We start from the raw sequence: 57671 nt of genomic DNA, 5'->3' as shown, positions 1-57671 counted from the left end.
GACTTGCCGGCGCCGTTCGGGCCGACGACACCGATCTTCGCGCCGGGGAGGAAGTTCAGGGTGACGTCGTCGAGAATCACCTTGTCGCCGTGCGCCTTGCGCGTCTTGCGCATGGTGTAAATGTACTCAGCCAAGAGAAACCGTCCGGCAGCTTGATACCTGAAGTGTCAACATGTGTCTCGATGCGACTCGGCATGCGACTCGGCATCTGACTCCGCCGTATGAGGGCAGACACACCCCATCTTGCCGTACCCGCCCTCGGCAACCGAAATCCCGGCCGGGGCCCGACCGGCGCGCACGACGGCCCCCGCCCGCCGGGGAGCGCCACGGCCCGGTCCGCAGGGTGACGCACGCCCCCGGCGCACCGGGGGCGCGTGCTCAGCGCCGGACGAGCAGTCCTTCCACGAGGCGGTCCAGGGCCGCGGCCATCTCCGTCCGGGTCGCCACCGGGTCGTCGGCGTGGGCGACCTTGAGTGCCGCCTCGTCGAGCGCGCCCAGGAGCAGGTGGGCCAGCGGGGAGACGGGCTGGTCCACCAGGTCTCCGGTCTCGATCGCCGCCGACAGGGCCTCGGTGATCACCCCGAGGCCCTGGTCCTGACCGATCTCGCGCCAGCGCCGCCAGCCCAGCACCCCGGGGGCGTCCAGCAGGAGGATGCGCTCCGCGTCCGGCTCGGCGAAGGCGTCGAGGAAGGCGCGCGCACCCGCCCTGAGGGCTTCGACCGGATCGGAGGCGGTCGCCATGGCCTGGGTGGCGATCCGCTGGGTGACCTCGGCCTCGACCGTCTGGACCACGGTGTCGAACAGGTCGGTCTTGTCGCGGAACTGGTGGTAGAGCGCGCCTCGGGTCACCCCCGCGGCCCGGACGATCTCCTCCGTGCCGACGTCCGCGTAGCCGCGCTCGGCGAACAGCCGCCGGGCGGCGGCCACCAGCGCGGACCGGGTGGCCCGGGAGCGCTGTTCGTGCTTGCTACTGGTCGGTTGCATCTCGCCCCTTGAGTTTCATACAGACTGCATGCATTCTATATCCGTATCCCGTACAGGCTGTATGTAAATTGCCCCCGAGGAGTGCAGACATGCCGCAGATCACGCTTCCGCAGGGAACCGTCCACTACCGGTCCACCGGCGACGGCCCCCCGGTGGTCCTGCTCCACGGCTACCTGATGGACAGCAAACTGTGGGACCCGGTCGTCGACCGCCTGGCCCCCGACTTCCGCTGCATCCGTCCGGACCTCCCGTTCGGCGCCCACCGGATCCCCCTCTCCCCCGACACGGAACTCGACCTGGTCGGCATCGCCCGCCTGGTCGCCGATCTGCTCGACGCGCTCGACCTGCGCGAGGTGACGCTGGTCGGGAACGACTACGGCACCTCCGTCGCCCAGACCGTCGCCGCCCGGCACCCGGAACGGATCGGCCGCCTGGTGCTCACCAGCGGCGAGTGCTTCGACAACTCCCCGGCGACCTGGTTCAAACCGCTCGTCCCGGCGGCCCGGGTGCCCGGACTGCTCACCCTCGCCTTCCAGTCGCTGCGGTCGCGCACCCTGCGCCGGCTGCCCTTCGCGTACGGACTGCTGACCGCGAACGAGCTGCCCCACGACCTGATCGACGACTGGGTCGACGCGTTCTTCAGCGACCGCGGCGTGCGGCGCGACTGCGAGAAGGTCACCCGGGGGTTCCGGCCGGCCGCCACGCTCGACACGGCGAACCGGATCGCCTCCTTCGACCGACCGGCCCTGATCGCGTTCGGGCGCGAGGACCGGCACTTCCCGTTCAAGCACGGCGCCCGGCTGGCGGCGCTGCTGCCCGACGCCCGGTTGGCGGCCGTTCCCGACACCCGCACCTGGGTCATGCTCGACCAGACCGAGATGATCTCCAGCCTGATCGGCGAGTTCATCCGGACCACGCCCATCGGGGCCGCCCGGTCGGACGACGCACCGGTCTGAGCGAGAACGGGAACCTCTCCCCCCGGCCTCGCGATCACCGCCCTTGCGATCACCGCCCTCGCGATCACCGCCCTGCGGTCACGACCCTGCGGTCAGGGCGCCGCGGTCACGATCCTTCGCTCGGGTCAGCCCTGCTGGCGCGAGTTGCGCGTGCGGAGCACGAGCACGGCCGCACCGCCGACCAGGACCAGGGCCACGGCCGTCCCGGCTATCACCGGGGTGACCGGGGAACCGCCGGTGGCCGCCAGATCGGACGCGCTACGGGCGCCCTTGCCCGGCGCACCGGGAGCCGAGGCGGGGCTCGGCGCCGCCATGGCACGGGTGCCACGGGCCTCGCTGCTGCGGGTGCGGCAGTCGAAGATCCCGCTGATCCTCTTCTCGTAGCCGTCGGGGCCGGCCACGGTGAAGTCGTAGCTCTGGTCCTCCGCGAGCGGAACGGGCACCTTCTCGACACGGCCCGCGGCGACCACCCTGCGCGCACCGGACAGTTCGAACTCGAAGTCCTGGTCCCCCGCGTTGCGCACCATGACCTCCAGGCCGCCGTGCGCACAGACCTTCTCCGCCGAGACGGCCGGCACCGGGCCGCTCTCGCCCCAGTTCACCAACGCGGTCGCGGACACCGTCGACTCGCTGGAGCCCGCGAGGACCTGGGTCTGACTGCGGCTCCCCGAGGTGAACGCCCGGCCGACGGGCACCGTGGTCGACGTCTGGATGGTCAACGCGGCCAGCCCGGCCGACGCGCCCTTCGGTATGTCCAGGAAGAGGGAGTCACCGTGCCGGGCGGCGGTGACCGGCTTGCCCTTGGCGTTGAGGACCCGCATCCCGTCCACCAGGGCGAGCGTGTTCGGCGCCACCGTCACCCGCTCGGCACCGGAGCGGACCTTGACCGGGCCGATCCGTGCGCCGTCCTCCCCGGCGGAGGCCAACAGGGCCGAATGCGCCGCCGGGGTGAGGTCCAGCGACGCCCCGGGCTCGGGCAGGCTGCGTGCCTCGCGTTCCAGGTAGTCGGCGAGCCGCTCGGCCTGCGGGTCCGCGGCCGTCACCTTCGGGACCTCCCGCGCGTCCCGCTCCGCACCGTTCTTCTTGCTGCGGGCGCTCGGGCGGGCGCCGGCACCGTCGGAGTAGCGCCAGATCGCCACCTGGGTGCCGACGGCGGCGTCCTGCTCGGTCAGACCCTTGGCCCCGGCCCGCCGAGCGAGCGCGGCGAGGTCGTTGACCTGCGGGTAGGAGTTCTGGAGAATCCAACGGATCTTGCCCGCGGCGGCGTTGACGCCCAGCGAGGTGCCCGACCAGGGGGTCTCCTGGTAGCGGGCGTCCCACTGGGTCGCCATGTCGAGGTCCACCCCGTACGTCCGCAGGGTGCCGCCACCGTCCACGGCCAACTCGAACAGGCCCGCCCGGAGCCGTCGTTCCTCGCCGCCCACCCGGACGACCGCATCACCGGAGAACTTCAATCCGCTGAGCGTCGCCGCGGCGCCCCCGTGGTCCTGCGGCTCCTCGGCCGCCGCAGCCGCCCCGGCACCCGCCACCACCATGCCCGTGGTGAACAGGCCGGAGACGGCGGCCCCGACGGCGAGACGAACGGCGCCCCTCTTCAGAGGGGAGCTGGCTGCAAACACGGAATTCCCTTTCGGGTGAGGCCCATTGGTGTGGGGGTGGTCCTCACCAGCAGAATCAGATGCTCCTTGAGCTGTTCCGGCATCCTAAGAAACGTCACGTACCGACCGCCCCACCCATACGGTCGGATAACCGTTCCGAATCGGAATCGTTATCGCCCCACACACTTCCAACCTGGGCTTATCGACAAATCAACGCATTGGTCCGACTCCTCGGCCACGGTGGACGTCGAAATCCGGCCTTCCGCACCCCGCCGCGACGCCCGGACCCCGGCACGAACGCCCGGACCCCGCCCACACCGACATCCGAACCGGGCGCGGCTGCCCGAACCGGGCGCGGGCGTCCGGGATCAGACCGCGAGCGGATCCAACTCCCCCTCCGCGGGGCCCTCGGCCGCGGCCGGACCACGCACCCGAGCGCCCAGGTCCCACAGGTCCCGCTCCGGCCGAGCCGGCACGCCCTTCGCGCCACCCCCTCCCCGGACCTTCACGGCCCCGAGCGTCACGTCGTCCCCGAGCGCGACTTCCCCGGTCGTCGCGTCCCCGTCGGCTCGCGTCTGCGGGAACCCGTCCGCGCCGCCCCGTTGTCGCGCAACCGGTGGCACCCGTTGGAAGGCCGCCGTGCCCCGCGCGAGGTCGTGCCCGATGCTGCTCGCCTCGATGTCCGCCGCGAACCACTGCTTCCCGTCGCCCCCGTCTTCCTGGCGTACCTTCAGACGTCCCTGGACGATGACGGGTTCGCCCACGGACAGGGAGGCCATCGCGTTCTCCGCGAGTGCGCGCCACGCGCACACGGTGAAGAAGTTGGTGTGCCCGTCGGCCCAGGTCTCGCTGCGCCGGTCCCAGTACCGGGCCGTCACGGCGAGCCTGAACCGGACGACCCGGCCCGTCGCGAACTCCCTGACCACCGGTGCGGTCGCCACGTTCCCCACCACGGTCACCAGCGTCTCGTTCATCACGTACCCCCTATGAACCGCGCGCGGGTCGCCCCGCGCGTCCGGCGTCCGCGGTCCCCCGTGGATCCGCGGCCGGTGGCAGGGCATGACGGCTCCGGCCGCCCGTACCCCACCGACGCCCCGGGCCGTGCGGTTCGCTCCCGCACGACCCGGGCCGTGACCTCAGAATCCCCGAACCCGCCCGATCCCGCTGGGCCCTGTGGGCAGCGCGGAACCTGTGGACAACTCGCTCACCCGTACGAGTGAGACCGTACTGCGGGACAGCGGACGATCGCCGCATCCACAGGCGTCAGCCGGTGCTCGCGGACCCCACCGCGGACCCGCCGACCGCCGCGGAACCCGGAACGCCCGCTCCGCCACCTGACGCACCGGACCCGCCTGACCCACCGACCGGCCCGCCGGTCAACCCCGTGGCCCGCAGGTACTGCTCGCGCACCTCCCGGTACCGCAGCAGTTCCGCGGCCACCGGATCGAGCACCCGGGCCCGCCCGCAGCCGGCCGCAGCCTCCCGCAACCGCCGTTCCGCCTCCGTCGCGTACCGCCGGGCGGGCCCCCGTGCGGCCATCCGGCACAACCACTCCACGCACGGACCGCCGACGATCCCGATGACCATCAACAGGACCGGCACCCCGAGGTTCGGTGCCGTGACCCTGGCGATCTGGCCCACCAGCCAGAGCGCGCCGAAGACCTGGAGCACCGTCATGCACGCCTGGGCGAACACGGCGGCCGGCCACCAGCCCGGCCGCGGGGGCCGCCGCGGTGCACCCGCGTCGGCCGTGAGCCGGTCGAGCGCCTCCGGCAGCCCCTCGGCACCCCGTACCGCCGCCTCCCGCACGGCCAGCGCCCAGGGGCCGGGCAGCCCCGAAGCGGCCTGTTCGGCGACCGTGCGCACCGCCTGCTCGACCCGCTGGCGGGCAGTGGCCTCCTCGTCCGCGGGGGTCGGCGGCACCGGGAACCTCGACACGGGGTCGCGCCGGGCCTCGTGCCAGCGCCACAGCCGCAGCCACGGCGTCCCACAAGCGGTGTGCGCGTTGCGCCGCCAGGCCCGTTCGGCGGCCTCCCCCGCGGCGCTCGCCCCGACCGCCTCGGCGAGCCGGTCGGAGAACTCGTCGCGGGCGCGCTCGGTGAGCCCCGGCCGGCGGGCGGCGGCGTAGACGGGACGCAGCCGGGAGGCCGCCGCGTCGACGTCGGCGGCGATCCGTCGGGCCGGGGCCGCCCGCTCCCGCAGGAACTGGTCCAGGGCCTCGCGCAGTTGGTCCATCCCCTCGCCGGTCAGCGCGGACAGGGCGAGCACCGTGGCGCCCGGTTCGTCGTGCTCGCCGAGGGCGATGCCGTCCTCGTCCAGGAGGCGCCGCAGATCGTCGAGCACCTGGTCGGCGGCGTCCGCGGGGAGCCGGTCGACCTGGTTGAGGACGACGAACATCACCTCCGCATGGCCGGCCATCGGCCGTAGGTAGCGCTCGTGGAGGATCGCGTCCGCGTACTTCTCGGGGTCCACGACCCAAATCACGGCGTCGACCAGCGCGAGGACCCGGTCGACCTGCTCGCGGTGGACCGTGGACGCCGAGTCGTGGTCCGGAAGGTCGATCAGCACCAGCCCGTCGAGCGGGGTCTCCGTCCCCGAACTCAGCACCGGCCGGCGACGCAGCCGCCCCTGGATGCCGAGTCGGTCGAGGAGCCCGGCCGCGCCGTCCGTCCAGGTGCAGGCGATCGGGGACGAAGTGGTGGGGCGGCGCACGCCGGTGTCGGAGATCGTCACCCCGGCGAGCGTGTTGAACAGCGTCGACTTGCCGCTGCCCGTGGCCCCCGCGAGGGCGACGACGGTATGCCGGTCGGAGAGTCTGCGGCGGGCCGCCGCCTCGTCCAGGACCCGCCCCGCCTCGGCCAGGGTGGACCGTTCGAGCCGGGCCCTGGACAGCCCGATCAGCTCCCGCAGGGCGTCGAGCCGGCCGCGCAGTTCGGCGTCGTAGACGGGGTTCGTGGACGTCTGCGGGGCGGTGCGGCCCGGTCCGCCGTCCTTGCCGACCGCCGCGGCGAGTTCATCGGCCCCGGTGGTGCGGCGGGCGATCAGCCCGTCGTCCCAGACCGAACCGCGCTCGGCGCGCGACGGGGCGGAGGTGCGCGCCCGCGCGGTGGACGCGCCCGGGGCGGCGTGGGAGCCGACCGTGCGGGACGTCCCGGGCCACGGAGGGTCAGTGGCCGGGCGTTCGCGTCGTTCCCGGGGGCCCGTGCCCGGGTCGGTCTCCGCCGCGCGGGTGGCACGCCCTGCCCGGACGGCGTCCGGAGCGTCACCCGGGGCGCCGTCGTCCACCGCGGTCCCGTCGGTCGGGGCGTCATCGGTCCCGGCACCGTCACCGTCGCTCCGCTCAGCACGATCGAAGCCCCCGCGGACGCCCGCGCGCCGGTCGCCGCCCCCGGAGCGGCCCGGTGCCGGGTCACCCGCGTGGCCACTCCCCCGGTCCCCCGCCCGGTCCCCCTCTTGGTCGCCCTCCCGGTCGCCCCCCTGGTCACCCGCCGGGCCCCCGTCAGCAGGCCGGTCCGGGTGCCCCGTACCCCCCGTACCCTCCGCGCGATCGGTGTGGTCGGTCACGGCGGTCACCGTGGTCACCTCTCCCTCTGTTCGCTCTGCTGGCCCTGGCTTCTCGGTGCGCGCCGTTCGACGGGTCCGCCCCGTTCCCGCAGCAGCACGGAGAGCGCGGCGATCAACTCCGACTGGGGATCGGGCTGGACGTCGAGCGCGTCCAGGGGGGCGAGCCGGCGCTCGCGCTCGCCGTAGAGCACCTTGTCGACGTAGTCCGTGACCAGCCGACCGCCCCGGTCCCTCAGCCGCAGCGCGCTCTGCGCCCCGATGCGTTCGGCGAGGGTCTCCCCCGCGGCCCGCCCGCGGCGGCCACCGAGCAGGGCCACGGCGAGCATGGCGGCCACCGCTTCCGGGTCGGGGGCCACGCTCTTGTCGAGGGCGCGCACCTCCTCCTCGCAGTGCTCCTCCAACTCCCGGCGCCAGCGCCGTACCGCCATGCCCACCCGGTGCTCGGCGCTCTCCATCCCGGGGTCGCGCAACGTCAGGACCGGTGCACCGGAGCCGGGTTCGTGGCGCCAGCGCTCGTCGATCCGTTCGTCGGCGGCGGTGACACAGCACAGCAGCAGTGCGCTCAGACTCTCCACGAGGGCGTCGAGGAGTTCGTCGGGACCGCAGTCCAGGGGGTAGCTGCGCCACCGTTTGAGGGCGTCCCCGGAGAGCACCGCCCCGCTCTGGAGCCGCCCCCGCACCCGGGCGTGTTCACTCTCGTACGTCTCCTCGACCGCGGAGGTGAGCCGGACGGCGGCGGCGTGCTGGGCGGCGACGGCACCGGCCAGGGCGGGCATCCGGGAGCGCAGCGAGGCGAGGGCGCCGCCTGCCGTGCGGATCAGGGTGTGCGCGCGGACCGCGGGCTCCTGGGCGCGCTGGGTGAGCCAGGCGCGCAGCGGGGCCACCGCGGTGGACGGCAGGAGCCCGCCGCCGCCGGCGGATTCGGGCAGTTCGGGGACGGTGAACCGGGGCACGTCACCGAGTCCGGCCTTGGTGAGCAGTGCGGCGTACTGGCGGGACACCTCGGAGACGACCTGGTGGGGCACCCGGTCCAGGACGCTCACCAGGGTCGCGTCGTACTCCTTGGCGGTGCGCAGCAGGTGCCAGGGAACGGCGTCGGCGTACCGGGCGGGGGTCGTGACCATGATCCAGACGTCGGCCGCGCAGATCAGCTGGGCGGCGAGGAGTCGGTTCTCGGCGACGAGGGAGTCGATGTCGGGCGCGTCGAGGAGGGCGAGGCCGCGGGGCAGGGCGCTGGCCGTCTCGATGCGGAGCTGGCGTTCGACACCCCCGCGTCCGCCCCGTGCGGCACCGGCCCCGTACGCGGGGGTGCTGAGGTGATCCTGCGGGGGCACCCACACCCGGGTGAGGCCGGGGAGCACCCGCAGCCCGCTGAACCAGTGGTGGTCCTCCGGGTGGCAGACCAGGACGGGCACCCGGGTGGTGGGCCGCAGCACGCCGGCCTCGCTGACCTGGCGGCCGACGAGGGAGTTCACCAGGGTGGACTTGCCCGCTCCGGTGGAACCGCCGATCACGGCCAGGAGCGGTGCCTCGGGCGCCTTGAGGCGGGGAACCAGGTAGTCGTCGAGCTGTGCGAGCAGCTCATCGCGGGTGGCTCGCGCGCGTGGCGCCCCCGGAAGGGGGAGCGGAAAGCGTGCGGCGGCGACGCGCTCGCGCAGGGCGGAGAGAGCGTCGAGCAGTTGGGGCCGTACGTCCAAGGTCACCACATGCGAAGAATGCCCAACTTTGACAAGTTTCTGAAGCATATGGGCATCCTGCGCGCCGACCGCCGTCCGGGAAACGGCCGATCGGACAGGGCGAACGGAAGACGCGAGTGGGGCGCAGGCATAACGAGTGCACAACACCCGGGGCGCAAGGCGTCAAAAGCGATGCACGATTCGCACCTGCCTGCGATTATCAGGACCGCTTCACCGAACCTCCACATCAAGGCACGGAGGCGAAGCGCCGGGTACGAGGAACCGGGAGCCCTATCCTTGTCCCCGGCAGGGTCCCCCGGACCGCCCCAACCGGGCACCAGGCCACCCGGCCACCACCCGGCCCCCGTAGCTCAGTGGATAGAGCAGGCGCCTTCTAAGCGCTTGGCCGCAGGTTCGAGTCCTGCCGGGGGCGCAAACAGCCTCTCACCTGCGGAAATAGGCGAGAGGCTTTCTTGTGGCCCGATGCACATCGCTCACGCAGCAAGCGCCGTGCCGGATTCCCGAACCCCCCGTCACGGTGACGTCACGACCGACGAACTGCGGTACGGCCCGCGCCCCATGGCCGCGCACCCGACGACGTACGGGAACGGCTTCCCGGCTTCCCGGTCGGGCCGGTCGCTCATGCGGCCCCCCGGGTCAGCGGCTGAGGCGATGGAGTCCGGCAGTGCACGGACGCCGTCGCGGCGAACTCCCCTGCGCCACCAGGTCGGTCGCGTCCGGCGCGGGCGGACCGTACCGGAGGGGCGCGGTCCCCGGCATCGGGGAGGGTCAGCGCCGCGTGCGGGCGCCACCGCCGCGCAACGCACCGGAGGGGCCGCGCCCGCGGTTCGAGGGCGTCGGGCGCGTCGCCGCCGGGACCCGTTCGGGCACACTCGACACGCGCCCACGCAAAAGCACAGCTCCCCCTGTTAACGGTAGAAATACCGCATGGCAGGGATGAGGCGTTCGTCCGGACACTCCACGGCAGACGGGCCGGGGCCACCGGGCCGGCGGCCGGGGGTCCGCTCCCTGTGGGAACCGCGCAGCGTGGTCGGGCAGATGTTCGCCTTCCAACTGGTGGTGGTCGTCCTGCTCACCGTGGGCGCGATCTTCCTGCTGCTGCTGATGGCCCGCCGGGAGAACGTCCAGGAAGCGGGCAGCCGCTCCCTCGCCCTCGCCGAGGGTTTCGCCGACGCCCCCGGAACGGCCGCGGCCATCGAGTCGTCGAACCCGACGGCGGTACTCCAGCCGCGGGCGTCGAAGGCCCGCCGGGGCGCCCACGTGGACTTCGTCGTGGTGCTCGACCGCCGGGGCATCCGGCTCACCCATCCGCTACCCGACCGGATCGGCAAGCCGAGTTCCACCCGGCTCGCCCCGCTGCTCGCGGGCAAGACCGTGATGGAGGAGCGGCGGGGTTCGCTGGGCCCCCAAATCCGCGCCTACGTGCCCGTTCGACGGGCGGACGGCACGGTGGTCGGCGCGGTCGGCGCCGGCGTCACGATCGCCCGGATCAACTCGGCCGCCGCCGACCAGTTGCCCGTCGTCCTGACCGCCGCCGGAGCCGCCGTGCTCCTCACTACCGGGGCCGCCGCCCTGCTGAGCCGCCGGCTGATGCGACAGACCCACGGCCTGGGCCCCGCCGAGATCACCCGCATGTACGAGCACCACGACGCGGTGCTGCACTCCGTGCGGGAGGGCGTCGTCATCGTCGACCAGGACGGGATGCTGCTGCTCGCCAACGACGAGGCGCGGCGGCTGCTGGCCCTCCCCGTCGACGCCGAGGGACGTGCGGTGGGCGAACTGGACCTCCCCGGAGCCGTGGCGGACCTCCTCGCCTCCGGGCGGGAGGCCACCGACGAGGTGCACCGGGTACAGGGGCGCACCCTCGCGGTCAGCCAACGCCCCACCCAGGTCACCGGGGGCCCCGCCGGCCGGGTCGCCACCGTACGGGACACGACCGAGCTGCTCGCCGTCTCCGACCGGGCGGACGCCGCCCAGCGCCGCCTCGAGGTCCTGCATGACGCAGGGGTGCGGATCGGCACCACCCTGGAAGTCCCGCGCACCGCACGGGAACTGGCGGAGACGACCGTCGGACGGTTCGCCGACTTCGTCACCGTGGACCTGGTGGAGGCCGTCCTGCGGGGCGAGGAGATCCACGGGACGGAGCAGGAGGTGCGCCGGGTCTGTGTCGCCGGGGTGCGCGACGATCCGCCGCTCTACCCGGAGGGCAAGCTGATCCGGCTGGCCCCCTCCACCCCGCAGGCCCTGGGGTTGGCCACCGGCAGGGCCGTCCTGGAACCCCGGCTCGCCGATGCGCCGGGCTGGCAGGCACAGGACCCGGAACGGGCCCGGCGGATCGTTGAGGAGGGCATCCACTCGCTGGTGACGGCGCCGTTGACCGCGCGCGGGGTGCTGCTGGGCATCGCCGGTTTCTGGCGTTCCGAGCGCCCCGAGCCGTTCGACGCGGACGACCGGGCCCTGGCGGAGGAGGTCGCGGCGCGGGCTGCGGTCTCCCTCGACAACGCCCGCCGCTACACCCGTGAGCACACCATGGCCGTCACCCTGCAACGCAGTCTGATGCCGCGTTACCTGCCGGTCCAGGAGGCCGTGGAGGTCGCCTACCGCTATCTGCCGGCCGAGGCGGGCGTGGGCGGCGACTGGTTCGACGTCATCCCGCTGCCCGGGGGGCGGGTCGCCCTGGTCGTCGGTGACGTGGTCGGCCACGGGCTGCACGCCGCGGCGACCATGGGACGGCTCAGGACGGCGGTGCACAACTTCTCCGCGCTGGACCTGCCGCCCGACGACATCCTCGGCCATCTGGACGAGTTGGTCGGCCGGATGGACCAGGAGCGCGGCGCCGGTGACGACGGGCTCGACGTCACGGGAGCCACCTGCCTGTACGCCATCTACGACCCGGTCTCCGGTGACTGCGCGGTGGCCCGGGCGGGGCACCCCCCGTTGGGGTTGGTGCTGCCCGACGGGCGGATGGAGTTCCCCGACGTCCCGGTGTCGCCGCCGCTCGGCGTCGGCGGCGGGCTGCCCATCGAGACCGCGGTGCTGCGGCTGCCGGCGGGCTCCCGATTGATCCTCTACACCGACGGGCTGGTCGAGAGCCGTGACCACGACATCGACGTCGGGCTCGCCCAACTGCACGACGCCGTCGCCGGACGGCCCGCCCTCGGCCCCGAGGAGACCTGTCGCGCAGTGCTGGCCGCGCTGCCGGGGGCGCGGCCCCGGGACGACATCGCCCTGCTGGTGGCGCGCACCCGACGGCTGGACCCCGAGCGCATCGCACAGTGGCGGGTGCCCTCCGACACCGCGGCCGTCGGCCCGGTGCGCAACGAGTGCGCCCGGCAGTTGAGGCAGTGGGGACTGGACGAGATCGCCTTCACCACCGAGCTGATCCTCAGCGAACTCATCACCAACGCCGTCCGCTACGCCACCCAGCCCATCACGGTGCGGCTCATCCACAGCACCTCCCTGATCTGCGAGGTCTTCGACGGCTCCAACACCTCCCCGCACCTGCGCCGCGCCTCCCTCACCGACGAGGGGGGACGCGGACTCTTCCTGGTGGCCCAGCTCGCCGACCGCTGGGGGACCCGCTACACCGCCGACGGCAAGGTGATCTGGACGGAACAGTCCCCGCACGGTCCGACCGCCCCGCCCGGCGGCCCCGACCCCGCCGACGTGCTGCTCGACCAGTGGGACCTGTGACGGGGTGCACCTGGCCTCGCCGTTGACCGGGCGTCACCGGGGCATCCAGCGGGACGCTGACGTACGACCGTGGGGTGCGCGGTGCCGTGGCAGGGGAGCGTCGTCCACGGCACCGCGCCGCTCGGTGGGCCTACTTGGCCGCCGCCCCCAACTCGGCCAGCGCCTGGGCCCGGCGGACGTACTTCAGCTCCGCGAGTTGGGCGACCGTGGTGACGCCGAACGCCTCCGCCAACAGCTCACCGTCCCGGTCGGACACGCCCTTGAGCGCCGAGACCGGTGCATCCAGGATCTCCGGCAACGCCTTGTCGGCCCATGCCTTGTCCAGCACCTCGTCCAGATCGACCGAAGCCATGTGTGTCCTCCCGCGCAGATCGGTGACGGAGTCCCCGTAACCCCGACTTCTACATAACTGTAGAAGTTTAGGTTCGTCGACGCGATAGGTCGGAGCCAGCAACCCGAGTTGTCCGAAAACCGTCCCTCCGAGGTCCACCCCTCCTATCCTCTACACGTTTGTAGAAGATAGAGAAAGGCGTCACCGTGGTGTTCAAGAGGTTGCTCGGCTCGATCGGCATCGGCGGTCCCACCGTGGACACCGTGCTCAGCCCCGGACCGGTACGGCCCGGCTCCACCCTCACCGGCGAGGTCCGGCTCAAGGGCGGGGACGGCGATGTCACCGTCGACATCACCCTGGAGCTGCTCGCCCGCGTGGAGGTGGAGGCGGACGGGGGCGAGGGTCACGGTGACGTCGCCTTCGACCGGTACGCGGTCAGCGAGGACCTGCGACTGCCCGCGGGCGAACCGCTCACCGTCCCGTTCTCGCTCACTCTGCCCTGGGAGACACCGGTCACCGAACTGTACGGACAGTCCCTCGGGATCGTCCTCGGGGTGCGCACCGAGGTGGCGGTGGCCGGTTCCCGGGACAAGGGGGACCTCGATCCGCTGACGGTCCGTCCGCTGCCCGCGCAGGAAGCGGTCCTGGAGGCGTTCGGGCAACTCGGCTTCGGATTCGTCTCGGCCGACCTGGAGTACGGCCGGATCGGCGGCACCTCACAGGTGCCGCCCTTCTACCAGGAGATCGAGATCAGCCCGGCCCCCCGGTACGCCCACGCGCTCAAGGAGGTCGAGGTGACCTTCCTCGCCGCCCCGCACGGGATGGACGTGGTGCTGGAGGCCGACCGGCGCGGTCACCACCACGGCGGCGAAGCGCTGTACCGGTTCCCGGTGTCGTACGAGGACGTGGACCGCACCGACTGGAACACCGCGGTCGGGGGGTGGGTCGAACAACTGGTCCACGCGCACCCCCCGTACGCCGGCTCCGGCGCGTCCGCGCACCCGGGCGGCCACCACGAGGACCACGGCCACCGGTCAGGACCCGGGACGGGCGCCGTGGTGGCGGCGGGCGCGGCCGGCCTCGCGGTCGGTGTGGCGGGTGGACTCGTCGCGGCGGAGGTCGTGGACGAGGTCGGCGACCTCTTCGAGAACGAGGAGGGCGACGAGGACGGCTGAGGGCCACGGGGGCTCCGGGGGCGGCGACGGCTGAACCCGTCGCCCCCGCGCCCCGGGGATCACAGCGGAGTGGCCGCCTTGAGGATCAGGAAGAGCGTGACCGCGGAGTTCGCCGAGGACAGCGCGGAGGCCGTCGTCCCGGCGGCGGCGCACCACACGGCGAGCCCCACCGTGGTGGAGGGCGGTGGCCAGTTCCGTGCGGTCGGAGTGGGGCCGAGCAGCGCCGCCACCCGGCGCGGCACCGGCCCCACCGCGGCGAACCCCGGGAGCGCCGTCGTCACCGTGGCCCCGCGGGAGACCAGGGCCGCCTTGCCGATCGCCCGGGCCACCACCCGACGGCTACCGACCGCCGTCGCCGCCTCCTCGTCCGCCCACCGCTCCGAGGTGTAGCCCACGGCCGAACGCAACGGACGCAGCGCCGGGTTGGCGAGCGCGGCGAGGCGGACCGTACGGAGGTGGCGGTGGTGGCGCGCCGTGAGGTGGGCCCGCTCGTGGGCGAACAGGGCCCGGCGCTCCCGGGACGTCAGGGCGTTCAGCAGGCCGGTGGTCACCACGATCCGGTCGCGCCCCGGGCCGCCGGGCAGCGCATGGGCGTACGGGCTGGCGTCGGGCAGCACCACGACGGGGGTGGGGCGCAGCCCGGCGAGCGCCCGGGCGGCCGTCCGACGGGTCCGGCGCTCCCGCCACAGCTCGCGCAGACAGCAGGTCAGGACCATGGCCAGGGCGGGGATCGCGCTCTTCCCGGCGATCTCGTCGTAGGGCACCGCCGCCCGCACCTCGGGGTCCGACCAGCCGTCGGGCAGCGGATTGCCGGGGAGTTGGGCGGTGCCGACCACCACCAGCAGGGCCAGGCAGAGGGTGCTGCACAGGGCGCACACCGCGGCGACGGCGGTCAGCAGCCGGGTGGCCGTACGCGGGTGCAGGTGCTGCTCGGCGAGCCGTGCGATCGGCCAGGCGCTGAACGGCAGGACGAGCGGCAGGAACACGAAGACGCCCACGTGTTCAGTCTTCCTCCTGGGCCAGCAGCGCGCGCAGGATTCGCTCGTCGTCCTCCTCCAGGGAGGTGACGAAGCTGGCGAGTACGGCTTCCCGGTCGTTCTCCGCGTCGAGCACCCGCCGCATCCGCAGGGCGGCGAGGTCCGCCTCGCCGGCGCCCGAGGTCCAGACGAAGGACCGGCCCGCGCGTTCCCGGGCGACCGCGCCCTTGGCGTGCAGGCGGGTCAGGATGGTGATCACCGTGGTGTAGGCCAGGTCCTGGCCCAGCCGTTCCTGCACCCAGGCGGTGTTCACCGGGCCGGGTGCGCCGCGCAGCGCGGCCAGGACCAGTGCTTCGAGTTCGCCCTGGGCCCGTCGGCGGGAGCGCCGCCCGGGGGCACGGCCCGGCTCGTCCTGCATGTGCGGCTCCCTTCGGGCTCGGTGTTCGCGCACGGTGCGGGGGCGGGGCGCGGAGCGTTTCATCCTAGCCAGCGGCGCCGCGGCTGGTGAGCGCGGCGGGGATGCGGGGATGCCGGGTTTCAGGTGGATAAACGCCGCTATGGGATACCTCTGCGGGGAGGCTGCGCGCCTTGCTAGACAGAGGACATGATCAAGAACAACACTCCGCGCGCCCACCGCACCCACCGCCCGCTGGCCGCCTCGCTCGCCGCCGTCGCGGGTTCCCTGACCCTGCTCGTCGTCTCCCCCGCGCCCGCCGCGGCGCAGGACGCGAAGCCCGCCGTGGCACGGGCCGCCTCGGCGGCGGCCGTCGCTGCGGCGCCCGACCGGCAGGCGGGGCACCGGCCGCTCGACCGGGTCACCTCGCTGCTCGCCGAGCGGCTGCTCGTCGCCGACAAGGTGGCCGCCGCCAAGTACGGGACGTCGCTGCCCATCGAGGACGTGGTGCGCGAGCGGCAGATCCTGGACGACGTGGCCCGGCGATCCGCCGCGCTGGGCCTCGACCCGGTGCGTACGAGTGCGGTGTTCCGGGACCAGATCGAGGCCGGCAAGAACGTGCAGCGGGCCCTGTTCGCCCGCTGGGACGCGCACCCCGAGGAGCGGCCCACCGAGCGCCCGGACCTGGGGCGGGATGTGCGGCCGGTGCTGGACCGGATCACCACGGATTTGCTGGCCGCGCTCACGGCCTCCGGGCCGGCGCGCGCGGCGGCCTCCTGCCGGTTCGCGGTCGCGGTGTCGGCGGCGGGGCAGGTGCACGTCCGGGACCTCGACCGGGTGCACGCGGTGAACCTGTTCCGCGGGTTGCGCAACGTCTGCACCGGCTGAGACGCCGGGCCCTGCGTCGTTCCGGAGGAGCCGCCGCGGCCGGTGCACGCGTGCCCCGGGAACGAGCCGGGGACCGCCGACGTGGTGGCGTCGGAGGTCCCCGTTCGTGGTGCGGACGGTGTCGAACCGGTCTAGGACACGATGTCCTTGCGCCCGAAGCCCCGGAAGGCCAGCGCGAACAGGACGACGGCGTAGGTGATCGAGACGGCCGCGCCCTGGATCATGCCGCCCCACTCCAGCCGGGGCTGCACCGCGTCCGCCCAGGCGAACTGCCAGTGCGCCGGCAGGAAGTCGCGCCAGTCGCCGAGCGCGGTGACCGCGTCGAGCACGTTGCCGACGATGGTCAGCCCCACCGCCCCGCCGACCGCGCCGAGCGGGGCGTCCGTCCGGGTGGACAGCCAGAACGCCAGCCCCGCGGTGACGAGTTGCGAGACGAAGACGTACGCGATGACGATGACGAGCCGCTGGGCGGCGGTGCCCGCGTCCAGGGTGCCGCCGGTCGGGATCTCCAACGGGCCCCACCCGTAGACGACGGTGCCCACCAGGAGGCCGACGACGGGGAGCAGCACGATGGCCGCGAGGCTCATCCCGAGGGCGACGACGAGCTTCGACCACAGCAGTCGGGCCCGGGGCACGGGCGCGGCGAGCAGGTACCGCAGGGAGGACCAGCCCGCTTCGGAGGCGACGGTGTCCCCGCAGAACAGCGCGACGGGGATCACCAGCAGGAAGCCCGCCGAGACGAACAGGCAGGTGGCGGCGAAGTTGGCGCCCGAGGCGGTGGCGGTGTCCATGAGGGAGATCCGGTCGGCGCCCTCGCCGCGTTCGCCGGGGTTGCCGCCGATGGCGAACGCCACGGCGAGCACGAACGGGAGCAGCCCGAGGACGGCGCCCATGACGAGCGTCCGCCGCCGTTTGAGCTGGCGGACCAGTTCCACCCGGACCGGGAGGGTGCCGCGGGCCCGGTAGCCGGGCGCGGTCGCTCGTGCCGGGGCGGCGTCGTCGACGTGCACGGCCGTGTTCCCTTCGTCGGTCGGGCGGTGCCCGGGGCCCGTGGTCAGGTCGGCGCTCACCGCTGGCCTCCGATCAGGTTCAGGAAGGCGTCCTCCAGCCTGCGGTGCGGTCCCATCGAGGTGACGGGCACCTCCAGCCGCACCAGGTCCGCGAGCAGGGTGCGGGACTCCTCGGGGCCGACCTGCGCGAGGCGGACCAGCAGCCCGCCGTCCGCGCGGGCCGCCGAGGTCACCCCGGGCAGTGCGGCGATCTTGTCGACCAGCGGGTCGGACACCTCGTCCGCGAGTCCCACCTGGAGGGCGTCCCCGGAGCCGGCGATCTCGGCGACGGGACCGGCCTGGACGAGCCGTCCGCGGTCCATCACGACGAGGTGGGTGCAGGACTGCTCGACCTCGGACAGCAGATGGCTGGAGACGATCACGGTCCGGCCGCCGGCCGCGTACCGGATCATCACCTCGCGCATCTCGCGGATCTGTGGCGGGTCGAGTCCGTTGGTGGGTTCGTCGAGGATCAGCAGATCGGGCAGGCCGAGCATCGCCTGGGCGAGCGCCAGGCGTTGCCGCATGCCCTGGGAGTACGTGCGGACCGCGCGCCCGAGCGCGTCACCGAGGTCGGCGATCTCCAGGGCTTCGGCGAGGTGGGCGTCGGTCGCGGGGCGTCCGGTGGCCCGCCAGTACAGCTCCAGGTTCTCCCGGCCGGTGAGGTGCGGGAGGAAACCGGCGCCCTCCACGAAGGCCCCGACGCGGGACAGTACGGGGGCACCGGGGCGGATGGCGTGCCCGAAGACGCGCACCTCGCCCTGGTCGGGCCGGATCAGGCCCATGAGCATCCGCAGGGTGGTGGTCTTGCCCGCCCCGTTGGGTCCGAGGAGCCCGAGCACCTGCCCCTTCTCGACCCGGAAGGACAGGTCGCGCACCGCGTACCGGTCGGTGGAGCCGGCGTAGCGCTTGCTCAGGTCGGTGATCTGGAGGGGCACCTCGGCGAGGTCCGGGTCCGGGGCGGCGGCCGAGATGCGGCGGCGCCCGGTGAGCAGCAGCACGGCGGCGAGGGCGAGGCCGGTCAGCGGCAGCGCCCAGACCCAGGTGGCCAGCGGTGCGGCGGTGGCGCTGACGTCGGGGGCGGTGGGCACCGCGAGGTCGCCGCGCAGGGCGACGGTGTAGCGGGCGGGGGCGGTCGGTGAGGCGTACCCGAGGTCGGTGGAGGAGACGGCGAGGCGCAGGCGGTGGCCGCGTTGCACCTCGTGGTCGATGGCGGGCAGCGTCAGGGTGACGTCCTTGCTCTTGCCCTTGCCCAGGCCCTCGACGCGGACGGGGGCGACGAGCCCGGCGGGCAGCACCTGCTGTTCGCCGTCGGGGCCGACGTCGTACAGCTTGCCGAACAGCACGGCGTCGTCGCTGGTGGACGTGACCCGTATCCGTACCCGGGAGGTGCCCGTGATGCGGACGTCCTCGGTGAGGGGCTTCGAGTCGAAGCGGGCGTACTGGCCGGGGAAGTCGAGGGAGAGGCCGACGCCGAGTGCGGAGAGCTGGGACAGTCCGCCGCCACCGGCCGCGCCGAGGCCGGGCAGTCCGGAGATCGCGGGCGGGCTGGCGCCCGCGGGGTTGTCGAAGGTCTGCGGGCGGCCGGTCAGGGCGTAGGAGCGGGGGTCGCCGGTGAGGCCGGGGTAGGTGTCGCCGGTGACGCCGCGCAGCCGGGCGGCGCCGTCGGTGGAGTCGAGGCCGCCGGTGCGGGTGACGCGGAACGCGGGCCCGGTGTCGGCGTTCTCGTCGCCCTTGAGGTGGCGGTCGAACCAGGCGTTGACGCGGGCCTCGACGCGGTCGGTCTCCTGGTCGCCGCCGTCGTGCCCGCCGGGGGTCCAGTCGACGGCGACGGGTGCGCCGTTCGCCCGGATCGCGGTGGCCATGGCGTCGGCCTGGTCGAGGGTGAAGAGGGAGTCGGTCTGGCCCTGGACGAGCAGGGCGGGCGCCTCGATCCGCTCGCTCACGGCGGACGGGGAGCGCTCCTCCAGCACGGCGCGGGCCTCGGCGTCCGGTTCCCCGCGCTCGGCGACCCGTTCGTACATGCGGCACAGTGCGGGTGCGAAGCGGTCGCAGCCGCCGCCGGTGTTGACGAAGAGTCCGGCCCAGGTCTTCTTGAAGACGCCGCCGGGGAAGAGCGCGTCGGCGAGGTTCCCGTAGGTGATGCGCGGGGCGATCGCGTCGACCCGCTCGTCGTGTCCGGCGGCGAGCAGCGAGACGGCGCCGCCGTAGGAGACGCCGGACATGCCGACGCGCGGGTCGCCCTTGCCGTCGAGTCGGACCTCGGGGCGCTCGGCGAGCCAGTCGATGAGCCGGGAGACGTCGGCGACCTCGCCGTCGGGGTCGTTGAGGCCGATGCGACCGCTGGACCCGCCGAAGCCGCGGGCGGACCAGGTGAGCACCGCGTAGCCGTCGCGGGCCAGGTCCTCGGCCTGGGCGCGGACGTCGCCCTTGTCGCCGCCGAAGCCGTGGCCGAGCAGGACGGCGGGGCGTCGGCCGTCCTCGCCTGAGGTGAAGTACGAGGTGTCGATGCGGGCGTCGCCGGTGTCCACGACGCGGTCGGCGCGGTGCACCTCGGGCGGGTCGTCGGAGGCGGTGGCCGTCCAGGTACCCGCTGCGGCGATGAGCGCGACACCGGCCACGGCGGCGAGCGTCCGCCGGGGGCGGCGGAGCCGGGGTGGCCAGGGCGTTCGGAAGTCCATGCGGTCCACCGTAAGCTGCGGCGCCGACCGGCCGTGCGGCCCGGGGGGTGAACCGCGGCGCCTCCCCGGGGAGTACCCGGGCGCCGCGGCTACCGCGGGTGCGGTACGCGGCGGCCCGGGCCCCGGTGCGGCTCAGTGGTTGCGGGGGAACCCGAGGTCGACGCCGGCGGGGGCCTCGGCGGGGTCGGGCCAGCGGGTGGTGACGACCTTGCCGCGGGTGTAGAAGTGCGTTCCGTCGTTGCCGTAGACGTGGTGGTCGCCGAAGAGGGAGTCCTTCCAGCCGCCGAAGGAGTGGTAGCCGACGGGTACCGGGATCGGGACGTTCACCCCGACCATGCCGGCCTCGACCTCCAGTTGGAAGCGTCGGGCGGCTCCTCCGTCCCGGGTGAAGACGGCGGTGCCGTTGCCGTACGGGGAGGCGTTGATGAGGGCGAGTCCCTCGTCGTACGAGTCGACCCGCAGCACGCACAGCACCGGGCCGAAGATCTCGTCGCGGTAGGCGTCGGAGTCGACGGACACCCGGTCGAGCAGGGAGATGCCGATCCAGTGCCCGTCCTCGTACCCCTCGACGGTGAAGCCGGTGCCGTCGAGGACGACCTCGGCGCCCTGGGCCGCCGCGCCGGCCACGTAGGAGGCGACCTTGTCCCGGTGGGCGGCCGTGATCAGCGGGCCCATCTCGGAGGCGGGGTCGTCACCGGGGCCGATGGTGATCTTCTCGGCCCGCTCCTTGATCTTCGCCACGAGTTCGTCGCCGACGGCGCCGACGGCGACCACCGCGGAGATCGCCATGCAGCGTTCCCCGGCGGAGCCGTAGGCGGCGGAGACGGCCGCGTCGGCGGCGGCGTCCAGATCGGCGTCGGGCAGCACCAGCATGTGGTTCTTGGCGCCGCCGAGCGCCTGGACCCGCTTGCCGTGCGCGGTGGCGGTGTGGTGGATGTAGCGGGCGATGGGGGTGGAGCCGACGAAGGAGACGGCGGCGACGTCCGGGTGTTCCAGGAGGCGGTCGACGGCGACCTTGTCCCCGTGGACGACGTTGAACACCCCGTCCGGCAGTCCCGCTTCGGCGAACAGTTCGGCGATCCGCACCGCCGCCGAGGGGTCCTTCTCGGAGGGCTTGAGGACGAAGGTGTTCCCGCAGGCGACGGCGAGCGGGAACATCCACAGCGGGACCATCGCCGGGAAGTTGAACGGGGTGATGCCGACGACGACCCCGAGCGGCTGGCGGATCGCCGCCACGTCCACGCGGCTGGCGACCTGCGTGGACAGTTCGCCCTTGAGCTGCACGGTGATCCCGCAGGCGAGGTCCACGATCTCCAGGCCGCGCGCGACCTCGCCGAGCGCGTCCTCGTGGACCTTGCCGTGCTCGGCGGTGATCAGCCGGGCGATCTCGTCACGGTGGGCGTCGAGCAGTGCACGGAACCGGAACAGGATCGCGGTGCGCTGGGCGAGCGAGGAAGTGCCCCAGGTGGCGAACGCCTCCCGGGCGGCGGCGACCGCCGCGTCCACCTCGTCGACGTCGGCGAACGCGACCCGGGTGGTGGCCCGTCCGGTGGCGGGGTCGGTGACCGGGCCGTAGGTGCCCGACGCGCCTTCGACGGCCTTCCCGCCGATCCAGTGGTGGACGGTCTTCGTCATGACAGATCCCTTACTCTCGCGGCGCCGGCGGTGGCGTTCCCCTGCTGGTGTCCCGTGCGGTGTGCCCGTGCGCTGTGTCGTGTGGTGTGCCAGGTGGTGTGCCCGGGTGGTCCGTGGCGTGTGGTGCCGCCCGTGGTGGGCGCGGCGGGTCCGTGCCGGTCACAGGGGTCGGTGGCGGGCGGCCACCGACCGTTCGTACTCCGCGCGGGCCCGGACGGCGGACGCGCGGGTCGCCGTCGCGGCCACGGGCACATCCCACCACGCCTGCGCCGGGGGCGCGCCCGACACTGTGTCGGGCGTTCGGGTCTCCGTGTAGACACATGTGGGGACGTCCGATGCGCGGGCGGTGGCGAGCGCTTCGCGCAGCTCACCGACGGTCCTCGCGCGCAGGACCCGCATGCCGAGGCTGGCGGCGTTGGCGGCGAGGTCCACCGGCAGCGGGTCGCCGGTGAGGTGGCCGTCGGCGGCACGCTGCCGGTAGGCGGTGCCGAAGCCCTCCCCGCCGACGGCCTCGGAGAGTCCGCCGATCGAGGCGTAGCCGTGGTTCTGGAGGATCACCAGCTTGAGGGGGACGCCCTCCTGCACGGCCGTGACGATCTCGGTGGGCATCATCAGATAGGTGCCGTCGCCGACGAGCGCCCACACGGGCCGTCCCGGGGCGGCGAGGCAGACCCCGATGGCCGCCGGGATCTCGTAGCCCATGCAGGAGTACCCGTACTCCAGGTGGTACTGGTCGCGGGACCGGGTCCGCCAGAGCTTGTGCAGGTCGCCGGGGAGCGAACCGGCCGCGTTGACGAGGACGTCCTCGCCGGTGACCAGGGCGTCGAGGGCGCCGAGCACCTGGGTCTGGGTGGGGCGTGCATCGGGATCGGGCGCGGCGTACGCGCTGTCGACGCGCGCCTCCCAGCGGGCCTTCGCGCTGGCGTACTCGGCCGCGTACGCCGGATCGGGCGCGGGTCCGCCGTCCTCGCCGAGCGCCCGGGTGAGTGCCGTCAGGCCCGCCCGGGCGTCCGCGACCAACGGGAGCCCGGCCATCTTGTGGCCGTCGTACGGCGTGATGTTGAGGTTGAGGAAACGCACCCCGGGCGGGAAGAGGGTGCCGGACGCGGTGGTGAAGTCGGTCCAGCGGGTGCCCACCCCGATGACCAGGTCGGCGGTGCGGGCGAGTGCGTCGGCGGTGGCCGTCCCGGTGTGCCCGATGCCACCGACGTCGGCGGGGTGGTCCCAGTCGAGCGCCCCCTTGCCGGCCTGGGTGGCGGCGACCGGCGCCCCGGTCGCCTCGGCGAAGGCGCGCAGCGCGTCCTGGGCGGCGCTGTGCCGCACCCCGCCGCCGGCGATGACGAGGGGCCGTCGGGCGGCGCGCACCGCGGCCACCGCCGCCGCGAGTTCGACGGGGTCGGGCTCCGGTCGGCGGACCGTCCAGACCCGTTCGCGGAAGAACTCCGCGGGCCAGTCGTACGCCTCGGCCTGCACGTCCTGCGGCAGGGCGAGGGTGACCGCCCCGGTGGCCGCCGGGTCGACCAGGACCCGCACCGCCTGGAGGGCGGCCGGGACGAGTGCCTCGGGCCGGGTGATCCGGTCGAAGTACCGCGACACCGGCCGCAGGCAGTCGTTGACGGACACGTCGCCCGCCCACGGCACTTCGAGCTGTTGCAGGACGGGGTCGGCGGGGCGGGTCGCGAAGGTGTCGCCGGGCAGCAGCAGCACCGGGAGGTGGTTGACGGTGGCGAGCGCCGCGCCGGTGACGAGATTGGTGGCGCCGGGCCCGATGGAGGTGGTGACGGCGTGCGTGGACAGTCGTCCGCTCTGCCGGGCGTACCCGACCGCCGCGTGCACCATCGCCTGTTCGTTGCGGCCCTGGTGGAAGGGCATGGCCCCGCCGTGTTCCAGCAACGCCTGGCCGATCCCCGCGACGTTGCCGTGGCCGAAGATGCCCCAGGTGGCGCCGATGAGCCGGTGGCGCTGCCCGTCGCGTTCGGTGTGCTGGACGGTCAGGAAGCGGACGAGCGCCTGGGCGACGGTGAGCCTGACGGTGCCGGTCATCGGTGCCTCGTCGTGAGTGGGGTGCGGGTGGTGGGCGTGGTGGTGGGTGCGGGTGTGCGGGCGTGCGGGGTGTCCGGTCGGGCGGTCACCGGTAGCCGTCCGCGTGGTCGGGGTGGAAGGTGATCCGCCACTCCCGTTCGGGACCGGGGCCCGCCATCACGTTCAGGTAGTAGAGGTCGTGGCCGGGCGCGGCGATCGATGGGCCGTGCCACCCGTCGGGCACCAGGACCGCGTCACCGGTGCGCACCTCGGCGAGCACCCGGGCGCCGCCCTCGCGGGACGGGGACACCTGTTGGTACCCGAAGCCGGGGCGGCCGTCCGGGGACGGTCGGCAGGCGAAGTAGTAGATCTCCTCCAACTCCGACTCCCGACCGGGCAGGTGCTCGTCGTGCTTGTGCGGCGGGTAGGAGGACCAGTTGCCGCCGGGCGTGACGACCTCGACGGCGATGAGGCGGTCGCAGACGAAGGCGTCGGCGGCGGCGAAGCCCCGCACCTGTCGTGCGGTGGTCCCGCTGCCGCGGTGTTCGAGGGGAACCTCCGGCGCGGGGCCGTAGCGGGCGGGGAGTCGACGCTCGCACTTCGCTCCTGCCAGGGCGAAGTGGCCTCCCGCACCGGAGGCGATCTGGGCGTGGGCGTCACGGGGGAGGTACGCGAAGTCGGTGACTCCTTCGAACACACCCCGTCTGCCCGTCAGTTCGATGATGCCGCCCTCGACCATGATCGTGCAGCCACCGGAGAGCGGGAGCACGATCCATTCGCTGTCGCCGGTGGCGAATCCGTGCCGTTCCCCCGGTCCGAGGGTGAGCACCCGCAGGCTCGTGTGGGCCCATCCGGGGCGCCGGGGGCCGATGTCGAGCTCGTACGGGTCGCTGCCGGCGGTGCCGCCGGGGAGGTGGAGGCCGTTGTGGTTCATGGGGTGCCCCTACCCGCCGGACGGGCGTCGCTCCCGCGCCCCGGCCCGCCGTTCACAGCAGTGCGACGGCCCGGTCGACCGCCGCCGTGACGTCGTCGTCCACCGGGTACAGCAGCGCCCGGCCGATCACCAGCCCCCGCACGGTCGGCAGGCGCAGCGCGGCACGCCACCGGTCGTAGGCGGCGTCCGGGTCGTCGCCCACGTCACCCCCGAGCAGGACGGCCGGAAGGGTGGTGGTCTCCATGACCCGGGCCATGGCGTCGGGGTCCTCGGTCACCGGCACCTTCAGCCAGGTGTACGCGGAGGTGCCGCCGAGACCGGAGGCGACGGCGAGGGACTTGGCGACCGCCGCGGCGCTCAGGTCGGTGCGCAGCGTCCCGTTCTCCCGACGGCACAGGAACGGTTCCACGAACAACGGAAGCTGACGGCGCGCCATCGCGTCGACGGCGCGCGCGGCGGCGTGCAGGGTCCGCAGTGAGCCGGGGTCCTCGTAGTCGAGGCGCAGCAGGAGCTTGCCGGCGTCGAAGCCCAGCCGGGTCAGGTCGCGGGGTCGGTGTCCGGTGAACCGGTCGTCCACTTCGAAGGCGGAGCCGGCGAGTCCGCCCCGGTTCATGGAGCCCATGACGACCTTGCCGTCGAGGGCGCCGAGCAGCAGCAGGTCGTCGAGGACGTCGGCGGTGGCGAGTACCCCGTCGACGCCGGGGCGGGACAGCGCCTCGCAGATACGGGCGAGCAGGTCGGCGCGGTCGGCCATCGCGAGGGCGCGGTCGCCGACGGCGAGGGCGCCGCGTGCGGGGTGGTCGGCCGCGACGAGCAGCAGCCGTCCGGAGTCGCCGAGCAGGGGCCGGCGTCGGCGGCGGGCAGCGGCTTCGGCGATGGCCCCGGGGTGTCGGGCGCGGGTGCTCGCGAGGGCGCCCGGGTCGATGTGGGGGCGCTCGCCCCGGGGTGCGCGCGGGGCGCCCGCCGTCCCCCTCATCGGACCTCACCCGCCGTCAGCGCGGCCTCGATCTCCATGGGCACGGGCATCGCCGACGAGCACTCCAGTCGGGAGGCGACGATCGCGCCGGCGGCGTTCGCGTACCGCATGGTGCGTTCCAGGTCCCAGCCGGACAGCAGCCCGTGACAGAGCGCCCCGCCGAACGCGTCACCGGCACCGAGGCCGTTGAGCACGGTGACGGGCAGCGGCGGCACCTCGACGCGCTCCCCGTCCGCGGCGAGCGCCAGCACCCCCTTGGGTCCCTGTTTGACGACGGCGAGCGCGGCGCCCGCCGCGAGCAGGGCCTCGGCCGCCGCCCCCGGGTCGCGCTCCCCGGTGGCGACCTCCACCTCTTCGAGGTTGCCGACGGCGACGGTGGCGTTCCGCAGGGCCCGTTCGTAGGGGGGTCGGGCGGTCGCCGGGTCGGTCCAGAACATCGGCCGCCAGTCGAGGTCGAAGACGGTGACGGCGTCCGGCCCGGCGGCCCGGGCGCGGTGGGCGAGGGCGGCGAGGGTCGCGGTCCGGCTCGGCTCCTCGCTGAGTCCGGTGCCCGTCATCCAGAAGACGCGGGCGTCGGCGACGGCCGCGAGGTCCAGTTCGTGCGGGTGGATCTCCAGGTCGGGGGCCTTGGGCCGCCGGTAGAAGTAGAGCGGGAAGTCGTCCGGCGGGAACACCTCGCAGAAGGTGACGGGCGTCTGGCCGCCGTCGACCGGGGTGACCCAGCGGTCGTCCACCCCGAACTCCCGTAGCGCCCGGTGCAGGTAGGTACCGAAGGCGTCCGGGCCGGTGCGGGTGATGACGGCCGTGCGGCGGCCGAGCCGGGACGCCGCCACGGCGACGTTGGTCGCCGAGCCCCCGAGGAACTTGCCGAAGGTCGTCACCTCGGCGAGGGGCACGCCGGTCTGGAGCGGGTACAGGTCCACGCCGATCCGGCCCATCGTGAGGACGTCGAACGGGGTGCCGGGGCCGTCCGGGGGGCCGACCCCGTGCGGCGGGGCGTCGCGGGGCTCCTCGCCGTGCCCGTCCTGCCGGCCCTCGTCCCGCCCGTCCTCGTCCCGCACGCCGTCGTGCTGCGGGTCGCTCACCTGCACGTCGCCCCTTCCCGGTGTACGGGCCGGTGTCGCCGCGCACCGCGCTCGCGCGCCCGGTCACACCGATGTGGTGCCCCCAGGTCTAATGCCGGTCAACGAACGCTGTCAACATGTTGTCCGGACATTCGGACCAGTCCTTGACACCCTTCTCGGGCGGACTGGAGGCTGAACCGCATGACCACAACGGCCGGCAACCCGCCCGCCCCGCTCTCCCGCATCCGCATCGGGTCGGCGCCCGACTCCTGGGGCGTCTGGTTCGCCGACGACCCCCGTCAGGTGCCGTGGCGGCGCTTCCTCGACGAGGTCGCCGCGGCCGGCTACGAGTGGATCGAACTCGGCCCGTACGGGTACCTCCCCACCGACCCGGTCACGCTCGCCGAGGAGACCGCCCGGCGCGGCCTCAAGGTCTCCGCGGGCACCGTCTTCGCCGGGCTGCACCACGGGAGCGCCGTCTGGGACCGCACCTGGGAGCACGTCGCCGAGGTCGCCGCCCTGGCCCGGGCGAGCGGCGCCGGGCACCTCGTCGTCATTCCGTCGTTCTGGCGCGACGACAAGACCGGCGAGGTCCTGGAGGACAGCACCCTGACCGCCGCCCAGTGGCGGGCGCTCACCTCGCAGACCGAACGGCTGGCGCGGGAGGTGCGCGAACGGTTCGGGCTGCGCGTCGTCGTCCATCCGCACGCCGACACCCACGTCGACAGCGAGGAGAACGTGGCCCGGTTCCTCGACGGCACCGATCCGGACCTGGTGTCGCTCTGCCTGGACACCGGCCACTACGCCTACTGCGGCGGCGACAGCGTGCGGCTCATCGAGACCTACGGCGAGCGCATCGGATACCTGCACCTGAAACAGGTGGACCCGGACGTCCTCGCGGAGGTGCGCGCCGAGGGCCTGCCGTTCGGTCCGGCCGTGGCCCGGGGCGTGATGTGCGAACCGCCCTCGGGAGTGCCCGCGCTCGGGCCGGTCCTGACGGCCGCCCAGCGCCTCGACGTGGAGCTGTTCGCCATCGTCGAGCAGGACATGTACCCGTGCGATCCGGACGCCCCGCTGCCGATCGCCCGACGCACCCGCGCCTTCCTGCGCTCCTGCGGGGCCTGACGCTCCCGCTCCGACGGCGCCCGCACGCACACGTCCCCCTTCCCCCACCCATGTCACGGATTAACGGGAATTGCGTCACATCTCCTCCACAGCCTTCCCGCGCACCGCGGCTCCGCGGCACGCCGGGCAGAGGGTGAGTGATCACCAGCGCGCCCGGCCCCCGGCGACCCCCCCGGTCGCCCCCGCGGTGCGCACGGGGAGGACCATCGTGATCGACAGGACCCTCTGGTCGTACCAGAACATCGCCGCCCACCTGCGCGTACAACGCGACACCGTGCGCTCGTACCGCAAGCACGGGCTGATGCCACCGCCGGACGTGGTCGAGGACGGCAGGTCCTACTGGTACGCCGACACCGTCCGGTCCTGGGCGGCGGCCCGGCCCCGAAGCCGCACCCGCGGTCACGGGTGAGGTGCCCGGGTCACGGGTGAGCCACCCGGGGCCCGGGCGGGGTGCGCAGGTCACGGGTGAGGTGCGCGCGACGGGCTGCCGACATCTCGACGCCCCTTGGCTTCATACCCCCTAGGGGTATAGTGTGGTGAGTGTCGGGGAGGCCGGGGCTTCGACCCCCCTCCGACCGCCACGACCCGGGCGCACCCGCCCCGCGTCCCACCAGCGACATCCGAGGAGAACGACATGAGCGCCCAGACCCAGGACTCCGTGACCACCGTCTACCAGGTGACCGGGATGACCTGCGGCCACTGCGAGGGCTCCGTCTCCACCGAGATCTCCGCGCTCCCCGGAGTCAGCTCGGTGAAGGCGGTGGCCGCCACCGGCCAGGTCACCGTGGTGTCGGAGACCGCCCTCGACGAGGAGGCCGTCCGTGCCGCCGTCGACGAGGCCGGCTACGAACTGACCGGCCGCGCCTGACCCGACCCGTCGACCGACCCCGGCCCCGACCCCACTGACGTGGGGGCGGGGCCGGGGTCACTCACGTCACGGCGGGTCCGCCCGGACCGACGCGCCGACCGACACCCGGACCCGCGCCGACGGCCGCGACGGTGACGGTGACGGTGACGGTGACGACCCGAACGAACTAGCCATGCGGTCGCCAGAAAGCCATTCGCGTCCGGGAGAACGCCTTTCCCTCGCCAAGAAGAACCGTTTCCACGCGCGGGGCGATAACGTAGCCCGCGGCACCTCCCGCGGGGCCGGTCCCTGCGACCGGACAACCGCGGGGGCGACCACGGCGGTGTCTTCGGCGTCACCGGGAAGGCCGGGTTCCACGGTCACGCACCACTTGTGGCCGAAGACATTCCGGTAACTATCTCCGGGGGCCTTCACAGACCCCGCGCAACATCCTTACGCTTGAGCCCCGATCGCCATATCGGGGCTCTTGCGCAGGTAGATGGACATATGCAGGAGACATAGATCACAGCGTTCGCGACGTAACCATCGTGGATGCTGGTGAGTCTAAGAAGGCGATGTCAGAAACGTCTTGGGGGGCGTTTCGGACATTGGGGATGTCTTGGGGGACGTCTCCGAAGTGCGTTGCCGGGGCACGTGCACCGGGGAGCTTTGAGCGGCCCTCCCGTGCGTACGGGTCCCGGCAGACCGCAGGCACCCACCCCCAGCAGCAGGCGCTGCCCAATGAGCGCCCGGCCGGATCCCGTGGGGGGAATCCGCACCGGGACAAAGGAAGGCGTCCCATTCGTCGGCCCGTGGGGGGACCGGCGGTGGGGCGCCTTCCGCCTTTCTCTGCGCCCTTCGCACGCCTCCCCGTGTCTCCGCGCCGCCTTTCGGTCCGGCGCCTCTCCCGTCCCCGTCGGGCCCGCTGGCTCCCCCGCCGGATCCGCTGGCCCTCCCCCCCCCCGACCGGAGGGCGCCGCCCCGGCCCTCAGACGCCCCCACAGGACCTCGAAGGCCCTACGGACGCCGGGTGGGCACGAAGTCACCTCCACGGCGCTCGTACGGGCCCGGCTCGACCCCGACGCGGCTGGGGGCTCCGGCTCCGGGATGCGGCTTGGCTCCGGACACACGAAATCGGGCACCGCGTAGGCGATGCCCGATGTGATGTGGCGCCCATGTCCTCAGTCCGCGCGGGCGCACGGCCGGCCCACAGCGCCGGTCCGGGCGCCGGGGAACGCCGCCCCCCGGACCGGGCGGCATCCCGTGCACCCCATGGCGCGCACCGACCGGACTCGGCCGGTGCCCTCAGTGCCGTTCGTCCCGGCCGAACCCTTCCCGCTCCGGCCGGACGATCACGACGTCAACCGGTCAGCGGGACTCGACCGGCACGAAGTCGCGTTCGACGACACCGGTGTAGATCTGCCGCGGACGGCCGATGCGGGAACCCGGCTCCTTGATCATCTCGTGCCACTGGGCGATCCAGCCGGGAAGCCGGCCGAGCGCGAACAGCACGGTGAACATCTCGCTCGGGAAGCCCATGGCCCGGTAGATCAGGCCGGTGTAGAAGTCGACGTTCGGGTAGAGCTTGCGCTCGACGAAGTACTCGTCGGCCAGTGCGTGCTCTTCCAGCTTCAGCGCGATGTCGAGCAGTTCGTCGGACTTGCCGAGCGCCGAGAGGACGTCGTGCGCCGCCGCCTTGATGATCTTCGCCCGGGGGTCGAAGTTCTTGTAGACGCGGTGCCCGAAGCCCATGAGCTTCACGCCGTCTTCCTTGTTCTTCACCTTGCGGATGAAGGTGTCGACGTCGCCGCCGCTCGCCTGGATGCCCTCCAGCATCTCCAGCACGCTCTGGTTGGCGCCGCCGTGCAGCGGGCCCCAGAGGGCGGAGATGCCGGCGGAGATCGAGGCGAACATGTTCGCCTGCGAGGAGCCGACCAGGCGCACGGTGGACGTCGAACAGTTCTGCTCATGGTCCGCGTGCAGGATGAGCAGCTTGTCCAGCGCCGAGACGACGACCGGGTCCGGCACGTACTCCTGCGCGGGGACCGAGAAGGTCATGCGCAGGAAGTTCTCGACGTACCCGAGGTCGTTGCGCGGGTAGACGAAGGGGTGGCCGATCGACTTCTTGTAGGCGTAGGCCGCGATCGTCGGCAGCTTGGCGAGCAGCCGGATCGTGGACAGGTGCCGCTGCTTCTCGTCGAACGGGTTGTGGCTGTCCTGGTAGAACGTGGACAGCGCGCTGACGACGGACGAGAGCATCGCCATCGGGTGCGCGTCCCGCGGGAAGCCGTCGAAGAACCGCTTGACGTCCTCGTGCAGCAGGGTGTGCTGGGTGATCTCGTTGCGGAAGACGGCGAGCTCGTCGACCGTCGGCAGCTCACCGTTGATCAGGAGGTACCCCACCTCCAGGAAGCTGGAGTGCTCGGCGAGCTGCTCGATGGGATAGCCGCGGTACCGCAGGATGCCCTGCTCACCGTCGAGATAGGTGATCGCCGACTTGTAGGCGGCCGTGTTCCCGTAGCCGCTGTCCAGCGTGACCAGGCCCGTCTGGGCGCGGAGCTTCCCAATGTCGAAGCCCTCATCGCCGACGGTGCTGTCGATCACCGGATAGGTGTACTCGCCGTCGCCGTACCGAAGTACTACCGCGTTGTCGCGTTTCTCGCTCACGTCTTCCCTCACCGACGTAGTGCCTCATCTTCGAGGTGCCCTGACTGTCTCTACCATCCCCCATTTGGCGCAGGAGAGTGCACTGGGGGTCGAGCTTTGGGCTAGTTGGCGGCACTCAGTGCCGCTAGCCTGCCTATCCTGCCCCCTTCGCCCCGGTTCCGAAAGCCTCGTGTGACCTTTCCGACTCGTTTGATCGATCAAACCGCCCGCTGGGTCTCGGATCGGTCGGAACGCTCGATGGAGCCGGACCTGCCGGAGAGCCGGAAGTCCAGTGCGGTGCAACGGCGCCCCGCCGACACCGTGCGCACCGCCTGACCCAGGGCCTTGCGGGAACCCACGAGCACGACGAGCTTCTTGGCGCGCGTCACAGCCGTGTAGAGCAGATTGCGTTGCAGCATCATCCACGCCCCCGTAGTGACGGGGATCACTACGGCTGGATATTCGCTGCCCTGCGAGCGGTGGATGGTCACGGCGTAGGCGTGGGCCAGTTCGTCCAGTTCGTCGAAGTCGTACGGCACCTCTTCGTCCTCGTCCGTCACTACCGTCAGACGCTGTTCGTCCAGGTCGAGCGCGGTGACCACGCCGACGGTGCCGTTGAAGACGCCGCTGGCGCCCTTCTCGTAGTTGTTGCGGATCTGCGTGACCTTGTCACCGACCCTGAAGACCCGGCCGCCGAACCGCTTTTCCGGCAGGTCGGGGCGGCCCGGCGTGATCGACTGCTGGAGCAACGCGTTCAGGTTGCCCGCCCCGGCGGGGCCCCGGTGCATCGGCGCGAGCACCTGCACATCACGCCGCGGGTCCAAACCGAATTTGGCGGGAATCCGTCGCGCGGCGACGTCGACGGTGAGCCGCCCGGCCTCCTCCGTGTCCTCCTCGACGAAGAGGAAGAAGTCCTTCAGCTCCTGGGTGAGGGGCGGCAGACCGGAGTTGATCCGGTGCGCGTTGGTGACCACCCCGGACTCCTGGGCCTGACGGAAGATCCTGGTCAGCCGCACCGCAGGTACCGGACCGCCGTCCGCCAGCAGGTCCCGCAGCACCTCACCGGCGCCGACGCTGGGCAGCTGGTCGACGTCCCCGACGAACAGCAGGTGCGCGCCCGGGGCCACCGCCTTGACGAGTTTGTTCGCCAACAGCAGATCCAGCATGGACGCCTCGTCCACCACCACCAGGTCGGCGTCCAGGGGCCGGTCACGGTCGTAGGAGGCGTCACCGCCGGGCCTGAGCTCCAGCAACCGGTGCACCGTCGACGCCTCGGCTCCCGTCAGCTCCGCCAGCCGCTTGGCGGCGCGGCCCGTGGGCGCGGCCAGCACGACCTTGGCCCGCTTGGCACGGGCCAACTCCACGATGGAACGCACCGTGAAGGACTTGCCGCAGCCGGGCCCTCCGGTGAGGACGGCCACCTTGCGGGTCAACGCCAGCCGGACGGCTTCCTCCTGCTCCGGGGCGAGTTCGACTCCCGTGCGGTCCGCGAGCCAGGCCAGCGCCTTGTCCCAGACGACGTCGCGGAACACGGGCATCCGGTCCTCTTCGGTGTTCAACAGCCTCAAGAGCTGTCCGGAGAGGGACAGTTCGGCTCGGTGGAACGGCACCAGGTAGACGGCGGTCACCTCGTCGCCCTCGGGTCCCGGCACCCGCTCGCGGACCACGCCCTCCTCGTCGGCGGCGAGCTGCCCCAGACAGTCGATGACGAGCCCGGTGTCGACCCCGAGGAGCTTCACCGCATCGGAGATGAGACGTTCCTCGGGGAGGAAGCAGTGACCCTGGTCGGTCGACTGCGACAACGCGTACTGGAGTCCCGCCTTGACCCGCTCGGGGCTGTCGTGCGGGATGCCGACCGACTGGGCGATGCGGTCCGCGGTGAGGAACCCGATCCCCCACACGTCGGCGGCCAACCGGTAGGGCTCCTCCCTGACGACGGCGATCGACCCGTCGCCGTACTTCTTGTAGATGCGCACCGCGATGGACGTGGACACCTCGACGCTCTGGAGGAACAGCATCACCTCCTTGATCGCCTTCTGCTCCTCCCAGGCCGCTGCGATCTTCTTGGTGCGCTTGGGGCCGAGACCTGGGACCTCGATCAGCCGCTTCGGCTCCTCCTCGATGATCGTCAGGGTGTCCACGCCGAAGTGTTGGGTGATGCGGTCGGCGAACACCGGGCCGATGCCCTTGACCAGACCGGAGCCCAGATAGCGCCGGATGCCCTGGACGGTGGCCGGCAGGACGGTGCTGTAGTCGTCGACGTGGAACTGCTTGCCGTACTGCGGATGGGAGCCCCACCGCCCGCGCATCAGCAGGGACTCCCCCACCTGCGCCCCGAGCAGCGCGCCCACCACGGTGAGCAGATCGGCGGCGCCGCGGCCGGTGTCCACCCGCGCGACGGTGTAGCCGGTCTCCTCGTTGGCATACGTGATCCGTTCGAGGACCCCCTCGACCTCTCCAGGATTCGCCATGCCCCGACGCTACACGCGCGCTCTGACAGGCTGGTCGGGCCCGGTGGGCGGAGGCTTTCCCCCTCTCCCCGGCGGCGCGGTACCCGTGGAGCAGACGATCAGGAGTTCACCCCCATGAGTCCGGGCACCGGTACGTACGCGCACGACCTGGTGGTGGTGGGGTCGGCCAATGCCGATCTGGTGGTCGGCGTGGACCGTCGCCCGGGCGCCGGGGAGACCGTGCTCGGCTCCGACCTCGCCGTCCACCCCGGCGGCAAGGGCGCCAACCAGGCCGTGGCCGCCGCCCGGCTCGGTGCGCGCACCGCCCTCCTCGCACGGGTGGGCGACGATCCGCACGGGCGACTGCTGTTGGACCGGCAGCGGGCGGCGGGCGTGGACACCTCGGGTGTGCTGGTCGGCGGGGCGCCCACCGGGGTGGCCCTGATCACCGTCGACCCGTCCGGGGACAACAGCATCGTGGTGTCGGCGCAGTTGGAGATCCCCCTCGCCACGGTCGCCGAGGTGCTCAGGCTGCTCGGCCCGGGCAACCGGTTCGCTCTCAACCCGTCACCTCCCGCGCTGCTGCCCACCGAGGGGCTCGCCGCATGTGACCCGCTCGTCGTCAACGAGCACGAGGCCCGGGTGGTGCTCGGCCCGGGGGCCGGGGCTGAGCCGGCGGACTGGGCGCGCGGGCTGCTCGCCCTCGGGCCGCGTTCCGTGGTGGTCACCCTGGGCGCACGGGGTGCCCTGGTGGCCGGCTGCCGGCTGCCGGCTGCCGGCTGCCGACGGCCGCACGACGGTACGGGTGCCTGCGGTACCGGTGACGCCCGTGGACACCACGGGCGCGGGGGACGCGTTCACGGCCGCGCTGGGGTGGCGGCTGGGCGTCGGCGAAACCCTGGTGGAGGCCGCTGCGTACGGGGCTCGGGTGGGGGCCGAGGCGGTGACCCGGCCCGGTGCGCAGGCCGCCTTCCCGACCGCCGTCGAGCTCGAACGGGCCGGGCGGCGGTGCTGAACCGCGGGGGAGCCGTCGAGGGGGCCCTGACGGACCCCCTCGGGCTATCCCCGCTCCCCCGTTCTCCCCGTTGGAGCCCCCGGCCCGGCGGGGCCGTCCCCCTAAGGGGCTCGTGCTCAAGTAGACCCGGGGGGTACGGGAACGGTTGCAGTGCCCGTCCATGATTCTTTTCGGCCGCTGGGCGCGAAGGGGGCCGCCGGGGGCGCGTGTTGTTCGGCGTGCCAGGCCCGTCGGCCAGCGCGCGCCGCATGGCGGTGACGGTGGCGGTGGCGGTGGCGGTCAGGGGGCGGCGTGCGTGCGGTAGCGGTCCACCGTCTCGGCCAGGAGCTCCCGACCGTCCCGCGCCCACAGGACGTCGCTGAACAACTCGACCTCCACGGGGCCCGTGTACCCGACCTCGTCCAGACGCGCATGCCATCCACGCAGATCGATCACCCCGTCCCCGAGTTGGCCGCGCCCGTTGAGAACGCCCTCGGGCAACGGGGTCACCCAGTCCGCGAGTTGGAAGGCGTGCAGCCGACCCGCCTCGGCGGCGCGCGCTACCTGTGCGGGGGCGTGATCGTCCCACCACACGTGATAGGTGTCCACGCACACGCCCACCTGGTCGGCGGGGAACGGCTCGGCGAGGTCGAGGGCCTGCTCCAAGGTGGAGACGACGCACCGGTCCGAAGCGAACATGGGATGCAACGGTTCGATGGCGAGCCGCACCCCGTGGTCGGCGGCGTAGGGAACCAGGCTCCCCAGGGCGTCAGCGATCCGGCCGCGGGCGGCACCCAGGTCGTGCTCGCCCGGCGGCAGTCCACCGCAGACCAACACCAGTGTGTCGGTGCCCAGCCCGGCTGCCTCGCGGACGGCGGCCCGGTTGTCGTCCAGGGCGGCTGCCCGTTCGGCGGGGCCGGTGGCGGTGAGGAAGCCGCCCCGGCACAGGGTGCTGACGGTCAGACCCGCGTCGTGCACCAGTCGGGCGGCAGCCCCGACCCCGAAGGCGCGCACCGGGTCCCGCCACAGGCCGACCGAACTGACTCCGAACTCGACGCATGCGTCGACCAGTTCGGGTAGCGACAGCCCCTTGACGGTCATCTGGTTGATGCTCAGCCGACCCGGGGTGCCCTCGGGGGCGGCGGAACCCATGGGCGGGCGGGGCGAGCGGGGCGGGCGGCTCTCGGGTCTGGTCACTGGTCCACCCCGTGGAGCGTCAGTAGGGTCCGCATGCGCTGCTCGGCGAGGTGCGGATCAGGGAAGAGGCCCAGGTCGTCCGCGAGTTCATAGGCACGGGCCAGGTGCGGCAGGGAACGCGCCGTCTGGAGGCCACCGACCATCGTGAAGTGCGTCTGGTGCCCCGCCAGCCAGGCGAGGAACACCACACCGGTCTTGTAGTAGCGGGTCGGCGCCCCGAACAGGTGCCGGGCCAGGGGCACGGTCGGATCGAGGAGCTGGCGGAACCCGTCGGTGTCGCCCGCGTCCAGCCGGCGCAGTGCCCGGGCGGCGAGGGGCGCGAGGGGGTCGAGGACCCCCAGAAGGGCGTGGCTGAAGTGGAGTTCGTCGCCCTCGATCAGTTGCGGGTAGTGGAAGTCGTCGCCCGTGTAACAGCGCACTCCCGCCGGCAGCCGGCGACGCAGCTCGACCTCCCGGTCCGCGTCCAGTAGGGAGATCTTGATGCCGTCGACCTTCTCCGGGTGCGCCGCGATCACGTCGAGGAAGGTGTCCGTCGCCTCGTCGAGGTCGGAGGAGCCCCAGTAGCCTCCCAGTGCGGGATCGAACATGGGACCGAGCCAGTGCAGGACGACCGGGCGGGCTGCCTGGCGCAGCAGGTCCCCGTAGACGGCACAGTAGTCATCGGGGCCGGTCGCGGTGGCGGCGAGCGCGCGGGAGGCCATGAGTACGGCGCCCGCGCCGGACTCCTCCACCACGGCGAGCTGCTCCTCGTAGGCCGCACGGACCTCGGCGAGCGAGGCCAGGCCGGAGAGTTGGTCGGTGCCCGCGCCGCACACCACCCGGCCACCCTCCGCCCTGGCCTCGGCCGCGGAGCGCCGGATCAGTTCGGCCGCGCCCGGCCAGTCGAGGCCCATGCCCCGCTGGGCGGTGTCCATGGCCTCGGCGACCCCGAGGCCGTGTGCCCACAGATGGCGGCGGAAGGCGAGGGTGGCGTCCCAGTCGACGGCTGCCGGGCCGACCCCGGACCCGTTCGCGAGCGGCGCAGCGAGCGGGTCGGCGACCACGTGGGCCGCTGCGAACACCACCCGCGAGGCGAACGGCTGTGCCGACGCGGGCTCCTCGGACGACGGGTGCGCGCCCGGGGCGCTCGGTGTGTGCGTACGCAGGGTCCCGTCGGCGTCGGGTAGGCGCAGGGTCACAGCGACAACTCCGGGACCTCGATGCGGCGGCCCTCGGCGGTCGACCGCAAGCCCAGTTCGGCGAGTTGCACCCCGCGCGCACCGGCGAGGAGGTCCCACGCGTAGGGCGTGTCCAGGTAGACGTGGCGCAGGAACAGTTCCCACTGCGCCTTGAAGCCGTTGTCGAACTCCTCGTTGTCGGGCACTTCCTGCCAGTCGTCGCGGAACGCGTGGGTGACGGGCAGGTCCGGGTTCCACACGGGTTTCGGGGTCACCGCCCGGTGCTGCACCCGACAGCCGCGCAGACCGGCCACCGCCGAGCCCTCGGTGCCGTCCACCTGGAACTCCACGAGTTCGTCGCGGTGGACGCGTACCGTCCAGGAGGAGTTGATCTGTGCGACCACGCCCCCGTCGAGCTCGAAGATGCCGTACGCGGCGTCGTCGGCGGTCGCGGGGTACGGCTCGCCCCGCTCGTCCCAGCGCTGCGGGACGTGGGTGGCGGTCAGCGCCTGGACGGAGCGCACCCGCCCGAACAGTTCATGCAGCACGTACTCCCAGTGCGGGAACATGTCGAGGATGATCCCGCCGCCGTCCTCGGCACGGTAGTTCCACGAGGGGCGCTGAGCGGGCTGCTGGTCCCCCTCGAAGACCCAGTAGCCGAATTCGCCGCGCACCGACAGGATCCGGCCGAAGAAGCCGCCCTCCACGAGGCGGGCGAGCTTGCGCAGTCCGGGCAGAAAGAGCTTGTCCTGCACCACCCCGTGCTTGATGCCCGCCGCGCCGGCGAGCCGGGCGAGTTCGCGTGCCTCGTCGAGGCTGGGTGCGGTCGGCTTCTCGGTGTAGACGTGCTTGCCGGCGGCGATGGCGCGCTTGAGGGCGGGCACCCGCGCGGACGTCACCTGGGCGTCGAAGTAGATCTCGATGGAGTCGTCCGCGAGCACCGCGTCGAGGTCGGTCGATGTGTGGTCCGGGTCGAGCCCGTGCTCCTCGGCCAGGGCTCTCAGCGCCGCGGCACGGCGGCCGACGAGCACCGGTTCGGGCCACAGGGTGCTGCCGTCGCCGAGGTCGAGCCCGCCCTGTTCGCGGATCGCCAGGATCGAGCGGACCAGGTGTTGCCGGTGCCCCATCCGGCCGGTCACGCCGTTCATCGCGATGCGTACGGTCCTGACTGCCATCGACTTCCTCCCTCGCCCGTCCGTCACGGGCTGCGTGCGATCGCTCACTGAAATGAACAGTAAGCGCTTTCTGTCCCCGTGTCACTAGTCATCGTGAGATTCCTGCCATCGCGTCCCGCTGGGGCCCGGCTCCGGTGGGGGGTTCCACCCGCCCGCGCCCACGGGTTCTCCGGCGGACCGACGGGCGGGCCCCGACCCGGCTAAGGTCCGGATTCGGATGTGCACCGATGGGCAGCGGCCCCCACCAGACCGGGGCCGACCGCGGACGGACCGGAGGACGACTGGATGACGGCGACACTGGCTGACGTGGCAGCCCGGGCGAAGGTCTCCCCCGCCACCGTCTCGCGGGTGCTGAACGGCAACTATCCCGTTGCGGCAACCACCCGGGAGCGGGTCCTGCGGGCCGTGGAAGAGCTCGACTACGTGCTCAACGGACCGGCCAGCGCGCTGGCCGCCGCCACCTCCGACCTCGTGGGCATCCTGGTCAACGACATCGCCGACCCGTTCTTCGGGATCATGGCCGGGGCGGTGCAGTCCGAGATCACCGGTCCGGGTGGCCGCGCGGGGGGCGAACGGCTCGCCGTGGTGTGCAACACCGGGGGGTCTCCCGAACGTGAACTCACCTATCTGACGCTGCTCCAACGACAGCGTGCCGCCGCCGTGGTGCTCACCGGCGGCACCGTCGACAGCCCCGAACACACCGAGGCGATGAGCGCCAAGCTGCGGAGGCTCGCGGAGGCGGGCACCCGCGTGGTGCTGTGCGGGCGCCCCCCGGTGCCGGGGACCGACGCGGTGGCCCTGACCTTCGACAACGTACGGGGCGGACGGATGCTGACGGAGCACCTGTTGGCGCTCGGGCACCGCCGGATCGGGTACGTCGCCGGGCCCGCCGGCCGGACGACCACGCGGGAGCGGCTGGCGGGACACCGGGCGGGGCTCGCCGGAATCGGTCCGGGGGCCGCGCACCCCGGGGACTCCGTTGCGCACGGGAGCGGGGGCGCGTACGCGGGCGCCGCCGAGTACGAGGGTGCGGCGAACGGGAGCGGGGTGGGTCCGGGTGCGGTGCACGTGCTGGGCATCGCGCACTCGGCGCAGCCGGTGGGTGCCTTGGACGTTCCGGGTGTGACGGGTGGCGCTCCGGGTGTGACGGGCGGGGCGGGAGGCGCTCCGGATGGGGCGGTGGGCGGGGTCGTGGAACGCTCGGGAGGTGTGCCGGAGGCGGAGGCGCTCGTGGTGCACGGGGCGTACGACCGGCAGAGCGGATACGACGGGGCGGTGGAACTGCTGCGTCGGGACCCCGGGCTGACCGCGCTCGTGGCGGCCAACGACACCGTGGCGCTGGGTGCCTGTGCCGCGCTGCGGGACCACGGCCTGCGGATTCCCCAGGACGTATCGGTGGCGGGCTTCGACGACCTGCCGTTCAGTGTGGACGCCGTGCCCGCCCTGACCACCGTACGACTGCCGCTGTCCGAGGCCGGGGCGCGGGCGGGGCGGATCGCCATGGGGCGGGAGGCTCCCCCGCCGGGCGGGATCGCCAAGGTGCGGGGAGAGCTGATGGTGCGCGGTTCGACCGCGGCGCCTCGGCAGTGACCTAGGAGTCGGGCGGGATGGGTGGGGCAGGTGTGACGCCCTGCAGGGAGGGGCCTCACCCTTGTGAGTGAGCCGGCTATCAGCCCTTCGCCAGTTATCCACAGAGCGTTGTCCACAGGGGTTGCCCACCCGGCTGACCTCGGCCAACTTGGAGGCAGTCGCAAGGATTCGGAGTCGAACATGCCGAGCACTTCACCCCAGCCGCCCCGACCGTCACCCATCCCGTCCCGCCCGTCACACGCCCCATCGCCCCGACCGTCGCCCACCCCGTCCCGACCGTCGCGCGTCCCGTCGCCCGGCCGCGCGCCCGCCCCGATCCCTGGCGTGCCCACCGCCCAAGCGGTTCGGACGACGGCCCCCACCCGGTTCACCCCCGCCCACCCGAAGCCGGAGCGCCCGGGTCCCGCGCCGGGATGCGGTGCCCGGGCAACGGCGGGCCCGGGGCCACCCGTACGGTGAGCGCGCCCGCCCCGCACGGATGCCCCACAGGGGCGGACATTTCCTCCGGGAGCGGCCGATCGCCCCGCGGGTAGGGTCGGGGCCATGAGGCTGGCCTTCTCCACGCTCGGCGTGTCAGGACTCGCGATCCCCGAGGTCATCGGGCTCGCCACCACGCACGGCTACCACGGTGTCGAACTGCGCGCCCACATCGAGGAGTCCGTGCACCCGGGCCTGACCGCCGCCGAACGGTCCGGGGTCGCCTCCGCGTTCGCGGACTCGGACGTGGAGGTCCTGGGTGTCGCCGGATACGCACGGGTGGCGGCTCCCGGAGACGACGGGCCGGTGCTGGACGAGGTGCGGGAGTTGTTGGCGCTGGCGAGCGACCTCGGTGCGCCCTACGTGCGGGTGTTCCCCGGGGCGGGGTCCGGGCTGGGGCCCGCCGAGACAGCGGAGTCCGAGACCACGGCGGCCCGACGGCTCGGCGTGGTCGCCGAGTGGGCCGCGGGCCTCGGGGTGCGCATCCTCCTGGAGACCCACGACTCGCACCGGTCGGGTGCGGCGAGCGCACGCATCGTCTCGCAGGTCGATCACCCCGGAGTGGGCGTGCTGTGGGACGTGCTGCACACCTGGCTCGCCGGGGAAGAGCCTGCGATGACTCACGCGGCGCTGCGACCGCACCTCGGATACGTCCAGGTCAAGGACGTGGCGTCCGCCGAGGACACCACCCCGTTGGGGCTCGGTGCGGGGGTCCTGCCCCTGGGTGCGTACCTGGAGGCCCTCAGCCGGGACGGCTGGGACGGCTGGCTTTGCTGGGAGTACGAGAAGAGGTGGTACGAGGGGGCGGCTCCGCTCCCGGGTCTGTTGGGTCCGGGTCGGGAGCACTTGGCACGGCTGCTCGACGGAACGGGGCGCGGCGACTGTGCGGGGCTCCGCCCGGCGAGGTTGCGTCCGGCGTAGTCCCGTCCGGCGTAGTTCCGTCCGGTGGGGTACCGGGGGGTACTACCGGAACGGGGGACGCGGTGGGCTCGGGGGCAGCGGTCAGGGCAGTGGTGTCGTCGGGGTCCGGCGGCAGGTGACCGGCGGCCACCCGGCCGGGGCCCGCGGGCGGGCGGCTCGGCGCGAGTGAGGTCAGGGCGACCCCGGCAACCAGGAGGCCGGCGGCGCACCACCGCAGCGGGCTGATGGACTCGTCCAGGAGGAGGGCGGCGGAGGACATCCCGAAGACGGGGACGAGGAGGGTGAAGGGCGCGACGGTGGACGCGGGGTACCGACGCAATAGCCAACCCCAGGCACCGAAGCCCAGGTTGGTGCTGATCCAGGCGACGAAGACGATGGTCCCCACCCCGGCCCAGTCCAGCGAACGCAGGGCTGCGAAGCCCTCCGACGGGCCTTCGAAGAGGAGGGAGAGCAGGTACAGGGGAAGCACCGGGACGAGGCTGACCCACACGATGAAGTTGAACGCGTCCGGAGGCGCGGCCTTCCGGGTGAGGACGTTCGAGACGCCCCAGCCCGCGGCGGCGGCCACCACCAGGGTGAAGCCCAGCAGCGGCCCCGAGGTGCCTTCGTCCACGGCCGCGACGGCGACACCCACCAGGGCCACGGCCATGCCGAGGGTTCGGACCGGTCCGGGGCGCTCGCGCAGCACGACGGCGGCGAAGACGGCCGTGAAGACCGCTTGCACCTGAAGGACCAAGGAGGTCAGCCCGGCGGGCATGCCCTGGTGCATGCCGACGAACACCAGCCCGAACTTCATGACGCCCAGGGCCATACCGACCGCGATGATCCACTTCCAGGCGACCTTGGGCCTTCCCACCAGGAAGATCGCGGGCACCGCGGCGACGAGGAAGCGGAGCGCGGCGAAGAGGAGCGGAGGGAACTGAGAGAGCCCGAAGTCGATGACGACGAAGTTGACGCCCCAGAGCGCGGTGACGGAGACGGCGAGGCCGATGTGCGCGAGTCGCATGCATCGAGCATCAACGGCAGCGACTGTTTAGCACTAGCGATGATTACTGCATGCTTGGATTAAGCATCGCTAAATCCAAGTGGGCGACGGAGCCCCGTGGACGATGCGGATAACCCCCGACTCAGCGGTCGAGAGCCCGTGGTCAAAGTGCCGACGTCACGGAGTCGGCATCAGGGAGTCGGCGTCAGGGAGTCAGGAGTCCGGGTGCTGGATCTACAGAGGCTGAAGGCCCTGCACGCGGTGTCCGTGCACGGAACGGTCGGAGCAGCGGCGATGTCGCTCGGTTACACGGCGTCGGCGGTGTCTCAGCAGATAGCCAAGCTGGAACGGGAGACCCGCACGGTTCTCCTGGAACGGCACGGCAGGGGGGTGCGGCTGACCGAGGACGCCCACCGCCTGGTGGAGGCCGCGCACGAACTGATGACGATCATGGAGCGCGCCGCAACGGACCTGGAGGAACGCAAGGGCACGCCGACGGGACGGCTCGCGATCGCGGCGTTCGCCTCGGCCGCCCGCGGACTGATGCCGGGGGTGCTGGCGGAGCTCGCGGCAGGTCATCCCACCTTGGACGTCCGCATGTCCGAGGTGGACCCCCATGAGTCGGTGGACCTGGTGGCGAAGGGCGTTCTGGACATGGCGGTGGCCCATGACTGGGACATCGCACCGCTGCCCGCACCACCGGGGGTGGAACAGGCTCGGATCGGGGACGACCTGTGCGATCTGCTGGTGCCGCGGGGGCACCGGTTCGCACGACGGAAGACGGTACGACGGGAGGACTTCGACGGGGAGCGTTGGGTGTGCCAACCACCGGGGCGGGTGTGCCACAACTGGCTGATGGGCACGTTGCGGACCGCCGGGATCGAACCTGACGTGGCCCACTACGCGGATGAGAACCCCACGCTGGTGGCCCTGGTGGAAGCGGGACTGGGCATCGCGCTGATCCCCAGGCTCGGACGGGGCCCGCTACCGGACGGCGTGGTGGCGGTGCGGTTGGACCCCGTGCCCGTGCGCCACCTCTACGCGATCTGGCGTACCGGAGCAGCACGGCGCCCGGCCATCGCCGAGATGGTCCGGACCCTGCACGAGCACTGGCCCCGGGCCGCGGAGGGCACCCCGCCGATCAGTCGGTGAGACGCAGGTGCGGCGAAGCGGGCGTGCGCTGAGGCGGGCGTGTGGCGAGGCAGGCGTGTGGCGAGGCAGGCGGGCAGACGGCTGGTGCGGCCCGCCCGAACGGCAGGGTACGGACGCGGTGCACGGGGGAGGGGAGGGAGGGGGAGGGGGGGAGGCCCCCCAAGTGGCTTGGTCAAGGTGGATGGAGCTGGTTCAGGTGTCTGGAACGATGGGTCCGTGCATGTGGATGATCAGGTCGGCCAAGGTGTCTCCGCGGACCTCGCGGCGTTTCTGCGGAACGCCGATGACGACCGTCCGGTGAAGATCGTGTCTTCCGTCTGCGGCGAGTGCGGCGGGCGCGTGTTCGTCGTGCTCGTTGACGATGTCGAGGGCGGAGCCGAGCGGGTGTGCACCGGGTGCGGCGGGCGCGCGTTCATCGCGGACAGCGCGGAGTTCTGGGGGGAGGCGGACCCCGGCGAGGCCGGCTGTCCGTGTGGGGGCGGGGAGTTCGAGACGGCAGTCGCGTTCTCGCTCGCCGCGGACGGGTCGGTCCGCTGAGTGACGGTCGGGTTGCGGTGCGAGCAGGACGGCCTCTGCGGGATCTATGTCGACTGGAAGATCGATTACGGCCCCACGGATCACCTCCTGGCCCTGGCCTAGCAGCGTCGGAGGTCTCATCGGCCAGCTGCTCCCGCCAGCCTCGCTGGTCTGGTCCGCAGTCGCCTCGGACCAGCTGGCGGAAGGGGCGCCCACACACGTCCGTGGGGGACACTCCCGGGGCCGACACGTCACGCCTCCGCCGAGGAAGCCCGACCGCGGGCTACCGTCTGACCATCCGATATCCACAGTTTCGGACGATTCCTTCAACGGTCAGAGGTGGTGGAGGGGTTGACCGGTCGTTCCTCCCGACGGCCCGGGCCCGCGCCCCGAGCCCCCCTCGGAAGGAGCCCGCGTGCCCAACCCGCCCTGCGCCCCCGATTCCCCTCCACCCCTCCCAGCCCCTTCAGCCGCTCAAGCCGCTCAAGCCGCTCAAGCCGCTCAAGCCGCCGTGATCCAAGCACCCGGCACCTCCCCCGCGTCCTCCCTCACGCGGCGGACGGTTCTCGCGGTCACAGCCACCGTCCCCGTAGCGCTCACCGCGCTCACCACCGCCGCCCCGACACCCGCGCACGCGACAGCCCGCGCCACAGTCAACACCGGCCCCCCTGCCGAATCCCCTGCCTCCCCTGCCGATGCCACCGATGCCACCGCCACCGACTCCACCGCGGGCCCACAGGAACGGCGCCTTCGGCGGTTGCTCTCCCGGATGACCCTGGAGGCGAAGGTCGGGCAGCTCTTCGTCATGCGGGTGTACGGGCACTCGGCGACCGCGCCCGACCCCTCGGGCGTCGAAGCGAACCTGCGCGAGATCGGAGTGCGAACGGCCGCCGAGTTGGTGGCGAAGTACCACGTCGGAGGGGTCATCTACTTCTCCTGGGCCGGGAACACCCGCGGCCCCGCGCAGATCGCCGCACTGTCGAACGGCATCCAGCGCGCCGCCCTCGCGCAGGACGTGCCGGTGCCGGTCCTGATCTCGACCGACCAGGAGCACGGGATCGTGTGCCGGGTCGGAAGTCCGGCGACGCTGTTCCCCGGTGCGATGGCGATCGGGGCGGGCGGATCGGTGGCCGACGCCCGCGAGCTGGGCCGCATCGCGGGGGTCGAACTGGCCGCGTTGGGCATCCGGCAGAACTACTCCCCCGTGGCCGACGTCAACGTCGACCCGGCGAACCCGGTGATCGGCGTACGGTCCTTCGGCAGTGATCCCGAGTCGGTGGCCGAACTGGTGGCGGCCGAGGTCCGCGGTTACCAGGGTGCGGGGGTGGCCGCCACCGTCAAGCACTTTCCGGGGCACGGGGACACCCGGGTGGACAGCCACACCGGCCTGCCGGTGATCGGGCACTCGCGGGCGGAGTGGGAACGGCTCGATGCGCCACCGTTCCGGGCCGCGGTGCGCGCGGGCGTCGACGCGGTGATGACCGCGCACCTCCAGTTCCCGGCGCTGGACCCGTCCGGCGACCCGGCGACCCTGTCGCACCCCATCATGACGGGTATCCTCCGCGACGAACTGGGCTTCGACGGGGTGGTCGTCACGGATTCGCTGGCGATGGAGGGCGTGCGGCAGAAGTACGGGGACGACCGGGTTCCGGTACTGGCGCTGCGGGCCGGAGTGGACCAGTTGCTGAACCCGCCGGACCTCAAGGCCGCGTTCGACGGCGTCCTCGCGGCGGTGCGCGACGGCGAGATCACCGAGGAGCGGTTGGACCGGTCGGTCCTACGGGTGCTGCGGCTCAAGGAGCGGCGCGGGCTGTTCCGCTCCCCGTACGTACCGGAACGCACGGTGGCCGCCGTGGTGGGGCACCGGGCACACCGGGCCGCCGCCGACCGGATCGCCGTGCGCGGCACGACCCTGTTGACCGACGCGGAGCGACTGCTTCCGCTGTCCCGGCGGACCCACCGCGACCTGTTGGTGGTCGGCGCCGACCCGGTGTCCCCCTCCGGTACGACGGGCCCGCCCACTGCGGTGCTGGCGGCGGCGCTCACGGAATCGGGGTTCGCCGTGACGGCCCTGTCGACGGGCACGGCGCCCTCGCGGGAGCGCATCGACGCCGCGGTGGCGGCGGCCCGCGGCACGGATGCGGTCGTGGTCACCACCTACAACGCGGCGGCCCACAGCGGCCAGCGGACGCTGGTCGCGGAGTTGGCGGCGGCGGGCGCCTTGGTGGTGGCGGTGGCGCTGCGCGATCCGTACGACGTGGCGTGGCTGCCCGGCGCGGACGCGGTGCTCGCGGTCTACTCGTGGGGCGAAACCGAACTGCGGGCCGTCGCCGGGGTTCTGGCGGGGCGGGCGCGACCGGGGGGACGGCTGCCGGTGCCGGTCCCGTACCCGGGCGAGCCGGGTCGGGTGTGGCTCCCGCTGGGGCACGGGCTTTCGTACCGTTGAGGCAGGACGTCCCGCCCGGGGGTGCGCGAGACCCACGGGCGGGACGGACCACTACCTGCAACCACTGTGGCTACGGCGGTGGTGCTACGGCCGGAGCGTGGGCTGCCGGAGCGTGGTGCCCTCGCGGTCGAGCCGGCGGTCGTACGGGGCGAGCGGGGTGACCTCACGGTCCGGGGCGTTCGCCGCGGCGGCGGCCTCCGGGGCGAGTCCGGCCCAACTCAGGATGCGCTCGGTCGCCTTGGCCCGCTCGTGTGCGACGAGTCCGGCGACATTGGCCCCGTGGTTGGCGCCGGGTGCGGTGAAGACGTACGAGTCCCGGGAGTCCTTGCCGAGGCGGAACGGTTCGGCGCCCCAGGGGTCGTTCTCACCGTAGACGTAGAGCATGCGGGTGGCGTTGTCCCGTACCCAGCGGTCGACGTCCCGCATCGCGTGCTTCTCGAAGGACATCGGGATCGACCGGGGCACCAGGGCCCGGGGCGGCTGGTAACCGTACCGGGACAGGTCGCCGAGCCACGGCTGACGGATGTCGGGGCTGCCGAGCTGGGTACCCGCCTGGTAGTAGTACGGCGTGTACGGCTCCAGGCCCTGATCGGTGTAGGAGTACCAGCCGATGACCCCGTCGACGAAGGCGAAGAGTTGCTCGTCGGTGACCTGGTCGGCGTCCGGGAGGGTCAGGCAGTCCGCCTCGTCCTGGTACTGCCAGAAGCCCCACACCAGGTCGAGGACGACACCCTCGAACGCCTTGTCGAGGCTGCCGATGGTGGTGAACGTGTTGCCTTCGGTGGCGGCGAGTTCGGCGTACCGCTTCGAGAGGGGGGCTCGGCGGACGAGGGCCTCCCGCTGGAGGTCGCCGAGCGCGTCGCGGCACTCCTCGGTTCCGACGTTCGCGAGGAACCGGTCGTACCGTGCGTCCTCGCGGTTGTCGACGTCGTTGGGTGCGACGTAGGCGACGATGCCGTCCATGTCCCGCGGGTAGAACCGCTCGTAGTACGTGGCGGTCATGCCGCCCTTGGAGCCGCCGGTGGCGATCCACTTCTTCGAGTAGATCCCCTTGAGGGCCTTGAAGATGCGGTGCTGGTCGCTGGCGGCCTGCCAGATGGTCAGCTTGGACCAGTCGGCGGGTGCGGGGCGGGACGGCGAGAAGTACCGGTACTCCATGGAGACCTGGTTGCCGTCGACGATCCGGGTCGGTTCGCTGCGTCCCGGGTTGGTGGACACGTGGTAGCCGCTGGTCGAGAAGACCGTGGGGCGGTCCGTGTCCTTGTGCAACAGGGTCACGCGTTGCTGGAACGTGCCCCGCGCGGGGCGCCGGTGGTCGACCGGCTGGGTGTATTCGAGGACGAAGTACCGGTAGCCGATCAGCTGTCGTTCTTCGACGATCTTCAAGCCCGCAATGGCGAGCAGCCGGTCCTTGATGTCGGCCGGCTCGGTCCGGGTCGCGGCGGTGGCCGCGCCTGCCGTGCTCAGGGTGCCTATGAGCACCACGAGCGACAGCAGCCATCTGAGCGCTTTGGTCATGCGTTCTCCCCTGGGTCTGCTGATGCCTGCGCGAACCTAGCGGAGCGGCACCGGCTGCACTAGTACCCCTGGGTGACGGGTGACCACTTCCGTTGCGTGGGGGGAGGGCCAGCGACGGGCGTGGCGGGGCGAATCGGGCGGCGGCTCGCCTTTCGAGCGTCCGTGCGGATCACCCGGTCGGCGGGCCCGTTCCGGGCGTGGCGCGCAGCGGGTCAGCAGAGGATCCATGCGCTGCGGCGGTGCTGCCCGCTGATGGAACCGGCCACCCGCACGCAGCGTTGACCCGCGTAGACGGTCACGGGGACGCTGCGTTTGCGGAACCAGCCCCGTTTGACGACCTCTCGGCTGCCGCGGGCCTGGACGCCGACGGTCATGTGGCGCAGGTCGCCTCTGCGGTGGGCGGTGGTGACGGCGCACACCCAGCGGGAGTTCTTGTGGACGACGACTTCGCCGGCGCCCAGTTGCAGGGTGCGCACGACGCGCCCGGCGCAGGACGAAGCGGCCTCGGTGGAGGTGACGGCCGGTCCGGCGAGGACGAGCAGGGAGACGAGGGTGAGCGCTGTGGTGAACAGCGCCCCCGTCCGGGCAAGTCGCGCGCGAAGGTCGCCGTTCTCCACGTCACCTCTCCAAACGCACCGGCATCAGGGGTCAACGTCCTGACCTAGGGACGCCGGAGACGTCCGTGCGGTTGCAGGTGGCCGGAAGTGGTCGGAGCGGTCCCGGTCGGAGGTCGCCGGGGCTGCGGGGTGGGCGCCGCGCGGTACGGCGCCCCCCCGTTGCGCCGGCGCGTTCAGTCGGCGCCGATGCCGACGGTCGCGCCGGTGGGTCCGCTCCCGTCCCCGCGGTCGGGTCGGTCCTCGCCGCCGCTCCCGTGGGTGCCCTCGTCACCGTCCTCGTCGGCGCCCACGAAGGTGCGCCACAGTCGTGCGTACCGGCCGTCGAGGGCGAGGAGTTCGGAGTGGGTGCCGTCTTCGGCGACGCGTCCGCGGTCCATGACGACGACCCGGTCGGCGCGTGCGGCGGTGGTGAGCCGGTGGGCCACGACCAGGGTGGTGCGGCGTCCGGCGAGCCGGTCGGTGGCCTGGTTGACCTGGGCCTCGGTGGCGAGGTCGAGTGCCGCGGTGGCCTCGTCGAGCAACAGGATGTCGGGGTCGACGAGTTCGGCGCGGGCGAGGGCGATCAGCTGCCGTTGCCCGGCGGAGAGGTTGCGTCCGCGTTCGGCGACCTCGTGGAGGTAGCCGCCGTCCAGGGTGGCGATCATGTCGTGTGCGCCGACCGCCCGGGCGGCGGCCTCCACCTCCGCGTCCGCGGCGTCGGGCCGTCCGTAGGCGATGGCGTCGCGCACGGTCCCGGGGAAGAGGTACGCCTCCTGCGGGACGACGCCGAGGCGGTGGCGGTACGAGGTGAGGTCGAAGGAGCGCAGGTCGGTGCCGTCGACGGTGACGCGGCCGGCGGTGGGGTCGTAGAACCGGGCGACCAGTTTGACCAGGGTGGACTTGCCGGCGCCGGTCTCCCCGACGAACGCGACGGTCTGCCCGGCCGGGATCCGCAGGGCCACGTCGCTCAGCGCGATCGGGGAGGAAGAAGCGGTGGGAATGACGCCGGGCAGCGAAGTGACGGCGCCCTCCGCGCCCTCCGCACTGTCGGGGCCCTCGGCGTTCCCGATGCCCTCGGCGTTCCCGATGCCCTCGGGGTCCTCGGAGCCGTAGGCGAAGCCCACGTCCTCGAAGGCGATCTCCCCGCGCAGGGAGCTCACTTCGAGCGGTTCGGCGGCACGGCGCGTCGAGGTCGGTTCGCGCAGGAGCTCCTGGACGCGGCCGAGCGACACCGTCGCCTGCTGGTATCCGTCGAAGACCTGCGAGAGCTGCTGGACGGGCGCGAAGAACAGTTCGATGTACAGCAGGTAGGCGACGAGCGCACCGGTCGTGAGGGTCGCCGCTTCCACCCGTCCGGCGCCGACGATCAGCACGGCGACGGCCGCGCCCGACGACAGGAACTGCACGAACGGGAAGTACACCGAGATCAGCCACTGGCCGCGGACGCGGGCGGCCCGGTAGTCGGTGCTGCGTGCGGCGAACCGCTTCCGGCCGTCCTCCTCGCGCCGGAACGCCTGCACGATCCGCAGTCCGGCCACGCTCTCCTGGAGCTCGGAGTTGACGACCGACACGCGTTCCCGGGCGAGTTCGTAGGCCCGCACGCTCTGCTTGCGGAAGAAGTACGTGCCGACGACGAGCACGGGGAGCGTCAGGAAGACGACCAGGGCGAGCTGCACGTCGAGCACGACGAGCGCGACCATGATCCCGAAGAAGGTGACGACGGAGACGAACGCGGTGACGAGTCCGGTCTGGAGGAACGTCGACAGCGCGTCGACGTCGGTCGTCATCCGGGTCATGATGCGCCCGGTCAGCTCGCGTTCGTAGTAGTCGAGGCCGAGGCGTTGGAGCTGGGCGAAGATCTTCAGTCGGAGTGCGTACAGCATGCGCTCGCCGGTGCGGCCGGTGAGGCGGATGCCGGCGTTCTGTGCGGCCCACTGTGCGAGGACCGCGAGCAGCCCGAGCAGGGAGGCGGCCCACACCGCGCCGAGGGCGGCTTCGGTGACCCCGGAGTCGATGCCGTGCCGGATGAGGACGGGCAGCAGCAGGCCCATCCCGGCGTCGACGGCGACCAGGGCGAGGGCGATGCCGAGCGGGGCCCAGAAGCCGCGCAGCAGTCGCCGCAGCCCGTAGGAGTCCTCGGGCAGTACGGCGTGGGCCTCGTCGACGGCGGGCCGGTCGGTGGCCGGTGGCAGCGCTTCGACCTGGGCGAGCAGTTCGGGGGTCGCCGGGCTGCCGTCGAAGTCGCCGTCGCCCTTGGGGGCGCGCTCGCCGGTCCACAGGTGCGGGGTGATGCCGCGCTCGGCGTCGTACTGGGCGTCGAGTTCGGCGCGGAGCGCGGTGGCGTCCGGGTGTTCGTCGGTGAGGAGCCGGCCGGCCGGCACGTGGCCGGGTGACACGGCGCCCAGTTCGTCGGGGTCGGTGAGCAGCCGCCGGTAGAGGGGGGAGCGGGCGGTGAGTTCTTCGTGGGTGCCGAGGTCGGCCAGTCGTCCGCGGTCGAGGACGGCGATCCGGTCGGCGAGGTTCAGGGTGGAGCGGCGGTGGGCGATGAGGAGGGTGGTGCGTCCGGCCATCACCTGGCGCAGTGCCTCGTGGATCTCGTGTTCGACGCGGGCGTCCACGGCGGAGGTGGCGTCGTCGAGGACGAGCAGGCGCGGGTCGGTGAGGAGGGCGCGGGCGAGGGCGAGGCGTTGGCGCTGGCCGCCGGAGAGGGTGAGCCCCTGTTCGCCGACCTCGGTGTCGTACCCGGCGGGGAGTTCGTCGATGAACCGGTGGGCGTGGGCGGCCCGGGCGGCGGCCCGGATCTCCTCGTCGGTGGCGTCGGGCCTGCCGTAGGCGAGGTTGGCGCGGATGGTGTCGGAGAAGAGGAAGCTGTCCTCGGGGACGAGGCCGATGGCGTGGCGCAGGGAGTCGAGGGTGAGGGTGCGGACGTCGTGGCCGCCGATGAGGACGGCGCCCCGGTCGACGTCGTAGAAGCGGGGCAGGAGCTGGGCGACGGTGGACTTGCCGGAGCCGGAGGCGCCGACCACGGCGAGGGTCTCCCCGGCGCGGATCTCGAAGCTGAGTCCGTCGAGCACGGGGCGTTCGCTGTCGTAGCCGAAGGTGACGCCGTCGAACTCGACGGTGGCGGGCGCGTCGGTGGGCAGGGCGCGGGGGCCGTCGGTGAGGGTGGGTTCGGTGTCGATGAGTTCGAGGACGCGTTCGGCGCCCGCGCGGGCCTGCTGGCCGACGGTGAGGACGACGGCGAGCATCCGGACCGGGCCGACGAGCTGGGCCAGGTAGGCCGAGAACGCGACGAAGGTGCCGAGGGTGATCTGTCCCCGTACGGCCAGCCAGCCGCCGAGGGCGAGCATCGCGACCTGGCCGAGGGCGGGCACGGACTGGAGGGCGGGGGTGTAGCGGGCGTTCAGCCGGACCGTGCGCAGCCGTCCGGCGAAGAGTCGGCGGCTGACGTCGCGGACCTTGCCGGTCTCCTGGTCCTCCTGGCCGAATCCCTTGACGACCCGGACCCCGGACACCGCCCCGTCCACCACGGAGGCCACGGAGGCTGCCTGTGCCTGTGCGTACCAGGTGGCGGGGTGGAGTTTGGTGCGGCTGCGTTTGGCGATGAACCAGAGGGCGGGGCCGACGGCGACGGCGACCAGGGTGAGCGGCAGGGACAGCCACGCCATGATGGCGAGGGACATCAGGAACAGCAGGACGTTCCCGATGGTCATCGGCAGCATGAACAGCAGGCCCTGGATGAGCTGGAGGTCGCTGGTAGCGCGGCCGACGACCTGGCCGGTCGACAGTTCGTCCTGCCGCCGCCCGTCGAGACGGGTGATCGTGTCGTACATGTCGGTACGCAGGTCGTGCTGGACGTCCAGGGCGAGGCGTCCGCCGTAGTAGCGGCGGATGTACGTGAAGACGTAGACGAGGACTGCGGCGGCCAGCAGGAGGCCGGCCCAGACGGCCATGGAACGGGTGCGGTCGCCGACCACGTCGTCGATGATCACCTTGGTGATCAGTGGGACGAGGGCCATGACGGCCATGCCGCCGAGGGAGGAGACGAGGGCGAGGACGACGTCCTTGGGATGGCGCCAGGCGTAGCCGGTGAGGCGGCGTCCCCAGGAGGGCGCGGCACCTTCCTCGGGTGCGTCCGTGGGACCGTTCCCGGGTGTGTCCGTGGGACCGTTCGTGTGAACGGCACCTTGCGGAGACGGCCCTCCGTAGCGGCGCTCCTCGGGTCGGTCGCCGGGTTTGTCCCGCTCCCCCTTCTGCACTGACACCCGTTCCTCCCGATTCCGCCCGGTCCGCCGTCGTACCGGTCCACCGGAATGTGAACATCGGATGATCCGGATTTCATCCCCCCGCAACAAACGGGCGGAAGCGCGGCGGCGCACACGGACACGGAGAGCGTGCGCGCGGGTGCGGACGGTGTGCGTGCGCGCGGAGGGCGCGCGTGAACGGCGAAGGTCCCGCACACCCGGGCCCGGGCGAGCGGGACCTGGGTGTGCGGGACCTGGGGTGGCAGGCCCCGGGGTGCGGGACCGGTCAGCCGGTGTCCCGGGGTGTCACCCGACCGGAACCCCCGCAACCCCCGCACCGCCGGCAACGTCCGCAACGCCCGGAGCCTCCGGAACGGCGGGGATCGCCCCACGGGGCGTCGCGGTGGGCACGTAGCGCTGGGCCGCCGCCGTCCCCGGCGCGAGGTCCTTGTGGATGGCCTTCGCCACGGCCTGGATGGTGGCCACCCCGTAGTTCATGTTCCGGTTCCCGTGCGTGAGGACGGTCATGTAGTAGTCCCGTCCGCCGCCCTGGAACGCGCCGATGCTGTGCACGCGCCACCCGTACTGGGCCCGGGGCAGCCAGCCGTTCTTGACGTACTTCTTGGTGGACGAGGGGGCCCCGGCCGGGGTGCCCCAGCGCTGCGAGCTGATCACCTGGTTCATCAGCTTCATGAGGTACGCGCGCGAGCCGTCGCTGAGCACCGAGTTCTTCGTGGTGATCAGGGACAGCAGCCGCTGCTCGTCCTTGATGTTGACCCGGGTGAGCCCCCAGTAGCCGTCCGCACCGGGCACCGTCTTCTTCATTCCGGCGGCCTTCAGGAACTTCTTGATCTTCGTGGTGCCGAGTTGCCGCCAGAAGGTGCTGGTGGCCGCGTTGTCGGACTTGGTGATCATTGCCTTGGCGAGCGACGCCTCACGGGTGGTGAGGAGGCGGTTCGTCTTCTTGTAGTCCCACAGCAGCGCGGCCAGCACGGTGACCTTGACGATGCTGGCGGAGTCGTACGAAGTTCCCCCGCGCAGTTCGCACTTGGTCTTCGTCTTCCGGTCGTACAGCCCGACCGCGACCGTGCCCGACCGGTTCTTCAGCGCCGCCGTGATGCCCTTCTTCAGCTTGGCCGCGAGCCCCGCCTTGGCCGATGTGCACGTCACCGCCGGAGCGGCGGCGACGGCCGTCCCCGTGCCGACCACCCCCGCCCCTGCGACGACCGCCGCGACGACCGTTCCCGCGACGAAGCCGCGTACCCCCCGAACCCCCATGTCCAACCCCCACTGTTCCTCGCGTTGCCGCGTGTCTCTGCCGTTGCTGGCGTTTCCGTCCTCCGCCAACTCGGCGTTCCGCGCGTTCGGTTGTTCCGATCGCCGCGGAGGGATGATCCGTGCGGGAAGGCGACCCCCCGCCCCTGCACGGGCCTACGTGTAGGGGACAGTCAGGCCGCGCCCGCGGTTGCACGTTCGGCGAAGATTCGTACGACAAACCGCCGTATGGCGGGCGGACTTGGGGTCCGGTGGTGGGGGGCGGGAGTCGGGAGCCGGGAATCACCGCCCACCGTGGTGGCACACGCGCCCACCGCGACGGCGAGGACGCCCCCTTATGCCCCCGTACACACCCGTACGCACCCGGCTAGCGCGACCTCGACAGCCCTCAACGCCCCCGCGCACAGCGGGAGTGCAACCCTCCCCCCGGTCAGGGTGTCCTTGTCAGTGCCACCTCCCCTCGTCACCCCATGAGTTCGCCGAGCGGCGCCACTCCAACGTCAACGGGAGTCGACACCCCATGCGCAAGCCCTTACGCCTCACCCTCGCGACCGGCGCGGTCGTCGCGCTCACCGGCGGGCTGCTGGCCCTTCCGGCCGACACCGTGGCGGCGGCACCCCGGACGGCGCTCCCCGACGACTTCAACGGGGACGGCTACCGCGACTACGCCTCGGCCGCCACGACCAGTCCCGGCGGCGCGGTGCGCGTCGTCCACGGCACGGCTCGGGGCCCCGGCACGACCGTGCGGTTCATCGACCAGAACAGCCCCGGCGTGCCCGGCGCCGACGAGGAGGGCGACCTCTTCGGCGGGGTCCGCAGCGCCGCCGACTTCAACCGAGACGGTTACGGTGACCTGGCCGTTTCCGCGATCGGCGAGGCCATCAACGGCCGGGACCGGCGGGGCGCCGTGATCATCCTGTGGGGCTCCCCGGAGGGCCTGTCCGGCGGCACCTCGGTACCGTCCGCCGGCCACCAGGCGTGGAACCAGTTCGGCAGCGACCTCGCCACCGGTGACTTCGACGGTGACGGGGACGTCGAGCTGGCGGCCGTCGAGTCCTCGAACGCGTTCGTCTTCCAGGGCAGGTACGCGCCCGGCGCCCTCGACGTGCGGCCCGTCCTGGTGGACCGGGGCCACTTCTACGCGTCCCACCTCATCGCGGGCGAGGTCACCAAGGACCGTGCGACCGACCTGGTCGTCCTCGGTGCGATCCCCCGCAACAGCCGGCTGACCGGTCACGCCCGCTTCTACCGCGGCGGCGGCACGGAACTCGCCGAGGGGCGGACCATCCCCCTCGACGTCGTGCAGGACCACATGGGTGAGGGCGTCGTCGCCGACTTCGACCGGGACGGGTACGGCGACATCGCGATCGGCACGCCCGAGGCCACCGGCGCGAAGGGGTACGTCACGGTGTGGCGCGGCGGTGCGAAGGGGGCGACCACCTACCGCCGGATCACCCAGGCCACTTCCGGGGTCGCCGGCTCCCCCGAGGCGGGCGACCGCTTCGGCACGTCCGTCGCGGCGGGCGACGTCGACCGGGACGGTCACCCGGACCTCGCGATCGGGGTGCCCGGCGAGGACGTGGGCGGCACGGTGGACGCGGGCGCGGTGCACGTCCTGCGGGGCGGTTCGTCCGGGCCGTCCGGTCGGGGTGCCCAGTACGTCGACCGCGCGGCGGCCAAAGTGCCCGGCCCCCTCGCCCGGGGGGACGCGCTGGGCGAGGCGGTGCGGCTGGCCGACACCGATCGCGACGGCCAAGCGGACCTGCACGTGACCGGTCGGGAGGGTTCGCTGCGGCTGCCGGGGGCCCGGTCCGGTGTCGCGCACCACGGCGTCACCGTGATCGACCGGGCCGCCGTCGAGGGCATCCTGCGGTAGCGCGGGGCCCGGCAGTCCGAGCCCGCCGCGGGGCTACCCGTGCGTCGGGGCGAACATGCGCAGTCGCACCGGCAGCACCACGACCGAAGGACCGGGCCGCGCCAGGGACTCGGTCAGGGCGGCGCCCAGGGTGTCCGGGGTGGCACGGGTCGCGGGCACGCCGAAGGACTCGGCGAGGGCGACGAAGTCCGGGCCGGGGAGGTCCATCGAGGGCTCCCCGGCCCGCTCGCCGAACGTGTCGGCCAGGTACGTGCGCAGGATGCCGTACCCGCCGTCGTCCACGATGAGCCAGGTGACGTCGAGGTCGTACTGACGGGCGGTGGCCAGTTCGGCGATCGAGTACAGCGCTCCCCCGTCGCCGGAGACGGCGAGCACCGGGTGCGCGGGGTCGGCCACCGCGGCGCCCAGCGCGGCGGGGAAGGCGTAGCCGAGGCCGCCCGCGCCCTGGGCCGAGTGCATCGTGTTGGGGCGCCGTGCGTCGAACGCGGACCAGGCCCAGTAGCCGAGGATCGTCATGTCCCAGAAGGACGGCGCAGCATTGGGCAGCGCTGCCCGGATGGTCGCCAACAACTCCTGTTCCAGGGTGAGTTCCTGCTTGGCGAGCCGGGCGCGGACGGCGGCGAGCACCTCGCGCACGCGGCCCGGGGCGCTGCCGGCGGGGTGGGCCCGGACGGTCTCCAACAGGGCGCCGAGGGCGAGTCGGGCGTCCGCGTGGATGCCGAGCGCCGGGTGGTTGGACTCCAGCTTGCCGGGGTCCGCCTCGATCTGGATCACCCGGCCGCGGGGGCGGAACGTGTGGTACTGGGAGGAGAGTTCGCCGAGTCCCGAGCCGACGACGAGCAGCACGTCCGCGTCCTGGAGGAACTCCGTGACGTGTTGGTCCTCCATCCAGGACTGGAGGGACAGTTCGTGGTTCCACGGGAAGGCGCCCTTGCCGCCGTACGTGGTGACGACGGGTGCGCCGAGCCGCTCGGCGAGCGCCTTCAGCTTGCCGGAGGCGTCGGAACGGATCACTCCGCCGCCCGCGATGATCGCCGGGCGCTGGGCCCGGGACAGCAGGTCGGCGGCGACGGCGGTGAGTTCGGGGCGCGGGTACACCTCTTCCGGGGTCGCGTCCAGGCCGGTGACCTCGGGGATCAGCGTCGGGGCGAGGAGCACGTCCTGGGGGATCTCCACCCAGACGGGGCCGTGCGGTGCGGTCAGTGCGGACTCCCAGGCCGCCGCGATCGCGGACGGGATCTGGGACTGGGTGCGGACGAGGTGCACGGACTTGACGACGTCCCGGAACGACGCCTGCTGGTCGGGGAGTTCGTGGAGGTAGCCGTGGCGTCCGCCGCCGAGTCCGGCGGCCGGGACCTGGCTGGTGATCGCGAGGACGGGTGCGGAGGCGGCGGCGGCCTCCTGGAGGGCGGCCAGTGAGGTGAGCGCGCCCGGTCCGGTGGACAGCAGCAGGGGTGCCGCTTCGCCGGTGAGCCTGCCGTACGCGTCGGCCGCGAAGCCGGCGTTGTTCTCCACCCGTAGGCCCACGTACCGCAGGTCGCTGCGGCGCAGCGCGTCGAACAGGCCCAGGGCGTGTTGGCCGGGCAGGCCGAAGACGGTGGTGGCGCCGAGGCCGCTGAGGGTCTCCAGGACGAGGTCGCCGCCGCGGCGGCCGGCGGGCGGGTCGAGGGCCGCCGCGGTCTGGGCGGGCGTCGGCAGCAGTTCCGGTCCGTGGTGGTCGTGCGTCACGTTCAGCCATTCCCGGGTGGTCGTGGATCGCCTCGCCGTCGGGGGCGGTGCGGTGCGGTCGTGGGTGTCGGGCGGCCGGACCGTGCGGTGGGGGGGCGGCCCCCCCCGGGGGCCGCCCCCCGAGGGGGGGGGCGCGGA

General features: G+C 72.8%; 39 protein-coding genes, 1 tRNA gene and 2 pseudogenes (1 of these 42 running past the window's edge). 15 read left to right on the top strand and 27 right to left on the bottom strand.

What is annotated here, in order from left to right:
* Positions 1-134, bottom strand: partial view of an energy-dependent translational throttle protein EttA gene (gene ettA, locus ACFV88_RS08075; protein WP_385487260.1) — the start only. Its footprint begins 1531 nt before the window's first position; 134 of the gene's 1665 nt are visible here — the first part of the coding sequence; it begins with the start codon at positions 132-134; its stop codon lies off the left edge, out of view.
* Positions 135-378: 244 nt separating this feature from the next.
* Positions 379-984, bottom strand: coding sequence for a TetR/AcrR family transcriptional regulator (locus ACFV88_RS08070; protein WP_385487258.1), 606 nt, complete (start codon positions 982-984; stop codon positions 379-381).
* Positions 985-1073: 89 nt separating this feature from the next.
* On the opposite strand from ACFV88_RS08070, the gene ACFV88_RS08065 reads away from it, so the two are divergent.
* Positions 1074-1940: an alpha/beta fold hydrolase gene (locus ACFV88_RS08065; RefSeq protein WP_385487256.1), complete on the top strand. Its 867-nt coding sequence runs from the start codon at positions 1074-1076 to the stop codon at positions 1938-1940.
* A 125-nt stretch (positions 1941-2065) separates the two neighbouring features.
* Here the strand turns inward: ACFV88_RS08065 and ACFV88_RS08060 are convergent, their stop codons facing one another.
* From ACFV88_RS08060 to ACFV88_RS08045, 4 genes are all read right to left on the bottom strand, one after another.
* Positions 2066-3559 (bottom strand): TQXA domain-containing protein, encoded by a 1494-nt coding sequence (locus ACFV88_RS08060; protein WP_385487254.1) that lies wholly within the window; start codon positions 3557-3559, stop codon positions 2066-2068.
* Between the two features lie 347 nt (positions 3560-3906).
* Positions 3907-4512: a single-stranded DNA-binding protein gene (locus ACFV88_RS08055; protein WP_385487252.1), complete on the bottom strand. Its 606-nt coding sequence runs from the start codon at positions 4510-4512 to the stop codon at positions 3907-3909.
* 289 nt (positions 4513-4801) lie between these two features.
* A complete protein-coding gene (locus ACFV88_RS08050; protein ID WP_385487251.1) occupies positions 4802-7111 on the bottom strand; it encodes a GTP-binding protein in 2310 nt (769 codons plus the stop codon).
* 5 nt (positions 7112-7116) lie between these two features.
* The gene (locus ACFV88_RS08045) at positions 7117-8808 is read right to left on the bottom strand and encodes a dynamin family protein (RefSeq protein ID WP_385487249.1); all 1692 of its coding nucleotides are present in this window, start codon (positions 8806-8808) and stop codon (positions 7117-7119) included.
* 330 nt (positions 8809-9138) lie between these two features.
* Between ACFV88_RS08045 and ACFV88_RS08040 the strand changes: the two genes are divergently transcribed.
* A tRNA-Arg gene (locus ACFV88_RS08040) sits at positions 9139-9211 on the top strand.
* Between the two features lie 515 nt (positions 9212-9726).
* Positions 9727-12492, top strand: coding sequence for a SpoIIE family protein phosphatase (locus tag ACFV88_RS08035; RefSeq protein ID WP_385487247.1), 2766 nt, complete (start codon positions 9727-9729; stop codon positions 12490-12492).
* A 130-nt stretch (positions 12493-12622) separates the two neighbouring features.
* On the opposite strand, the gene ACFV88_RS08030 is transcribed toward ACFV88_RS08035, so the two are convergent.
* Positions 12623-12844, bottom strand: coding sequence for a hypothetical protein (locus ACFV88_RS08030; protein ID WP_385487245.1), 222 nt, complete (start codon positions 12842-12844; stop codon positions 12623-12625).
* A 185-nt stretch (positions 12845-13029) separates the two neighbouring features.
* On the opposite strand from ACFV88_RS08030, the gene ACFV88_RS08025 reads away from it, so the two are divergent.
* Positions 13030-13998: a sporulation protein gene (locus ACFV88_RS08025; protein WP_385487243.1), complete on the top strand. Its 969-nt coding sequence runs from the start codon at positions 13030-13032 to the stop codon at positions 13996-13998.
* Between the two features lie 59 nt (positions 13999-14057).
* Here the strand turns inward: ACFV88_RS08025 and ACFV88_RS08020 are convergent, their stop codons facing one another.
* Together ACFV88_RS08020 and ACFV88_RS08015 are read right to left on the bottom strand one after the other, a co-directional pair.
* Entirely contained in the window at positions 14058-14996 is a 939-nt protein-coding gene (locus tag ACFV88_RS08020; protein ID WP_385487241.1) for a M56 family metallopeptidase, read from the bottom strand.
* Positions 14997-15000: 4 nt separating this feature from the next.
* Complete coding sequence (locus ACFV88_RS08015) at positions 15001-15393, bottom strand: BlaI/MecI/CopY family transcriptional regulator (protein WP_385487240.1); 393 nt, start codon at positions 15391-15393, stop codon at positions 15001-15003.
* 186 nt (positions 15394-15579) lie between these two features.
* Here ACFV88_RS08015 and aroQ point away from each other — a divergent pair, with 186 nt between their 5' ends.
* Positions 15580-16257: a gamma subclass chorismate mutase AroQ gene (aroQ, locus tag ACFV88_RS08010; RefSeq protein WP_385487238.1), complete on the top strand. Its 678-nt coding sequence runs from the start codon at positions 15580-15582 to the stop codon at positions 16255-16257.
* 131 nt (positions 16258-16388) lie between these two features.
* On the opposite strand, the gene ACFV88_RS08005 is transcribed toward aroQ, so the two are convergent.
* The 7 genes from ACFV88_RS08005 to iolC all read right to left on the bottom strand — a co-directional run bounded on the left by ACFV88_RS08005 (position 16389) and on the right by iolC (position 26492).
* On the bottom strand, positions 16389-17267 hold the full coding sequence (locus ACFV88_RS08005) for an ABC transporter permease (protein ID WP_385487438.1): 879 nt from the start codon (positions 17265-17267) through the stop codon (positions 16389-16391).
* A 56-nt stretch (positions 17268-17323) separates the two neighbouring features.
* Positions 17324-19987 (bottom strand): alpha/beta fold hydrolase, encoded by a 2664-nt coding sequence (locus ACFV88_RS08000; RefSeq protein WP_385487236.1) that lies wholly within the window; start codon positions 19985-19987, stop codon positions 17324-17326.
* Positions 19988-20119: 132 nt separating this feature from the next.
* On the bottom strand, positions 20120-21622 hold the full coding sequence (gene mmsA, locus ACFV88_RS07995) for a CoA-acylating methylmalonate-semialdehyde dehydrogenase (RefSeq protein ID WP_385487234.1): 1503 nt from the start codon (positions 21620-21622) through the stop codon (positions 20120-20122).
* A gap of 159 nt (positions 21623-21781) precedes the next feature.
* Positions 21782-23665: a 3D-(3,5/4)-trihydroxycyclohexane-1,2-dione acylhydrolase (decyclizing) gene (iolD, locus tag ACFV88_RS07990; protein ID WP_385487232.1), complete on the bottom strand. Its 1884-nt coding sequence runs from the start codon at positions 23663-23665 to the stop codon at positions 21782-21784.
* 85 nt (positions 23666-23750) lie between these two features.
* On the bottom strand, positions 23751-24578 hold the full coding sequence (gene iolB, locus ACFV88_RS07985) for a 5-deoxy-glucuronate isomerase (protein WP_385487230.1): 828 nt from the start codon (positions 24576-24578) through the stop codon (positions 23751-23753).
* A 52-nt stretch (positions 24579-24630) separates the two neighbouring features.
* Entirely contained in the window at positions 24631-25554 is a 924-nt protein-coding gene (locus ACFV88_RS07980) for a deoxyribose-phosphate aldolase (protein WP_385487228.1), read from the bottom strand.
* Entirely contained in the window at positions 25551-26492 is a 942-nt protein-coding gene (gene iolC, locus ACFV88_RS07975) for a 5-dehydro-2-deoxygluconokinase (RefSeq protein ID WP_385487436.1), read from the bottom strand. Before iolC ends, ACFV88_RS07980 begins: the two co-directional genes overlap by 4 nt.
* Before the next feature lie 327 nt (positions 26493-26819).
* On the opposite strand from iolC, the gene ACFV88_RS07970 reads away from it, so the two are divergent.
* The 3 genes from ACFV88_RS07970 to ACFV88_RS07960 all read left to right on the top strand — a co-directional run bounded on the left by ACFV88_RS07970 (position 26820) and on the right by ACFV88_RS07960 (position 28611).
* Positions 26820-27743, top strand: a complete 924-nt coding sequence (locus tag ACFV88_RS07970; protein ID WP_385487226.1) for a sugar phosphate isomerase/epimerase family protein — start codon at positions 26820-26822, stop codon at positions 27741-27743.
* A gap of 208 nt (positions 27744-27951) precedes the next feature.
* Positions 27952-28152 carry a helix-turn-helix transcriptional regulator gene (locus ACFV88_RS07965; RefSeq protein ID WP_385487224.1) on the top strand — a complete coding sequence of 67 codons (201 nt, stop codon included), beginning with the start codon at positions 27952-27954 and terminating at the stop codon, positions 28150-28152.
* A 225-nt stretch (positions 28153-28377) separates the two neighbouring features.
* Positions 28378-28611 (top strand): heavy-metal-associated domain-containing protein, encoded by a 234-nt coding sequence (locus tag ACFV88_RS07960; RefSeq protein WP_385487222.1) that lies wholly within the window; start codon positions 28378-28380, stop codon positions 28609-28611.
* A 1347-nt stretch (positions 28612-29958) separates the two neighbouring features.
* Here ACFV88_RS07960 and ACFV88_RS07955 read toward each other — a convergent pair.
* A complete protein-coding gene (locus ACFV88_RS07955) occupies positions 29959-31257 on the bottom strand; it encodes a citrate synthase (RefSeq protein WP_385487220.1) in 1299 nt (432 codons plus the stop codon).
* 197 nt (positions 31258-31454) lie between these two features.
* A complete protein-coding gene (locus tag ACFV88_RS07950; RefSeq protein WP_385487218.1) occupies positions 31455-33707 on the bottom strand; it encodes an ATP-dependent RecD-like DNA helicase in 2253 nt (750 codons plus the stop codon).
* Between the two features lie 114 nt (positions 33708-33821).
* Here ACFV88_RS07950 and ACFV88_RS07945 point away from each other — a divergent pair.
* Positions 33822-34701, top strand: a pseudogene (locus tag ACFV88_RS07945) (ribokinase).
* A gap of 279 nt (positions 34702-34980) precedes the next feature.
* Here the strand turns inward: ACFV88_RS07945 and ACFV88_RS07940 are convergent.
* Genes ACFV88_RS07940 through ACFV88_RS07930 form a run of 3 tightly spaced genes read right to left on the bottom strand, consistent with a single transcriptional unit; the run spans position 34981 to position 38209 of the window.
* Complete coding sequence (locus ACFV88_RS07940) at positions 34981-35832, bottom strand: sugar phosphate isomerase/epimerase family protein (protein WP_385487434.1); 852 nt, start codon at positions 35830-35832, stop codon at positions 34981-34983.
* A 41-nt stretch (positions 35833-35873) separates the two neighbouring features.
* Positions 35874-37055 carry a dihydrodipicolinate synthase family protein gene (locus ACFV88_RS07935; RefSeq protein WP_385487216.1) on the bottom strand — a complete coding sequence of 394 codons (1182 nt, stop codon included), beginning with the start codon at positions 37053-37055 and terminating at the stop codon, positions 35874-35876.
* Entirely contained in the window at positions 37052-38209 is a 1158-nt protein-coding gene (locus ACFV88_RS07930) for a Gfo/Idh/MocA family protein (protein ID WP_385487214.1), read from the bottom strand. The genes ACFV88_RS07935 and ACFV88_RS07930 overlap by 4 nt, the downstream gene beginning before the upstream one ends.
* 285 nt (positions 38210-38494) lie before the next feature.
* On the opposite strand from ACFV88_RS07930, the gene ACFV88_RS07925 reads away from it, so the two are divergent.
* Positions 38495-39799 (top strand): LacI family DNA-binding transcriptional regulator, encoded by a 1305-nt coding sequence (locus ACFV88_RS07925; RefSeq protein WP_385487213.1) that lies wholly within the window; start codon positions 38495-38497, stop codon positions 39797-39799.
* Positions 39800-40342: 543 nt separating this feature from the next.
* Positions 40343-41197, top strand: a complete 855-nt coding sequence (locus tag ACFV88_RS07920) for a sugar phosphate isomerase/epimerase family protein (protein WP_385487212.1) — start codon at positions 40343-40345, stop codon at positions 41195-41197.
* A gap of 226 nt (positions 41198-41423) precedes the next feature.
* On the opposite strand, the pseudogene ACFV88_RS07915 reads toward ACFV88_RS07920, so the two are convergent.
* Positions 41424-42203 (bottom strand): annotated as a pseudogene (locus ACFV88_RS07915) (EamA family transporter); the annotation flags it as partial.
* Between the two features lie 204 nt (positions 42204-42407).
* Between ACFV88_RS07915 and ACFV88_RS07910 the strand changes: the two are divergent.
* From ACFV88_RS07910 to ACFV88_RS07900, 3 genes are all read left to right on the top strand, one after another.
* Positions 42408-43334, top strand: coding sequence for a LysR family transcriptional regulator (locus ACFV88_RS07910; RefSeq protein WP_385487211.1), 927 nt, complete (start codon positions 42408-42410; stop codon positions 43332-43334).
* A 168-nt stretch (positions 43335-43502) separates the two neighbouring features.
* Positions 43503-43871: a hypothetical protein gene (locus tag ACFV88_RS07905; RefSeq protein WP_385487210.1), complete on the top strand. Its 369-nt coding sequence runs from the start codon at positions 43503-43505 to the stop codon at positions 43869-43871.
* A gap of 490 nt (positions 43872-44361) precedes the next feature.
* Complete coding sequence (locus ACFV88_RS07900) at positions 44362-46296, top strand: glycoside hydrolase family 3 protein (protein ID WP_385487208.1); 1935 nt, start codon at positions 44362-44364, stop codon at positions 46294-46296.
* Between the two features lie 84 nt (positions 46297-46380).
* Here the strand turns inward: ACFV88_RS07900 and ACFV88_RS07895 are convergent, their stop codons facing one another.
* The 4 genes from ACFV88_RS07895 to ACFV88_RS07880 all read right to left on the bottom strand — a co-directional run bounded on the left by ACFV88_RS07895 (position 46381) and on the right by ACFV88_RS07880 (position 53932).
* Entirely contained in the window at positions 46381-47814 is a 1434-nt protein-coding gene (locus tag ACFV88_RS07895) for a S28 family serine protease (protein WP_385487206.1), read from the bottom strand.
* A gap of 212 nt (positions 47815-48026) precedes the next feature.
* Positions 48027-48431 carry a hypothetical protein gene (locus ACFV88_RS07890; protein WP_385487204.1) on the bottom strand — a complete coding sequence of 135 codons (405 nt, stop codon included), beginning with the start codon at positions 48429-48431 and terminating at the stop codon, positions 48027-48029.
* A gap of 173 nt (positions 48432-48604) precedes the next feature.
* Positions 48605-52675: an ABC transporter ATP-binding protein gene (locus ACFV88_RS07885; protein WP_385487202.1), complete on the bottom strand. Its 4071-nt coding sequence runs from the start codon at positions 52673-52675 to the stop codon at positions 48605-48607.
* A 285-nt stretch (positions 52676-52960) separates the two neighbouring features.
* On the bottom strand, positions 52961-53932 hold the full coding sequence (locus tag ACFV88_RS07880; RefSeq protein WP_385487200.1) for a serine hydrolase: 972 nt from the start codon (positions 53930-53932) through the stop codon (positions 52961-52963).
* A gap of 517 nt (positions 53933-54449) precedes the next feature.
* Between ACFV88_RS07880 and ACFV88_RS07875 the strand changes: the two genes are divergently transcribed.
* Complete coding sequence (locus ACFV88_RS07875) at positions 54450-55805, top strand: FG-GAP repeat protein (protein WP_385487198.1); 1356 nt, start codon at positions 54450-54452, stop codon at positions 55803-55805.
* A 33-nt stretch (positions 55806-55838) separates the two neighbouring features.
* Here ACFV88_RS07875 and ACFV88_RS07870 read toward each other — a convergent pair whose 3' ends face one another.
* Positions 55839-57533 (bottom strand): thiamine pyrophosphate-binding protein, encoded by a 1695-nt coding sequence (locus ACFV88_RS07870; RefSeq protein WP_385487196.1) that lies wholly within the window; start codon positions 57531-57533, stop codon positions 55839-55841.
* Positions 57534-57671 lie beyond the last annotated feature (138 nt).

The sequence above is a fragment of the Streptomyces sp. NPDC059816 genome, assembly GCF_042732055.1.
In the GTDB taxonomy this organism is placed as follows: domain Bacteria; phylum Actinomycetota; class Actinomycetes; order Streptomycetales; family Streptomycetaceae; genus Streptomyces.
This window is presented reverse-complemented; position numbering and strand designations above follow the sequence as displayed.

Excerpts from the sequence above, each read along its gene's own strand:
- ACFV88_RS07970 (WP_385487226.1), top strand. The coding sequence starts at position 26,820 with ATGACCACAACGGCCGGCAACCCGCCCGCCCCGCTCTCCCGCATCCGC.
- aroQ (WP_385487238.1), top strand. The coding sequence starts at position 15,580 with ATGATCAAGAACAACACTCCGCGCGCCCACCGCACCCACCGCCCGCTG.
- ACFV88_RS08000 (WP_385487236.1), bottom strand. The coding sequence starts at position 19,987 with ATGGACTTCCGAACGCCCTGGCCACCCCGGCTCCGCCGCCCCCGGCGG.
- iolD (WP_385487232.1), bottom strand. The coding sequence starts at position 23,665 with ATGACCGGCACCGTCAGGCTCACCGTCGCCCAGGCGCTCGTCCGCTTC.
- ACFV88_RS07875 (WP_385487198.1), top strand. The coding sequence starts at position 54,450 with ATGCGCAAGCCCTTACGCCTCACCCTCGCGACCGGCGCGGTCGTCGCG.
- ACFV88_RS07930 (WP_385487214.1), bottom strand. The coding sequence starts at position 38,209 with ATGGCAGTCAGGACCGTACGCATCGCGATGAACGGCGTGACCGGCCGG.
- ACFV88_RS07925 (WP_385487213.1), top strand. The coding sequence starts at position 38,495 with ATGACGGCGACACTGGCTGACGTGGCAGCCCGGGCGAAGGTCTCCCCC.
- ACFV88_RS08070 (WP_385487258.1), bottom strand. The coding sequence starts at position 984 with ATGCAACCGACCAGTAGCAAGCACGAACAGCGCTCCCGGGCCACCCGG.
- ACFV88_RS07960 (WP_385487222.1), top strand. The coding sequence starts at position 28,378 with ATGAGCGCCCAGACCCAGGACTCCGTGACCACCGTCTACCAGGTGACC.
- ACFV88_RS07895 (WP_385487206.1), bottom strand. The coding sequence starts at position 47,814 with ATGACCAAAGCGCTCAGATGGCTGCTGTCGCTCGTGGTGCTCATAGGC.
- ACFV88_RS08030 (WP_385487245.1), bottom strand. The coding sequence starts at position 12,844 with ATGGCTTCGGTCGATCTGGACGAGGTGCTGGACAAGGCATGGGCCGAC.
- ACFV88_RS07980 (WP_385487228.1), bottom strand. The coding sequence starts at position 25,554 with ATGAGGGGGACGGCGGGCGCCCCGCGCGCACCCCGGGGCGAGCGCCCC.
- ACFV88_RS07940 (WP_385487434.1), bottom strand. The coding sequence starts at position 35,832 with ATGGGTTCCGCCGCCCCCGAGGGCACCCCGGGTCGGCTGAGCATCAAC.
- ACFV88_RS07920 (WP_385487212.1), top strand. The coding sequence starts at position 40,343 with ATGAGGCTGGCCTTCTCCACGCTCGGCGTGTCAGGACTCGCGATCCCC.
- ACFV88_RS08065 (WP_385487256.1), top strand. The coding sequence starts at position 1,074 with ATGCCGCAGATCACGCTTCCGCAGGGAACCGTCCACTACCGGTCCACC.
- ACFV88_RS07880 (WP_385487200.1), bottom strand. The coding sequence starts at position 53,932 with ATGGGGGTTCGGGGGGTACGCGGCTTCGTCGCGGGAACGGTCGTCGCG.
- ACFV88_RS08015 (WP_385487240.1), bottom strand. The coding sequence starts at position 15,393 with ATGCAGGACGAGCCGGGCCGTGCCCCCGGGCGGCGCTCCCGCCGACGG.
- ACFV88_RS08055 (WP_385487252.1), bottom strand. The coding sequence starts at position 4,512 with ATGAACGAGACGCTGGTGACCGTGGTGGGGAACGTGGCGACCGCACCG.
- ACFV88_RS07950 (WP_385487218.1), bottom strand. The coding sequence starts at position 33,707 with ATGGCGAATCCTGGAGAGGTCGAGGGGGTCCTCGAACGGATCACGTAT.
- iolC (WP_385487436.1), bottom strand. The coding sequence starts at position 26,492 with ATGGGCCGGATCGGCGTGGACCTGTACCCGCTCCAGACCGGCGTGCCC.
- ACFV88_RS08035 (WP_385487247.1), top strand. The coding sequence starts at position 9,727 with ATGGCAGGGATGAGGCGTTCGTCCGGACACTCCACGGCAGACGGGCCG.
- mmsA (WP_385487234.1), bottom strand. The coding sequence starts at position 21,622 with ATGACGAAGACCGTCCACCACTGGATCGGCGGGAAGGCCGTCGAAGGC.
- iolB (WP_385487230.1), bottom strand. The coding sequence starts at position 24,578 with ATGAACCACAACGGCCTCCACCTCCCCGGCGGCACCGCCGGCAGCGAC.